At 65.2% G+C, this 55723-nt stretch carries 55 protein-coding genes and 2 pseudogenes (1 of these 57 cut by a window edge); 21 read left to right on the top strand and 36 right to left on the bottom strand.

What is annotated here, in order from left to right; genetic code table 11:
• The 9 genes from ABD134_RS15480 to ABD134_RS15440 all read right to left on the bottom strand — a co-directional run.
• Window positions 1-341: the beginning of a hypothetical protein gene (locus tag ABD134_RS15480; protein ID WP_344231156.1), read on the bottom strand. It extends 448 nt beyond the left edge of the window; the window shows 341 of its 789 coding nt (coding positions 1-341); it begins with the start codon at window positions 339-341; its stop codon lies off the left edge, out of view.
• A gap of 430 nt (window positions 342-771) precedes the next feature.
• Window positions 772-1899, bottom strand: coding sequence for a helix-turn-helix domain-containing protein (locus tag ABD134_RS15475; RefSeq protein ID WP_344231155.1), 1128 nt, complete (start codon window positions 1897-1899; stop codon window positions 772-774).
• On the bottom strand, window positions 1892-2512 hold the full coding sequence (locus tag ABD134_RS15470; protein ID WP_344231154.1) for a hypothetical protein: 621 nt from the start codon (window positions 2510-2512) through the stop codon (window positions 1892-1894). The genes ABD134_RS15475 and ABD134_RS15470 overlap by 8 nt, the downstream gene beginning before the upstream one ends.
• Before the next feature lie 378 nt (window positions 2513-2890).
• Window positions 2891-4549 carry a UvrD-helicase domain-containing protein gene (locus ABD134_RS15465; protein ID WP_344231152.1) on the bottom strand — a complete coding sequence of 553 codons (1659 nt, stop codon included), beginning with the start codon at window positions 4547-4549 and terminating at the stop codon, window positions 2891-2893.
• Window positions 4546-6471, bottom strand: a complete 1926-nt coding sequence (locus ABD134_RS15460) for an ATP-dependent nuclease (protein WP_344231151.1) — start codon at window positions 6469-6471, stop codon at window positions 4546-4548. Before ABD134_RS15460 ends, ABD134_RS15465 begins: the two co-directional genes overlap by 4 nt.
• Window positions 6472-6790: 319 nt before the next feature.
• On the bottom strand, window positions 6791-7381 hold the full coding sequence (locus tag ABD134_RS15455; RefSeq protein ID WP_344231149.1) for a recombinase family protein: 591 nt from the start codon (window positions 7379-7381) through the stop codon (window positions 6791-6793).
• Between the two features lie 322 nt (window positions 7382-7703).
• The gene (locus ABD134_RS15450) at window positions 7704-8048 is read right to left on the bottom strand and encodes a hypothetical protein (protein ID WP_344231147.1); all 345 of its coding nucleotides are present in this window, start codon (window positions 8046-8048) and stop codon (window positions 7704-7706) included.
• Between the two features lie 275 nt (window positions 8049-8323).
• Window positions 8324-8785 (bottom strand): hypothetical protein, encoded by a 462-nt coding sequence (locus tag ABD134_RS15445; protein WP_344231145.1) that lies wholly within the window; start codon window positions 8783-8785, stop codon window positions 8324-8326.
• Window positions 8782-11271: a molybdopterin oxidoreductase family protein gene (locus ABD134_RS15440; protein ID WP_344231143.1), complete on the bottom strand. Its 2490-nt coding sequence runs from the start codon at window positions 11269-11271 to the stop codon at window positions 8782-8784. The genes ABD134_RS15445 and ABD134_RS15440 overlap by 4 nt, the downstream gene beginning before the upstream one ends.
• An 807-nt stretch (window positions 11272-12078) precedes the next feature.
• Here ABD134_RS15440 and ABD134_RS15435 point away from each other — a divergent pair.
• Window positions 12079-12639 (top strand): HPP family protein, encoded by a 561-nt coding sequence (locus ABD134_RS15435; RefSeq protein WP_344231141.1) that lies wholly within the window; start codon window positions 12079-12081, stop codon window positions 12637-12639.
• A 430-nt stretch (window positions 12640-13069) separates the two neighbouring features.
• Here ABD134_RS15435 and ABD134_RS15430 read toward each other — a convergent pair whose 3' ends face one another.
• Window positions 13070-13420, bottom strand: coding sequence for a hypothetical protein (locus tag ABD134_RS15430; protein ID WP_344231139.1), 351 nt, complete (start codon window positions 13418-13420; stop codon window positions 13070-13072).
• A gap of 388 nt (window positions 13421-13808) precedes the next feature.
• Window positions 13809-15188, bottom strand: a complete 1380-nt coding sequence (locus tag ABD134_RS15425) for an AI-2E family transporter (protein ID WP_344231137.1) — start codon at window positions 15186-15188, stop codon at window positions 13809-13811.
• An 895-nt stretch (window positions 15189-16083) separates the two neighbouring features.
• Between ABD134_RS15425 and ABD134_RS15420 the strand changes: the two genes are divergently transcribed.
• Together ABD134_RS15420 and ABD134_RS15415 are read left to right on the top strand one after the other, a co-directional pair.
• Window positions 16084-16494: a four-helix bundle copper-binding protein gene (locus ABD134_RS15420; protein ID WP_344231135.1), complete on the top strand. Its 411-nt coding sequence runs from the start codon at window positions 16084-16086 to the stop codon at window positions 16492-16494.
• Between the two features lie 212 nt (window positions 16495-16706).
• Window positions 16707-17957 carry a cation:proton antiporter gene (locus ABD134_RS15415; protein WP_344231133.1) on the top strand — a complete coding sequence of 417 codons (1251 nt, stop codon included), beginning with the start codon at window positions 16707-16709 and terminating at the stop codon, window positions 17955-17957.
• A 129-nt stretch (window positions 17958-18086) separates the two neighbouring features.
• Here ABD134_RS15415 and ABD134_RS15410 read toward each other — a convergent pair whose 3' ends face one another.
• The 3 genes from ABD134_RS15410 to ABD134_RS15400 all read right to left on the bottom strand — a co-directional run bounded on the left by ABD134_RS15410 (window position 18087) and on the right by ABD134_RS15400 (window position 20593).
• Window positions 18087-18959 carry a potassium channel family protein gene (locus ABD134_RS15410; RefSeq protein ID WP_344231131.1) on the bottom strand — a complete coding sequence of 291 codons (873 nt, stop codon included), beginning with the start codon at window positions 18957-18959 and terminating at the stop codon, window positions 18087-18089.
• Between the two features lie 130 nt (window positions 18960-19089).
• Complete coding sequence (locus tag ABD134_RS15405; protein WP_344231129.1) at window positions 19090-19899, bottom strand: ZIP family transporter; 810 nt, start codon at window positions 19897-19899, stop codon at window positions 19090-19092.
• Window positions 19886-20593, bottom strand: coding sequence for a hypothetical protein (locus ABD134_RS15400; protein ID WP_344231127.1), 708 nt, complete (start codon window positions 20591-20593; stop codon window positions 19886-19888). The genes ABD134_RS15405 and ABD134_RS15400 overlap by 14 nt, the downstream gene beginning before the upstream one ends.
• A 186-nt stretch (window positions 20594-20779) precedes the next feature.
• On the opposite strand from ABD134_RS15400, the gene ABD134_RS15395 reads away from it, so the two are divergent.
• The 6 genes and pseudogenes from ABD134_RS15395 to ABD134_RS15370 all read left to right on the top strand — a co-directional run bounded on the left by ABD134_RS15395 (window position 20780) and on the right by ABD134_RS15370 (window position 25652).
• Window positions 20780-21298 carry a DUF421 domain-containing protein gene (locus ABD134_RS15395; RefSeq protein ID WP_344231125.1) on the top strand — a complete coding sequence of 173 codons (519 nt, stop codon included), beginning with the start codon at window positions 20780-20782 and terminating at the stop codon, window positions 21296-21298.
• Window positions 21299-21433: 135 nt separating this feature from the next.
• Window positions 21434-22078: a DUF2254 family protein gene (locus ABD134_RS15390; RefSeq protein WP_344231123.1), complete on the top strand. Its 645-nt coding sequence runs from the start codon at window positions 21434-21436 to the stop codon at window positions 22076-22078.
• A gap of 863 nt (window positions 22079-22941) precedes the next feature.
• Window positions 22942-23463 carry a DUF421 domain-containing protein gene (locus ABD134_RS15385; protein WP_344231121.1) on the top strand — a complete coding sequence of 174 codons (522 nt, stop codon included), beginning with the start codon at window positions 22942-22944 and terminating at the stop codon, window positions 23461-23463.
• Between the two features lie 205 nt (window positions 23464-23668).
• Window positions 23669-24394, top strand: coding sequence for a YqjF family protein (locus tag ABD134_RS15380; RefSeq protein WP_344231119.1), 726 nt, complete (start codon window positions 23669-23671; stop codon window positions 24392-24394).
• Window positions 24395-24507: 113 nt separating this feature from the next.
• Window positions 24508-24837 carry a hypothetical protein gene (locus ABD134_RS15375; protein WP_344231117.1) on the top strand — a complete coding sequence of 110 codons (330 nt, stop codon included), beginning with the start codon at window positions 24508-24510 and terminating at the stop codon, window positions 24835-24837.
• A 3-nt stretch (window positions 24838-24840) separates the two neighbouring features.
• Window positions 24841-25652: pseudogene (locus ABD134_RS15370) on the top strand (nitroreductase family protein).
• An 89-nt stretch (window positions 25653-25741) separates the two neighbouring features.
• Here ABD134_RS15370 and ABD134_RS15365 read toward each other — a convergent pair.
• Window positions 25742-26785 (bottom strand): SDR family NAD(P)-dependent oxidoreductase, encoded by a 1044-nt coding sequence (locus ABD134_RS15365; protein WP_344231115.1) that lies wholly within the window; start codon window positions 26783-26785, stop codon window positions 25742-25744.
• Complete coding sequence (locus ABD134_RS15360; RefSeq protein ID WP_344231113.1) at window positions 26775-27374, bottom strand: DUF1440 domain-containing protein; 600 nt, start codon at window positions 27372-27374, stop codon at window positions 26775-26777. The genes ABD134_RS15365 and ABD134_RS15360 overlap by 11 nt, the downstream gene beginning before the upstream one ends.
• Before the next feature lie 544 nt (window positions 27375-27918).
• Between ABD134_RS15360 and ABD134_RS15355 the strand changes: the two genes are divergently transcribed.
• On the top strand, window positions 27919-28353 hold the full coding sequence (locus ABD134_RS15355) for a DUF6640 family protein (protein WP_344231111.1): 435 nt from the start codon (window positions 27919-27921) through the stop codon (window positions 28351-28353).
• Window positions 28354-28686: 333 nt separating this feature from the next.
• Complete coding sequence (locus ABD134_RS15350) at window positions 28687-29043, top strand: hypothetical protein (RefSeq protein WP_344231109.1); 357 nt, start codon at window positions 28687-28689, stop codon at window positions 29041-29043.
• A gap of 220 nt (window positions 29044-29263) precedes the next feature.
• Here ABD134_RS15350 and ABD134_RS15345 read toward each other — a convergent pair whose 3' ends face one another.
• The 4 genes from ABD134_RS15345 to ABD134_RS15330 form a co-directional block, all read right to left on the bottom strand.
• The gene (locus ABD134_RS15345; protein WP_344231107.1) at window positions 29264-29953 is read right to left on the bottom strand and encodes a class F sortase; all 690 of its coding nucleotides are present in this window, start codon (window positions 29951-29953) and stop codon (window positions 29264-29266) included.
• A gap of 45 nt (window positions 29954-29998) precedes the next feature.
• Window positions 29999-30646 (bottom strand): DUF4142 domain-containing protein, encoded by a 648-nt coding sequence (locus ABD134_RS15340; RefSeq protein ID WP_344231105.1) that lies wholly within the window; start codon window positions 30644-30646, stop codon window positions 29999-30001.
• Between the two features lie 572 nt (window positions 30647-31218).
• Window positions 31219-31488, bottom strand: a complete 270-nt coding sequence (locus tag ABD134_RS15335; protein ID WP_344231103.1) for a hypothetical protein — start codon at window positions 31486-31488, stop codon at window positions 31219-31221.
• Between the two features lie 98 nt (window positions 31489-31586).
• Complete coding sequence (locus ABD134_RS15330; protein WP_344231101.1) at window positions 31587-32759, bottom strand: glutamate--cysteine ligase; 1173 nt, start codon at window positions 32757-32759, stop codon at window positions 31587-31589.
• A gap of 815 nt (window positions 32760-33574) precedes the next feature.
• On the opposite strand from ABD134_RS15330, the gene ABD134_RS15325 reads away from it, so the two are divergent.
• The 3 genes from ABD134_RS15325 (at window position 33575) to ABD134_RS15315 (ending at window position 36073) form a co-directional block, all read left to right on the top strand.
• Window positions 33575-34393 carry a toll/interleukin-1 receptor domain-containing protein gene (locus ABD134_RS15325; RefSeq protein ID WP_344231099.1) on the top strand — a complete coding sequence of 273 codons (819 nt, stop codon included), beginning with the start codon at window positions 33575-33577 and terminating at the stop codon, window positions 34391-34393.
• A 154-nt stretch (window positions 34394-34547) separates the two neighbouring features.
• A complete protein-coding gene (locus ABD134_RS15320) occupies window positions 34548-35711 on the top strand; it encodes an ATP-binding protein (RefSeq protein ID WP_344231097.1) in 1164 nt (387 codons plus the stop codon).
• Window positions 35712-35770: 59 nt separating this feature from the next.
• Window positions 35771-36073, top strand: coding sequence for a histone-like nucleoid-structuring protein Lsr2 (locus ABD134_RS15315; protein ID WP_344231095.1), 303 nt, complete (start codon window positions 35771-35773; stop codon window positions 36071-36073).
• Window positions 36074-36531: 458 nt separating this feature from the next.
• Here the strand turns inward: ABD134_RS15315 and ABD134_RS15310 are convergent.
• Window positions 36532-36666, bottom strand: a pseudogene (locus ABD134_RS15310) (SUMF1/EgtB/PvdO family nonheme iron enzyme); the annotation flags it as partial.
• Between the two features lie 39 nt (window positions 36667-36705).
• The gene (locus ABD134_RS15305) at window positions 36706-37062 is read right to left on the bottom strand and encodes a DUF1622 domain-containing protein (protein WP_344231093.1); all 357 of its coding nucleotides are present in this window, start codon (window positions 37060-37062) and stop codon (window positions 36706-36708) included.
• 687 nt (window positions 37063-37749) lie between these two features.
• Between ABD134_RS15305 and ABD134_RS15300 the strand changes: the two genes are divergently transcribed.
• The 3 genes from ABD134_RS15300 to ABD134_RS15290 all read left to right on the top strand — a co-directional run bounded on the left by ABD134_RS15300 (window position 37750) and on the right by ABD134_RS15290 (window position 40267).
• Window positions 37750-38832: a hypothetical protein gene (locus tag ABD134_RS15300; RefSeq protein ID WP_344231091.1), complete on the top strand. Its 1083-nt coding sequence runs from the start codon at window positions 37750-37752 to the stop codon at window positions 38830-38832.
• Between the two features lie 317 nt (window positions 38833-39149).
• Complete coding sequence (locus ABD134_RS15295) at window positions 39150-39545, top strand: hypothetical protein (protein ID WP_344231089.1); 396 nt, start codon at window positions 39150-39152, stop codon at window positions 39543-39545.
• The gene (locus ABD134_RS15290) at window positions 39542-40267 is read left to right on the top strand and encodes a hypothetical protein (protein WP_344231087.1); all 726 of its coding nucleotides are present in this window, start codon (window positions 39542-39544) and stop codon (window positions 40265-40267) included. Before ABD134_RS15295 ends, ABD134_RS15290 begins: the two co-directional genes overlap by 4 nt.
• Window positions 40268-40457: 190 nt before the next feature.
• Here ABD134_RS15290 and ABD134_RS15285 read toward each other — a convergent pair whose 3' ends face one another.
• The 11 genes from ABD134_RS15285 to ABD134_RS15235 form a co-directional block, all read right to left on the bottom strand.
• Entirely contained in the window at window positions 40458-41516 is a 1059-nt protein-coding gene (locus ABD134_RS15285) for a cation diffusion facilitator family transporter (protein ID WP_344231085.1), read from the bottom strand.
• Window positions 41513-42016 (bottom strand): transporter substrate-binding domain-containing protein, encoded by a 504-nt coding sequence (locus ABD134_RS15280; protein WP_344231083.1) that lies wholly within the window; start codon window positions 42014-42016, stop codon window positions 41513-41515. The genes ABD134_RS15285 and ABD134_RS15280 overlap by 4 nt, the downstream gene beginning before the upstream one ends.
• Before the next feature lie 268 nt (window positions 42017-42284).
• Window positions 42285-42605, bottom strand: a complete 321-nt coding sequence (locus ABD134_RS15275) for a type II toxin-antitoxin system RelE/ParE family toxin (protein ID WP_344231082.1) — start codon at window positions 42603-42605, stop codon at window positions 42285-42287.
• The gene (locus tag ABD134_RS15270; protein ID WP_344231081.1) at window positions 42602-42841 is read right to left on the bottom strand and encodes a ribbon-helix-helix domain-containing protein; all 240 of its coding nucleotides are present in this window, start codon (window positions 42839-42841) and stop codon (window positions 42602-42604) included. Before ABD134_RS15270 ends, ABD134_RS15275 begins: the two co-directional genes overlap by 4 nt.
• A gap of 215 nt (window positions 42842-43056) precedes the next feature.
• Window positions 43057-43386, bottom strand: a complete 330-nt coding sequence (locus tag ABD134_RS15265; RefSeq protein WP_344231080.1) for a carboxymuconolactone decarboxylase family protein — start codon at window positions 43384-43386, stop codon at window positions 43057-43059.
• 54 nt (window positions 43387-43440) lie between these two features.
• Window positions 43441-44877, bottom strand: coding sequence for an MFS transporter (locus ABD134_RS15260; protein ID WP_344231078.1), 1437 nt, complete (start codon window positions 44875-44877; stop codon window positions 43441-43443).
• 207 nt (window positions 44878-45084) lie between these two features.
• Window positions 45085-45438 (bottom strand): metal-sensitive transcriptional regulator, encoded by a 354-nt coding sequence (locus ABD134_RS15255; protein WP_378108498.1) that lies wholly within the window; start codon window positions 45436-45438, stop codon window positions 45085-45087.
• Between the two features lie 32 nt (window positions 45439-45470).
• Window positions 45471-47795: a heavy metal translocating P-type ATPase gene (locus ABD134_RS15250; RefSeq protein WP_344231076.1), complete on the bottom strand. Its 2325-nt coding sequence runs from the start codon at window positions 47793-47795 to the stop codon at window positions 45471-45473.
• 64 nt (window positions 47796-47859) lie between these two features.
• Window positions 47860-48498: a YdhK family protein gene (locus ABD134_RS15245; protein WP_344231074.1), complete on the bottom strand. Its 639-nt coding sequence runs from the start codon at window positions 48496-48498 to the stop codon at window positions 47860-47862.
• Window positions 48498-48707 carry a heavy-metal-associated domain-containing protein gene (locus tag ABD134_RS15240; RefSeq protein ID WP_344231071.1) on the bottom strand — a complete coding sequence of 70 codons (210 nt, stop codon included), beginning with the start codon at window positions 48705-48707 and terminating at the stop codon, window positions 48498-48500. The genes ABD134_RS15245 and ABD134_RS15240 overlap by 1 nt, the downstream gene beginning before the upstream one ends.
• Window positions 48708-49284: 577 nt before the next feature.
• A complete protein-coding gene (locus ABD134_RS15235; RefSeq protein ID WP_344231069.1) occupies window positions 49285-50217 on the bottom strand; it encodes a GlxA family transcriptional regulator in 933 nt (310 codons plus the stop codon).
• Between the two features lie 141 nt (window positions 50218-50358).
• Between ABD134_RS15235 and ABD134_RS15230 the strand changes: the two genes are divergently transcribed.
• Together ABD134_RS15230 and ABD134_RS15225 are read left to right on the top strand one after the other, a co-directional pair.
• Complete coding sequence (locus tag ABD134_RS15230; protein ID WP_344231067.1) at window positions 50359-51003, top strand: isochorismatase family protein; 645 nt, start codon at window positions 50359-50361, stop codon at window positions 51001-51003.
• Window positions 51004-51661: 658 nt separating this feature from the next.
• Window positions 51662-52426: a GAF and ANTAR domain-containing protein gene (locus ABD134_RS15225; protein WP_344231065.1), complete on the top strand. Its 765-nt coding sequence runs from the start codon at window positions 51662-51664 to the stop codon at window positions 52424-52426.
• Window positions 52427-52660: 234 nt separating this feature from the next.
• Here ABD134_RS15225 and ABD134_RS15220 read toward each other — a convergent pair whose 3' ends face one another.
• Window positions 52661-52876 carry a hypothetical protein gene (locus ABD134_RS15220; protein WP_344231063.1) on the bottom strand — a complete coding sequence of 72 codons (216 nt, stop codon included), beginning with the start codon at window positions 52874-52876 and terminating at the stop codon, window positions 52661-52663.
• 555 nt (window positions 52877-53431) lie between these two features.
• On the opposite strand from ABD134_RS15220, the gene ABD134_RS15215 reads away from it, so the two are divergent.
• Entirely contained in the window at window positions 53432-53794 is a 363-nt protein-coding gene (locus ABD134_RS15215; RefSeq protein WP_344231061.1) for a TIR domain-containing protein, read from the top strand.
• Between the two features lie 162 nt (window positions 53795-53956).
• Here ABD134_RS15215 and ABD134_RS15210 read toward each other — a convergent pair whose 3' ends face one another.
• Both ABD134_RS15210 and ABD134_RS15205 read right to left on the bottom strand, forming a co-directional pair.
• On the bottom strand, window positions 53957-54400 hold the full coding sequence (locus tag ABD134_RS15210) for a DUF6098 family protein (RefSeq protein WP_344231059.1): 444 nt from the start codon (window positions 54398-54400) through the stop codon (window positions 53957-53959).
• A 161-nt stretch (window positions 54401-54561) separates the two neighbouring features.
• Window positions 54562-54903 carry a DUF8129 domain-containing protein gene (locus tag ABD134_RS15205; protein WP_344231057.1) on the bottom strand — a complete coding sequence of 114 codons (342 nt, stop codon included), beginning with the start codon at window positions 54901-54903 and terminating at the stop codon, window positions 54562-54564.
• A 578-nt stretch (window positions 54904-55481) separates the two neighbouring features.
• On the opposite strand from ABD134_RS15205, the gene ABD134_RS15200 reads away from it, so the two are divergent.
• On the top strand, window positions 55482-55685 hold the full coding sequence (locus tag ABD134_RS15200) for a cold-shock protein (RefSeq protein WP_344231055.1): 204 nt from the start codon (window positions 55482-55484) through the stop codon (window positions 55683-55685).
• Window positions 55686-55723 lie beyond the last annotated feature (38 nt).

Raw genomic sequence — 55723 nt, 5'->3', positions numbered from 1 at the left:
CGCATAGCGCCAGGAATATCGCCCCAGGCGCGCCTGATGGAGTTCAAAGAACGGTCGTCGAGCCCGATGTCGACCGCATACCAATCCTGTCGACCAGCAAAGGCGACAAGTTGCTCATTCATGGAATTTCGGAGCGCGACCTCTAGGATGGCAATATCTGCGAGGGCGGCGGCGGCCAGGTCTTGGTCCCAGAGATAGAGGTCCAAGGCATTACAGCCGGCAGTTGAAGCTTCGTGAGAATAGGTGCTGAGTCTTTCCGGAGAGATCAGCCGACTTAACGCCGTGTTTTCATTGGGCGCGGTTCTGTACCGGTGGGACGGGCTGGACTGAAGGCTGGGCACAGAGATACACTACTTAACGTATTCCCCCATATGGTGCCTCTCCGGACTACCCGCAGGGTACGAGCCGTGAAGCACCGGGGGTCAGACTTATAAGTAACCCCACACCGTAACGGTGTGGGGTTACTTATTTTTAAATAGACACGGTCGCCCGCCGGTATCCATTAGGGCCAACCACGAGGCAGGTATGAGCTTCTAGCCTCCGTACCAGTCGTGGACAATCTTGCTCTGCAGCCAGTCACCGGAGCACCTGGCATGATCGACAACCGCTACATGCAATGCCCGCCATGTGCTGCGGCGTAGTCGGCGATGAGATGGTAAAGCTCGCGTACACGTTCGGCTTTGGGGTTCGTCCTGCGTATCCAGATCGCCCTAACCGGCCCTCCGCCGGATGCGGCAATTCCTGTTCAGCAGACCTAACTGCAGATTGTGTCTAAATTAATCGGAGCTTAGGCCTCGTATCCTCTTCCCCCAACACGGTTCTGACCATCGATGGCGTCCATGACAGCTGCTTGGCCAACCGTTCCATTGTCAACCCGCCCTCTTGGGCGAGTTCGAAGGCCTTTGACAGTAGAGCTGGGGTTTCTCCGGGGAAAAGCCTGATGGGCTGGTTCTGCAGGATTCCGGCGGCGCGCAACTGCTCGAGCTTTTGGTATGCCCTGCGCACGGAAGTATCCGATACAAGGCCTAGCTCCCGGCTCCGGTAAACAAGAGCTTTCTGGGAAACGCCCCAGCGTCGGCTAACTTCCTCCAAGGCGTTGAGCTGTATCCGAGTTGATAGCTCGTCGGCGATCTGGGCGGCTGGCGCGAGAAGTTCCGCTGCGAAGCGATCGGCTTCCTTCTCCTTCTCGACGTCGCCAGCCGCCACGTCATGATGAAGCACGAGGTGGCCCAATTCATGGGCGACGGTAAACCTCGAACGATAGACATCGTCAGCGCGATCGGGAGTTAGGATGACAAACGGCCGAGGGAGATGCGACGTGGAGAAGGCATCGACGCGGGCGACCTCATCACCGAGCGATGTCATCGAAACGATGATTCCATGCTGCTCCATCGTCCTGATGAGGTGACGGAATGGTCCCTTCACAATTCCCCAGTGGCGGCGCAGTTCCCGGGCCGCGGCTTCAGGCGTTGAGAGCTGTTCCTCGCCACCGAAATCCGGGAGGTCGGCGTAGGGGAGTTCGACATAGTGTTCCAGCGCATAGGTAAGTTCCCAGAGCAACTCAACATAAGTGACAGCTTTGGCTCGCTGTGAGACTCGGGTGCTCCTCAGACTGCGGAAATGGGCAGTGGATGCATCCAGGTGTGCGTGAGGCCGTCCGCCCGTAAAGAACCCGAGCGGGACACCGAGACTGTCGGCCAGCTTAGGCAACTGGTCAGGTCGAGGGGTGGTTATCCCGGCTTCGTACTGACCGAGTGCAGCGCCGGATATCCCAAGTGAAGTAGCCACGTCCTGCTTTGTCCGCCCCGCGAGCAATCGCGCTTGAGTGAGGCGACGGGGGTCGAAGGCTAAGGCCGCTACTTTCTCGGGGAAAAGGCTGGGCTGGTCGAACTTAGTCATTGTCTTCTTCAGCGGCTGACGGCAAGACGATTGGACGCTCGAGGGACGGAGTTCCCTCAACCGGTGTACGTGCGCGGAGGCTCAGGCCGTCGAGGTCGCCCGCATCGAAGGAATCCGAGGCGTCGAAATCTGACACCGGACGGAGCTGTCGCGCCGTTGCACCTTCGAGGTCTATTTTCTCGTAAAAGGAGTATTCGACCACGTCGTCGTCCCGCAGCTTCGCATACCCGTAGTACGCGGACAGCAGGGCATGCTGATTGCTGGAATAAGCCAACAGGGCCACGTGGGCATCCTCACCGACGAGTTCGCTGATCACCTGGCGCAAATCGTCGCCTTCGCCAGCTTCTGGCGCCTGAGCGTCAGATGAGCTGCCCTCCAGCTCCGAAAAGTCGAACATGGGCTGCACCGGTCGCCGCTCAAACAGAGCACGCTTCGATCCGGTCACGGACTCGCCCAGCGCCGTATCCTCAAAATGCGAGATGTGATCTTTCGAGACACGCCAGGTAAGGAGCGGCACTCCATTGAACGAAAGCACCGGATACTGACCGTTGCGGGGGCGGAACTTGTCCGCTCCCGGCAGCCCGCCGAGTTCTCTTGCTACGGCATTGGGCACCGTAATCCACATCAGGCCATATGGGTGTGCGGTGGGGAGACCAGTCGTGTTCTGCCAGGCCGCACATTTGTTGTGCGCGTCGACTAGCACGCCGGGCAGCCTCTCCCTGACTTCCGGACCCGAAGGCCCCATGACTTGCGCCGCCCAAACTTCAGCTTCAGAAGATGTCACCGTGGCCCCGTTTCAACTTTAGACTGACTTCCCTGCAAGTCAGCATACACTTTAGAAATTGTCTTCATATCGCCGGTTTTCGAAAGCGCGAGGGGGGACACAGGGTGACATGCTTGCGAGGGATGTTCCGAGTCGTTGAGGCCGCACTGGCGCATGATGCGATCTCTCAGGCAAGGCGTTGGCTGTGATCGAAGCGCCGAACACGTCCTAACTGTCGCGCGCGAAATCAAGGAAGCCACTGTGAGCTCGGCGGTGCGCATCCCACCGACCCTTGTGCCCGTCAGGGCGCTTCCGGTACTCGGCCCGGGTAAGTGTGAGATGAGTTTTGGCCCGGGAGATCGCGACGAAAAACTCCGAGATCGCAGCCTCTGGCTTGCCCCAGAAGGACTCGCGCTCGACACCAACTACTACGACGTGCTCGAATTCGAGGCCCTTGCACTTGTGGATGGTGAGGATTCGGATCGCGTCGGTGCCAGAAAGCCGTTTCACCGCGGACAGCGCATCGCCGTCGAGGCTGATCATTTTCTCGAACGAGCCCCGAGCTTTGTCAATCACGTCGGCCAGATGAGCACCGTGCTGGTATCCGGGTGAGAGTGCGACGAGTACGGGCCGCGACACCAGGTCGAGCAATTTCTCCACCCATCCGTGCCAGAATGCCGGGTCGGATTCCCTGTCCGGGAACGCGCGGAGATCGTCACGGGCGTCCTGGATGAGTCGTTTGAGACTCCTATCGAAGCGGTGGGCTTCATCCTCCGAGGCAGCGGGCCGCCTGGCAAGACGCATCAGCTCGGCGTAGGCGCCTGCCTGCCGTTCTGCGGCAATGACACGGATGAAGTTGAACATGAGCACCGCGGCGGGTTCAGCTGCGAGGTCCTGAAAGGCCTGCTCGTTACGGAACGGGATGCCGCGTGATGTGAGAGCCTGCCCCAACCTGGCCGCGTACAGGTGCGGTTGTTGACGGACCAAAATCCCGATTTCGGCAGGATCGCTCCCGGCGGCAAGCCAGTCCTGCACCTGTTCTGCGATGTGCTCGGCTTCGTCGTCATCGGTGTCGAAAGCGAGTACCTCGATGACGCCTTCGTCACCGGACAGGGTGGCTCCGTCAATGGCCGCATCGGGATCCATCTGCGCGATCATGCGGTTCTGCATTCGGCGCAGCCGAAGCGCCGACCTGAAGTTTTGGTACAGGGGCAGGGACTCGGCGGTGAAGTCGTCTGCATAGTCCTTGAGGATGCCGTCCAAGGCGCCGGCCCAGGCCATGATGCGTTGCTTGACGTCACCGACGGCGGTCAGGACCGCCCCCGATGGACCGAACGCCTTCTTGATCAATTCGTACTGGTCGCCGGTGGCATCTTGGAACTCGTCGAGGAACACGTGGCTGTAGGTTTGGCGGATCCCGCCACGTGCATACAGGTTCTTCTCCAGGATTTCCACCGCGAACGGGACGAGATCATCAAAGGTGATCTGCTCACCGGCAATCCGTTGGTCCCGGTCGATGCGGTAATCGGCGTTGAGGGCGTTCTGTCCGGTGAGGGCGGGGCGATAGTTGTCGATGATCCGTTTCGCGAAAGCATGGAACGTGAGGCTGTCGAACCGGCTCGCGAACTGAGCACCTGATCGGCGTCGCACGCGGTCACGAAGGTTGCGCGCCGCGTCAACCTTGAAGGAGACGGCAAGTATCCGTCGCGGGTACGGGCAGGCTCCGGTGCGGAACAGGAAATCCGCGCGCTGCGCCAGCAGCTCGGTCTTGCCGGCCCCGGGCCCTGCTGCGACCACAACGTTTTGATCCAACATCGTGGCTGCCTTCAGCGCGTTGGGCTCCAAGATGAACCCGCCTATCGGAGACCACTCGTCGGCGCGGATCATTCGGGCAACTCCGCGAGCTTGAGCCGCACGCAGCCGACGAGACGGGCGAGGACGGCGGGAAGGTCTTTCATAAGCGCGTCATCGCCCAACGTGGATAGGGCGGCGAGGTGTGTGGCGGGTTTGCTCTTCTCCCCGAATTTCTCGTGATAGTCGTTGAAAAGTCGCCGCAGCTCTTGATCGAGGCGCTCCTCACGGCAGTGTGACTTGCCGAGGACAGCAATGATGGTCTCGTCGTCCGGCTCGCTGGGGTCGACACTGTAAGCATCGGGGAACGCTTCGAGCATCAGCAGGTCAAGATCCACCGGCGCTGAGAAAAACACTCCACGGCGTTCTAAGGCGAGGATTGGGCCCGGATCGTCTTTGTAGACGGGGAATGCCTCGTCGTCGTTCCACTTGGGAAGCCCCGCGATCGCGTCCAGAGCAAATGTTCCGGGACTGATTTTATTGATCTGCTTCAGAGCGTTGCGGACGCGTCCCCACCCGCCGTGGTAGCGGCCGCTGTCCAAATCCAGCAAGGTTACGTGGGGAATCTGGAGCTCGTTGAGCAGCCGCCACAAGTGGTTCACGTGCCGGCCGCCGAGAGGCACGACTGAGATCGATGCATCATCTTCACCGATGCCTGCGGCAGCGAGCACGCGCGGCAGGACGACCTGCTCACTCGCACCCTCTCCTAACACGACCAACCGTGAGAAGTAGAGCTCGGGGTATGCCTCCACCGCTTCCTGGACATACTTCGCTGCTTCTTCGTCGTTCTCGGGGAGTTTGATGCGGTGCACCGTGGTCTGGCGGTTCTCGTTCAGGCGCAGGAAAGAGATCGATTCTGGGTCGACGCGGCGCAGGAGCGCGGGCGCATGGGTGGCAATGAGGGCCTGCACGTCGCCAGTCTCGCAGGCGCCGCGAAGTTGCCGGATGATCCGGCCTAGATACTGTGGCGCCAGGCTGTTTTCCGGTTCCTCCAACGCAATCACGGTGTGCACGGGGGGACGCAACTTGTCCGCGTCCAAAGACTTCTCCTCGCCTGCGAGCACTCGTCGGGCAAGGGACTGCCAAGACAGCACGAGGGAGATGTACAGCAACGATTTCTGTCCGTCGCTGAGTCGTTCGACTGGCAGTGGCGCGCCATCATGAGAGGGGGCGAAGGTGACGGTGAGTTGCCGCAACACCCCTTCCAGTTCACCGCGACCGAAGGCAATCGAGGGGTCGGCGAAGAACGAACCCTGATGTAGACCTTTCCACTCCTTGGTGAGGTGGACACCGACGCTCGACACAGCATTGTTCGCGGTGAGCGCCTCGGTGATCTTTTCGGTTAGGTCAGCGAGGGTGGCCCGTTCTTGTGCCCAATCCGCCGCGCGAAGTGTGCGCCCAATCAGCGATGTTGTCGTATAGGAAATATGGTCAGTTGGATCTCGACGGGCTGGTAGGTAGTGGACTTCGATATGGCCGCGGTCGTACCTGGTCATGGCCGCGGTCTCTTCAGGCTTGCCAGACTCGTCAGTACGCAGAACGTACTCGATCCGCTCGTCGATGACGCCGTCGGCAGCGAGCTCCGCAGTCAACCGGACACGAATCCGGGGCACTCCGTTCTCGCTGTCGATCGCCATATGCGAGAAGTTCGGCGGGATCGAGGCATGCTGGCCTTCTCGTGCCGCCTCGGGGAACTCGATGTCGACTTCGATCCACAGCGTCGGGACTTCCTCGTCCTGGGCCTCAGTCGGGATACCGGCTGCAGGAACGTGGAAATCGCTGAGTCGAATCGTACGTTGCGGAACGATGGGGCTGAACAGGCGCGACAAGGCTTCCAAAACCACGGTCTTGCCGGACCCGTTTGGGCCCAACACATAAGTCAGATCCGAAAGTTGGATCGTCGTTGGAGCAGGCCCGAATGACTGAAAGTTGCTCAGTCGCAATGCCGTGATCTTCATGAGGGCCTCTTTCCCATCTCCATCTTGTCTCCAACCACGCTCGTTCCTCGATGCTGGCAGGCAGCGGAGCCCTCATTCCGGAGAACATCCGGTGACCTCGCAGAAGAAGTGCGGATCGACCTCGAACTGCCTGTCCCCATCATCCTGCACGAGGACGAATGGCTCGGTCTTGCGCTAGCCCTTATGGGTCCACGTGGCTAGGAGGTGACGTCGGAAACCTCCGCCCAATTGAGGACGGGGCCTGAATCGCTTGTCGATGAGAAGGACGTCCGAACGTCAAGCCCCCGGATAAGCGCCCGTGCAGTCGGGGGGCCTACTCCTAGGCAGTGAGGGACGCAGGGGGCCGAGGTGGGAGGTGCCGGTACAGGGTGGTGCGGGTGATGCCAGTTTTCTCCACGATCTGGGCGATGGTGTGGCCCTCGTTGCGCAGGTGCTCCGCGTAGGCCAGCTTGCTGGGATCGACCACGCTGGGCCGGCCGATCCGCCGGCCCTTCGCGGTGGCCACGGCGCGGGCGTGGGCGGCGCGTTCGATGGCGTAGGTGCGTTCCATCTGCCCGAAGAGGGCAAGCATCACCACGGCCAGCTGGGACATCGGGTCTTCGGGGTTGGAGGAGTCCACCTTGATCGGGTCGGCCAGGTTCCGCACGCCGACGCCGCGGTCGGCGAGGTCGTGGATGAGGTTCAAGGTGTCCCGGACGGTGCGGCCCAAGCGATCCAGGGTGTGCACGACGATGACGTCCCCCTCCCGGGCCTGGTCCAGGGCGGCGTGGAGCCCGGGCCGGTTGGTGGTGGCCCCGGATTTCTTGTCGACGTAGATCCGCTTCCCCGCGATGCCCTCTTGGCGCAGGGCGTCGATCTGCCGATCCAGGTCCTGTTTCGTGGTCGAGACCCGCGCGTATCCGATATCCATGCCCACACTGTACCGAAAGTCGTATCTGTACGAGCCGCGCGGGATGTCCTTTTGAACCCTACTTTTTGGGACGGAATACATGGCGTGTCGTCGTCCTTGAGCGCTCCGGTGGGGGAGTGTCCCAGTTCTAAGGAACTGGGACGGCCTGATAAGTACTCCCGGCGGAGTTCCTGCTGAGTCAGATAGCTGGTCCAGACAGTCGCCGACAGTGTGGTGCGCCGAGACCTTGCCTTGTTGGGTGCGGACCGCAGACATGGAATCAACGCGCACAACCACTGCCTGGAGCAATGCGAAAGGGTCCCGTGCCGGTCGAGTGGGACGCTCAGCGCTGGGTGTCTGCGCCCGGTGACAGGGTGGAATGGACTCCAGGAGGCAGCCATGGACTTTTCCGAGGCCGACATCGGACCTCACCGAAAGTCAGCCCGGCACCCACCATGACGGTCCCGAGTTTGATGCACACGAGGAGGATGTCGCCCCAGTCGTAAGCCGGGATGACAGGGATGATGAATACCACCAAATAGACGAGCAAGACTCCGGCGGCTGTGGCGAGAATACCGACCGGCATCGCTTCGGCTGGTTGTGCCTTGTCCTTGCGGTGGCGTCGCCAGAGTTGGAATAGGACAGTTGGAGCACAGGCAGTAACGACCCTCACGAGGATCTCCGCCATGGGCTTTCCTTAGTTAATACAGGCGAAAACGAACGTAGGTCCGTACTGCACGCAGACTGCGCAGGCCGGCGACGACGTCCATCGTGACAGGACATGCTGTGGCACATGAAGTCCCTGCCCTGACTACAGACATGCTTCTCCTGACCCCCGTGGATCCCCATACCGTGTCCGCGGTACTACCTCCGCCTAGAGCGGGGTGGAGTTTGAGGCGGCCCAGGGTATACCGGACCCGCCCGACGCGGGACGGCGGCACCGGTCCGGCACTGCCCGGGACGTTACTGGGCCACGATCAAAGCTTGGGGTGCGGCTTGCTTCATCCGGGTGGCCAGCCAGCTCAACTGGACCTGGGTCTGGCTCTCGCATTGCTCAACCACCCGGATGAGCTCCTGGTCGCGCAACCCCTGAGCGGCCTGCTTGACCGCCGTCCAGGTGATGTCCACGAGACTGGCCAGCAAGTAGAGGTCCTGTAAGTCCCGTAACAAGCCCACGGGCCCGGTCCGGGTCTCGGACAGACCGCTGGCATGCAGGCGCTCGGGTTCGTCGACCTCCTGGACCTCCCCGTAGCGGTCCACGATCGGAGCCAGGGCCTTCTCGTGCGCGTCGCATTGATCGGCCAGAGAATGGCACAGGTAGTAGACATCCGGTTCGGCCCCGTGCCCCTCGGCGACCTGACGGAAGGACGCGGCCAGGGTCTTCTCGGACTGATGCAGCAAGCCGAGGTAGACGGGCAGCTTCATGACCTCTCCTCCTTCGTGGCCACGGCAGGTGGGTCGACGGGGGAGATCGTCTCCTGGACCTCACCGGCGGCCCCACCGACGGTCGCCGGAACGCGTCCGTCCCGGACGGGCCGGGAGGCGGTCGTGGTCGGGGCCGGCGATGGTCCGGTGGCGTCGGCGATCTTCGTGACCCGTACGGCGGCCACCTTGTACACCGGTTGCTTGGAGACCGGGTCCCACTCGGTGAGGGTCAGCTCGTTAGCCGCCCGGTGCCGTGACTGCGAATTAGTACCACTGGGGTCCTGGGTATCCCAGTAGCCGTAGTGGAACGGGGCGAAAACGGTGCCATTGCGGACATGACCGACCCGTACCGGCGCCTCGAGGTGCCCTCTCGGGGACTCCACCCGCACGACATCGCCTTCCACCACCCCCAGCTCCGCCGCATCGGCCGCCGACATCTCGACCCACGCGTCCGGGGCGGCCCGGTGCAGCTGGGCGGCCCGGTCGGTCTTGGTGCGGGTGTGGAAGTGGTAGACGGTCCGTCCGGTGCTGTAGCGGTACGGGTAGTCCTGGTCCGGGTTCTCGTGGGAGCCCTGGTAGGGGGCGGTCTTGAAGATCGCTCGGCCGTCGGGGGCCATCGCCCGGTAGTTGGTCGGGCCCACTGTGGCGCCGGTGGCCAGGTCGTGGCCGTAGGTTTCGCTGTAGTCCGGGTCAGTGGAGAAGACCCCGTCCTGGTACAGGCGCACGGTCCCATCGAGGTGGTCCTCGTTGCAGGGCCACGGGATGCCGCTGCCACCGCGTAACCGGTCGTAGGTGATGCCGGTGTAGTCGCAGGGCCGGCCGCGGGTGCATTCGCGCCAGGCATTGAACCCGTCCTCGGGGCCCTCCCAGTCCAACAGGGGGGTGTCGGAGCGGGTGCGGAAGTCCATCCGGCCGGCGTAGTCCAGGAAGATCTCCAGGTCGCTGCGGGCTTCCCCGGGCGGATCCACCGCCTGCTCGGAGAGGTGCACAGTGCGGTTGACGTTGGTGAAGGTCCCGGTCTTCTCGCCCCAGGCCGCCGCGGGCAGCACCACGTCGGCGTACTGGGCGGTCTCGGTCAAGTACATGTCCTGCACCACCAGGAACAAACCCTCCGTCTCCAAGATGTCTCGGATCCTGGGCAGCTGGGGCAGGGAGACCGCCGGATTGGTCGCCGAGATCCACAAGAACTCGATGGACCCCTGCTCGACATAACGGAAGATCTGCATCGCATGGGTCGGCGGTGCCCAGTGCGGGATCACCAGCGGGTCCACGTCCCACAACTCGGCCAGCTGCTGGATGTGCTCGGGGTTCTCCCAGTTACGGAACCCCGGCAGGTCTCCGTCCGCGCCCGTCTCCCGCGTGTTCTGCGCGGTGGGCTGACCGTTCATCTGCAAGATCCCGCACCCCGGCTTGCCGATCATCCCGCGCAGCAGGTGCAGGTTGTTGACCTGGCACGCGGACGCGGTGGCCTGGGAGGACTGGTAGAAACCCTGCAGCACGGTCGAGAGCACCCGCTCCGAGGTTCCGAAGATCCGGGCGGCCTCGATGACCTCATCGGCCGTCACCCCGCACTCGGCGGCCACAGCCTGAGGCGTCCACGATTCGATCTGCGCTTGCAGGTCCTCGAAGCCCAACGTGTGCGCGGCGATGTACTCCTCGTCGATCCACCCCTGGGTGATGACCTCGCGGATCAACCCGTGCATCAGGGCCAGGTTCGTGCCCGGGCGCACCGCCAGGTGCACATCGGCGTGCCGAGCGACGTCGGTCTGCCGCGGGTCCACACACACCACCTTCGGCCGGTCCGGGCCGGCCAACCGGTCCAGCACCCGCGACCACAACACGGTCTGGGTCTCGGCCATGTTGTGCCCGTACAGGAAGATCGCATCGCACTCATCGATGTCCACATAACTGCCCGGCTGGCCATCGGAACCGAAGGACTCCTTCATCGCCGCCCCGGCAGTCGCCGTGCACAACCGGGTATTGCCGTCCATGTGCGGGGTGCCCAACCCGGCCTTACCCAGAACCGCCAGCGCGTAATACTCCTCCAGGAACAACTGCCCGGAGGTGTAGAACCCGTGGGACAACGGGCCCTTGTCCTGAAGCAGTGTCCTGCTCCGAGAGACGAGGCGCCCCATGGCCGTGTCCCAATCCGACTCGACCAACCGCCCGTTCTCTCGCACCAACGGCCGGGTCAGCCGATCCCGGTTGCTCACCCCCTGCCAGGACGCAAACAATCCCTTGGGTCCGAGCCGGCCGTGGTTGACGATGTCCACCGCCCGGCCACGGACCCCCACCATGGTGTTGTCCTTGACCGCGATGTCCACCCCGCACCCATTGCTGCACAGCACACACGCCGACTGCACCCACCGCTCCACATCGGATTCCTGCAGTCCCTCGGCCAGGACCTGATCCACCCGCACCGGCCACCGCTGCCCGCGGGCAAACGGAGTCCGGGTTCCCCAGATATCTGCTATTCGATCCACCATGGCCGTACCTCTCAAAGTGCCCGAATCCTGCATTCAACGACCAAGGCAGCCCCGGCCGTCTCTGCACCTCACACCCGTGACGCTAACGCTCCGCATGCCGGGAAGAAACCCACCAGGAGCACCCGCCCGTGGACTCTCCGGCCTCATCAGTCCCGCCGGGAGGAGCCACCACCGCTGGAAAACCGAGGAAAGCCCTCAGCAGCACCACCCCGCCCCCGAACCCGAACGTGCCAGGTTGGCAATCGAGAGATAAGAAGCCGCGATGAAATCCGGGTACCCCCGGACTACTGCAGGGGAGGCGGGGATCCGGCGGGCACGTGTGGGACGTAGACCAGCGCCTACCCCACCCCTGGCAACACGACCCATAGCACGAGAACGCCCGGCGTCCCGGTCCGAGTCGCCGCGGAGCCAAAGGGCGGGCGTCCCAGCATCCGCGCCACCCTTGAGACCACGGAGAGCACCGCGGGACTGAGCCCACGTCTGCCGCGGGGGCGCAAAAGACTGGAGACACGTCCCGCCGCCCCTTCGCGATGACCACTATCCCACCCATCGTGACGGCGACGTCCATGGAGTTCTTCCTTCATGGCGACCACGGTGAAGTCCGCACCCTCCCGGACGGGCTCGACGGTAGCGCCAGGCCCGAAGGCCCCACTCGGAGACACGGCCACGCGCTCGGGGCCTGACGGGTCCTCTCCCGTGGCGCAGGCCAGCATGCCCGGTATGTTCTCCCCCCGCCCGCAGAAACTGACACGGGGCCGGAGATAGGCGACCATGGCCACGTGGAGAACGCCGGCAACAGGAGGTCTCATGTTGGAATGGCTTAAGGGCCGGGCGGGATCCGTGGGAGCTGGCGTCTATGCTGCGATGCTCAGTCTGGTGGTGCTCGCCGGTGCCGGCTCAGTGGGCTTGGCCCTGCACCAACCGTGGTTGTTTCCAAGCCTGGGTCCGACCGTGATGCTGTTCTTCGAATCCCCCCAGCTGGATTCCTCCCGGCCGCGCAACTCATTGGTGGGACACGCGGTGGGATTAGTCGCGGGGATCGGCGCCCTGTACGCGTTCGGGCTTCAGGACGCCCCCTCGGCTCCCGTGGGCGGCCTCACCGGAGCGTACCTGCTGGCAGGTGCCGTCTCGGTGGCCGTGACCACCTTGGTGCTCACCACGATCCGCACCCCGCACCCCCCGGCCGGGGCCACCACGTTGATCGTCAGCTTGGGCATCCTCACCGGGCCGTCCGCCTGGGTCCATGGCCGGGGCCATCGTGCTGACCACGGTAGCCGGCTGGGAACTGAACGTCCTGCTCGGCGTGCGCCCCATAGCAGCCACGCCGAAGGACTGAGCCCGGGAGCGCGGACCACCCTAGGCAGATGAGTCCCCAAGGCGGAATAGAGGGACTCACCCTCGAAGATGGTGAACACGGCCAGCAACACGACGTACAGCGCCAGCCCAGTGATAACCCATCACGAAGTTGGAAGACTGGTTGGAGAGCGCCTGTCCCTTGTCCTGAAAGCACGCCGGGTCCTCGGTATCCCAGTCCCAAGGAACCGGGACGCTTCAAGAGGGGCGAAAGCGGATGACGAAGACGTCGACGCCAGCGGAGAAGCGGGGGTGGGCACTGAGTCGATCTCAACTGGCAAGCCGTGCCAAGGACCACGAGCCCGGGGAATGCGCGCTGGCCCGTAAGGGCGTGGACGTAAATCTGACCGGCAGGCAGCTTCGCTGCCCATCGTGTTTTCCTCCGGACCGACCATGTCGTTGCCGTACGGCAGCATAACCTGCCTAGACGTTACGTGCGGCGACCTTACGGGGTACCTCGGACGGTAACTTCGGCGTTCTCGAAGGTGACATTAAGCATGGTCTCAATGTGCTTGTGGATCATGGTGGTCAGCTCCGCAGCTCGAGGCAAGTCGCCTTCCTCGGCAACCACGCAGTCAATGGCCAACTGCGGGGCGTCCCTCGGGCCGTCGATGCTGACCGCGGCATCATCGACATCCGTGGACGTCCTCAGACCTGAGGCTGCTGCCTGAGCGATCTTGTCTGCGTCGGGAACAACTTCGGCAGCCGGGCGGCCGTCGGCTTCGTCAGCGCGGGGCGGCAGGACTCCGAGTTCCGCGGGGTTGGCGGGTTCCGCCACCTCGTTCTGGGCACTCATATGACGTCCTCTCCCGGCCGGGGTGGCCCTTTCTCATCCCACCAATCGGTGGGTCCGTCTTGATAATGCACCCCTTGCTGACTCGCTGGGGTTACCTCCGCAGGCTAACAGCCAGGTCTCAGTCATGCGGCTCTCACAAGGGCCGATCGGCGTCCCGGCCTGGGGAAAGGCGTTCGCCGTACTCCGGCGGGCCTCGCCAAGCGATCCCAAGGTTGTGCCGGTAGATGGTGCCTTAGAACACGCTGCATTGATCCTGGAGCGGCCGTCCCGTGTCTGCCGCGGCGGGCATCAATGGTCGCGCCAGTTCCTGTTGGTCATCGCTCAGCGTTTCGGTTCGTGTCGCCATACCCGCGTTTCAGTCAGGGTCCGGCTCATTCGGAGGTATGTCTTAGTCATCACGTGCCGGCGTGCCGGTGTCGTGGTGCTCTTGTTTGATGACGGTGCCCAGTTCCGCGCCGTCGTCGGTCTTCTGACGGCGCATGCGCCAGTAGCGCCAGCGCTGGGCCGGGGTGGCCTTGGCCGCGGCCCGGTCCTTGGCATCCAGCGGGTCCTGGCCGAGCACGGGGTCGGGGCCGGCCTGGTAGCGGTCGGTCCAGACCTGGATCAGCGTCCAGGCCACCGCGGTGTAAGGCACGGCCAGGATGGCGCCGAAGATGCCGCCGGCGAGCGTTCCCACGGTCAGTGCCAGCAGCACGACCAGTGCGTGCAGGCTCAGGGTGCGTCCCATCACCACGGGCTGGAGCAGGTTGCCCTCGAGCTGGTTGACGGCGACGACGATGACCACCACGACCAGGGCCGCGACCGGCCCGTTGGCCACCAGCGCGACCAGGGCGGCCAGGATGCCTGCCACGGTGGCACCCACGATGGGGATGAACGCGCCGATGAAGACGATCACGGCCAGTGGCAGGGCCAGGGGGACGCCGAGGATGAACAGGCCGGCGCCGATCACCACGGCATCCACGGCGGCCACGGTGGCGGTGCCGCGCACGTAGCCGCCGAGCACCTGGGAGGACCGGTCGATGGACTCGGCCACCCGGGCGCGGGTGCCGTGGCGGAACCAGCGCAAGGTGAAGTTGGTGAACTTCCAGCCGTCCTTGAGCAGGAAGAACAGCACCACGATCATCAGCACCAGTCCGGTGAGGAACGTGGTGGCCGCCGAGAGCCCAGTGAGGGTGTTGTTCGCCAGTCCGCGGGCGAAGTCTCCGCTGGTGAGGAAGTCCGTGACCTGCTCGGTGGCGTCGTTGAGGGATTGGTCGTCTACGGGCAACGGGCCCGAGGTCAGCCACGTTTGCAGCTCTTCCCAGCCCTCCACCGCCGATGTCACGAGCAGGTTCCACTGGCTGCGCACGGCCACGATGACCCCGGCGAGCAGGCCGCCGACCAGCACGAGGATGCCGAGGAAGGCTGCGAGCGTGGCCAGCAGGTGTGACCAGCCGTGGTCTACCAGCCAGCGGACCAGCGGCCCGACTGCGGCGGCCAGGATCAGGGCGACGAGAACCGCGACTAGCACGGTACTGACTCGCAGGAGCAACCAGGCCAGTCCGACGACGACGGCGGCGATCAACAGCACGTGACCGGCCCGGGCCCCGGCCCGGGCGAGGGCGTCCGGGCGCGGGCCCGGTGGGTGTACGGCTGTCTCACCGGTGGTGCGGCCACCGGAGGGCTGGATCCCCTCAAAGTCCGGGGCCGTGGTGGAGGTATCAGCGGGGCGGAGGGAACCGTCGCGGGACTCGTGGTCGGACGGGAGTGGATCTTCGGGCATGGTCATCAGGCTCCTGAACAGTGCCGGGCGGTGGCGGACAACCACCCTATGATCCGCCGGCCAGCCGCCGCAGGCGTACCATCGGCACCGGTGCTGCCGGTACAGGTCCATGGGATTGGTGCCCATTTGGAGTGTGCTCGTCCCATGAAGCCCGTTAACTCACCCCAAGAAGTAAGGGGATGTATCGCCGAAGATGGTCCGTGCTCGCCTACTTTTCGGCTCAGACTAGAAACGACAACCGGCCATAACCGGTTCGCTGACGTCCGATGCACGCTCCCAGCGTCAGGCACCCGAAACCGCATCACGGCACAAGCGCATGCTTCACCGTCCAAGGAAAACACGCACGTGAGGCGCCGACCGACCCGAGTGTGGCATGACGCGATAGGGAACCGCACTGTGGTGGCTCTGTCCTGGGAGAAGAGGGGCGCACCGAGGGAAGAGATGACCGATGTCGCCAACAGCGAAGGACTCAGAAGGTGTGCTCACAGACTGGCCCGTTCAGCGCACACGAAAATGCCCTAACCGCCCGACTGCGTGTGGGTCGCGTCGCCGTCGCCTTCCGCGAACCCCTCACCACCAGGAACCTGGGCCGGGCCTGGCCCCTGACCGATGCAACTTTGCGGCTGACATGGGCCCGGGACTTCGCGCACGGATACTGTTCCCGGCAGTCCTGGAGCTGTTTATCACAGCTGGCCGGCCGGTTGGCCATGGATTCGGATTGTAAGACCTTGCGGTCCCTGTCAAGGCATGACACCAAGGCATGACACCAAGGCCTGACGGGACGGCCCGTGGATGATGAGGACTTCAACCGGCCGGGGCCGGATGCTTACGGTGGGTTCCGTGGCGGACCGACCCCGGCCGGTGCGTCGCTCCTGATCACACACCGAGTACGGAGGAAGCCATGACTCATCACGTGAGCTCGATGCTGGAGACCTATCCGAAGGAGCTGGGCAATATCGACCAGCAGAAGCTGGCCGAGTGCATCGAGGCCTGCTTCGAGTGCGCCCAGACCTGTACCGCCTGTGCCGATGCCTGCCTGGCCGAGGACATGGTCGCCGACCTGAGGCAGTGCATCCGTCTCAACCTGGACTGCGCGGACGTGTGCGCGGCCACGGGGGCGGTGCTCTCCCGGCAGACCGGGGTCAACGTGGAGACCACCCGGGCGCTGCTCGAGGCCTGCCGTGCCGCCTGCAAGATGTGCGGCGATGAGTGTGCCTCTCATGCGGATATGCACGAGCACTGCAGGGTGTGCGCCGAGGCGTGTCGGCGGTGTGAGCAGGCCTGCGCCGAGCTGCTGGCCACCTTGGGTTGAAAAAGGGGCCAGCGTATTCTGGATGATGCAGGGCGTGGTCCGGGGGCGGCGGGTTAGCGGGTCGGACTCTCGGCACTGTGGGGAGCCTGCCTGCCCTTGGGGTCTGGGTTGAGACGGGGCAGTTGTGGCCGGTCCCACCGGCGGCCTTCGTTAGGGCTGGGGTGGTGCCTAGGACCGTGCTGGCGGGAGGGGTGGCTGAGGAAGGTGAGCCCATGGTGATCAATCAGGCTCTGGCCTTGTTCGCCGGCGTGTTGCTGGTGCTATCGGCCTTTTCCCGGTTGATCCAGCGCCTCAGTCTGCCGGGCCCGGTTCTGGCCTTGGCGGCCGGGGTAGTGATTGGCCCGTTCGGCCTGGGATGGTTGCGGGTCGAGGACTTCAGAGTCCCGGTGGGGACCTTGTTGGAGCAGGCGTCCCGGATCACGTTGGCCATCGGATTGACTGGGGTCGCGCTGCGGTTGCCGCACGGGTATTGGCGCAGCAATCTCCGGTGGGTCGTGGTGATCATCGGGTTGGGCATGGCCCTGATGTTTGCGGTGGCCACCGGGATCCTCTGGGCGCTGTTAGGTGTACCGGTTCTGGTGGCCGTGCTGCTGGGAGCGATTATCACCCCGACTGACCCGGTGGTGACGACCCCGATCGTGACCGGCTCGCTGGCCGAGGAGAGGATCACCGAGCGGGTCCGGCACAACCTTTCGGCCGAGAGTGGGATCAATGACGGGGCGGCCTACCTGTTCGTGTTGGCCCCGATCCTGCTGATCACCGCACCGGGCACGGCCTGGCACGAGTTGCTGACCACAGTGCTGTGGTGGGAGGTGGCCGCCGGTGCCGTCTTCGGGGCGCTGGCCGGGTGGCTGCTGGGACGGCTGTTCGTGGCAGTGCGCCACAAACAGTGGATGGAGGAGAGCTCCTATCTGGGCTTCCTGGTCCCCTTGGGACTGGTGGTGTTGGGGGCCGGAAAGTTGCTGGGCTTTGACGCGGTGTTGTCGGTGTTCGTCGCTGCCGCCGTGTTCGGGCAGACCATCCCGCAACGCGACGAAGAACAAGAGGACCGGGTGCAGGACGCGATCAGTCACCTGGTGATGCTGCCGATCTTCACGCTGCTCGGTTTGGCCCTGCCCTTCGACGCCTGGGCCGGGTTGGGTTGGATCACGCTGGTCGCTGTGACGGTCGCGGTGTTGGGACGCCGGCTGGCGGCGCTGTGGGCGCTACGGCCGCTGCTGCGCCGGGTGCATGATGTGCCCGAGACCGTCTTTTTGAGCTGGTTCGGCCCGATCGGTGTCTCCGCGTTGTTCTATGCCACGCTGGCCGAACGCCACACCGGCAACCACGAGATCTTCGTCTACGTCACGTTGGCGATCACCGTTTCGGTGGTCCTCCACGGGATCAGCACCGTCCCACTCAGTGCCTGGCTGCACCGTCGAGAACCACAACACAAACAGCAGCACGACAGTCGTTCATCCTAACCCGGTACTGACCGTCAGCGGTGGTTCATTTCGAGGGGCCGCCGGGCCGGCACCCACCGTGAGTACCGGTGGCGTCACGGTTCTGGGCACACACAGCGATGCTTACTGTTGGTCTGCCGGCCTGGTGGGTCAGGTTCGTGGGGTGCGGATGTGGTCTGCTGCGTAGGCGCTGAAGATTGCGTCTAGGTCGTCACCGGTGTTGCCGAAATCCTTCAGTTTCGTGGCCAGCTGCCCCAGGGATTGGTCGAGCACCCGGGCGCCGGCGTGTAGTTGGAGGGAGGAGCAGACCAGAGCTGCATCCCGCAGGGCCACCGTGTAGGGGAGTTGGCGGGCTAAGGACAGTTCGGGGGCCTGTTCCTGGAAGTAGTAGCTCTCGGTGTTCTGGGCCAGGTCCACGGTGGTCTTGTTGACCTGCTCGGCCACAACTTCCAGGACTCGGGCGACGGCGGAGGGCTCCAGGGTTGGGATGGTGCGTGCGTAGTCGGTCTTGGCCAGGGCGTTGAGGTCCAGGGCCAGGGCCCGTCGCCGGGACAGCGGCGGGTAGACCTGGGTGAACCAGGTCAGGGCCGCGGTGAGCAGACCGAAACCGGTCAACGCCTGCAGCGGGGTGGCCCACCGGATCCAGGGGTCGATGGGCACCACGTCCCCGAATCCCAGGGTGGCCAGGTTGATCAAGGAAACGTAGAGGGCCTCAATGAAGTCCGGGTACCGGGCCGGGTCGATGCCGGGAGAATAGGTGAATCCGGCCGGCACGTGCGGGGCATAGACCAGCGCCCACCCCACCCCTTGCAGCACCACCCAGAGCACCACGACGGCCAACATGCCAGCTGGGCCCACCGCGGAGCCGAGGCGGTGGCCTGTCACCCTGGAGAACTTCCAGATGCCGGAGAGCACCGCATGGCTGATCGCACCCTTGCCGCGCGGGTGCAACAGGCTGTGGAACATGTCCCGCAACCCGATCAGGATGATCGCAATACCGGTGATCGTGGCTGTGATAGCCATTCGAATTCTCCTTCCACGGCGGCCCAGGACATGGGCCGGCGATCGATGCCCGTTCGGTTCGTGACGACTTGCTGGAGCTACTCCCGGGCACCGTACTGCCATCGTCGGGCGTGGTTGGCCAGTGATGTCCTCATCCCTCCAGGATGGTGACCCCGGCCAGCAGCACCGCGTACAGCACCAGACCGGTGAGGAACCAGCCGAAGCTGGAGGACCGGTTGGACGGGACTTCCTCTTTGAACACGTTCAGCAGCGTGGATCCGCCGATGAACGCGGTTAGCAGGGCCACGATCACGGTGCTGGTGGGAGCGGCCACGGTGGCCAGCCCCGAGCCCAGGACCAGGGCGGCGGCCAGCAGCAACCGTCCGTGGGTGCGGAAGCGGCGCGGGTAGTGCTCGGCCAGGGACCGGTCGGTGAGCAGAAAGTGCAGGCCGATGGCCACGGTGAACAGCACCGCGAACCACACCCCGGTGCGCACGCGCAGCACCATGGTGTAGGTGATCAGCACGTTATAGACCATGAAAGCGCCCAGGTGCAGCCAGTACACCCCCGCCGATTCCACCGCGCCCCCACCGGTAGATGTCGAGACCGCGGTGGGCCGGCTCTCGCGGCTGCCGTGGGCGGTGGCCAGTCGTTCCAGGCCGTAGAAGAGGGTGAAGCCGGCCAGGGCGACTAGGAAGACCGCCAGTTCCAACAATGGGGTGGGTTCCACGACGTCCTGTAGGGCCTCGCCGATGGCTTCGTTTCCCGCGGCGATCTCGGGCAGCAGGTGTAGGAAGACATAGGCCACGGCCAGTCCGCCGGCGAAGGAACCGGTATAACGTTCCGGGACCATGGGCAGTCGGCGGATCCACGGGGCGGCCAGGTGCAACCCAACCAGCACCAGGGTGAGGGCCGCGGTGATCCACACGGCGGCGGTGATATCGAGCTCACTGGTGTTCATTAGGGTGATCCTCCAGGGGGTCGGGGACCGGCACCGGGTCCTGGCCGCGCAGGAAGTAGGCGCCCAGGGAACCGGCCAGGGTGGCGAATACGGCCACTGAATACACGGCGAGCACCAGTTGCAGCACCTTGGCGAACGGGTCCTCAGCGGTGATCCCGGTGCCGGTGATCGTGGCCAGGGCCGCCTCGTAGAGTGCGGTGGTGTAGCCAGTGTGGGAGCCCACGGCGTACAACAACTGGCTGGCGGCGAGGATGACGACGACGGTGACCGCCGCCAGCCAGCTGATCCTGCTGGAGAGCAGGCGGCCGGCCGACCGGGAACCGCGCACACCGGCCGAGACGATGCCGCCGACGCGCGCCACCCGGGTCACCCGCAACAAGCGCGCGGCCTGCAGGGCACGGACGAAGCGTAGGAAGGGGATGAGCAGGAAGATCACCTGCCACCAGTTCCGGCGCCAGAACGTGGCCTGGAATCCGGCCACGTAGGCTCGCAGGACGAACTCGGCAGCGAAAACTCCCCAGAACGCCCACCCGGTAATCGCCAAGAACCTCGTCCAACCCGGCTCGGTGATCAGCAACTGTCCCAGGATCACGAAGAGGAACAACACCCCCAGGAATCCCATGGGGCGGTCCAGCCGGGCCGCCAGCGCCTCGGCGGCCCGCTCCTGCGCAGCACGGGGTCGAGCACCGCGCATGGCACATCCCTCCCCGGGTTTGCTTGCTTGACAATGGGTTAAGGCCCCACTCTAGGCAGACCTGCCTATGCGAGGCACCCGACCTCGCACAGCCCTTGGTACGACCTTGCAGGTGGGGATTTTGCCTGGGCCGCCCGGCTCGGAACTGGTGTGGCCCGCCACGGGCCAGAGGAGGAGACATCCGGCATGTGGTTCGACTCTTGGGCTGACCTTGCCCGGATCGTCGTGGTCGGCGCAGCCGCCTACACAGTGCTGGTGGTGGTGCTGCGCGTCTCGGGCAAGCGGACTCTGAGCCAGCTCAATGCCTTCGACTTCGTGGTCACCGTCGCCCTGGGCTCCACCCTGGCCACCATCCTGCTCTCCGCGGACGTCTCCTTTACCGAGGGCGTCACCGCGCTGGGACTACTGGCCGGCCTGCAGTTTCTGGTGGCCACCGTCTCGGCGCACTGGCAGCGGACCCGCGCCGGGCTGACCTCCCGGCCAGTACTGCTTCTGGCCGACGGGCAGGTCCGCCACGAGGCGCTGAAGCGCAACCGCTTGGCCGAGTCCGAGCTACGTCAGGCGGTGCGGATGCAGGGCACCGGAGATCTTTCGCAGGTCAAAGCGGTGGTGTTGGAGACCAACGGCAAACTCAGCATCATCACCACGAGCCAGTACGGCAACGGCTCTGCCCTCGAGGATGTCCGCGGTGCACAGGACCTCTGAACCGGCACGGACGCCTTCATCCCAGACACGACGGCCGGGGTCTGGGCTGGGAAATAGCGAGTCACCTATGACGGATGTACCCGGAACGCGCCGCGGACCTGGCACCGGCCTTCGGCCCCACCTGGTCACCGGACCGTGGGACCCCGCAGCTGCCTCTGCCGCCCCCGCCACGGTGCCATCACCCACGTGGACTACTCCGGGCTGGTGCGCTGGGCCGCCCGGCACGACGTCGTCGTGAGCGTCGACCGATCCGTGGGCGAGTTCCTCGTCGAGGGCCAGGACCTGCTCACCCTCTGGGGAACCTCCGAGCTGGGTGCCGACGAGTCTCAGAAGGTCTACCGGTTCGTGGGCGTCGGGCCCCAACGGGTGACGCGCCAGGACGTGGCGTTCGGCATCCGGCAGTTGGTGGACATCATCGACCGGGCCCTCTCCCCGGTGGTCAACGACCCGACCACCGCCCTGCCGTGCCTGCAGGAACTGCACCGGGTCCTCCGGCATCTGGTGCAGCAGGCCTCTCCGAGTCCGTACATCGCCGACGACCAGGGGCAGGTCCGGGTGGTCCACCATCCGCAATCGGTCAGCGATCTCGTCCAACTGGCCGTGCGAGAACCCGCACACTACGGGCAGGACTCCCTCCGGATGGTCCCCGGGCTGCGCGCCATGCTCGAGGACCTGCAGCAGGTCACCGCCAACCGTTACCGAAACACGATCGAGCGCCTGCTTCTAACCCTGCCCGGGGCGGATGAGGGTCCCCGGCCGGAACACCCTGGACGTGCCTGAGGACCTGTGGCGAAAGACCGCTGCACGACCTGCACCTAGCAGGTGAACACGGCCAGCAACACGGCATACAGCGCCAGCCCAGTGATAACCCCCTCTCGAAGTTGGAAACCGGGTTGGAGAGTACCTGTCCCTTGCCCTTAAAGCACTCCGAGTACTCAGTGCCCCAGTTCCAAGAAACCGGGACGCCGTTTCCATACGTCCAACCCGATCTAAGACCTGACCTCACGAAGGTGTCCAAGGGTCGATTCAGGACCCACTCTGACAGCTTGCCTCCGTCGGCATTTGCAGTGTCCAAAAAGGTATACCTGCCCTGACGCTCGCGGTGGGACTCTAGTTGCCGCTCATGGGGTTTGAACTAAGACCGGGCAACGGTCGGGAGCCTGAAAGGACAAGAGGTAGGCCATGGCGCCACGCCGATTCTGGGACTGAGGCCGTGGTTCCCAGGGCGGGCGTGCCTCTCAAGGGACGGTCCCGACCGCCCTTGGGTTTGCACTGAGTGACCAGCGGAGCAGCAACAGAATCGGAACGTCCATGCGTTCGGGCAAGGGCACGTCGGCTGCGGATCGCGCCGGAGCTACCCGCACCCGAGTGGGTCCGGCCGACACCCGCTCAGAGGTCTTCTATATCGTCCATGGGATGATCGTCAGTGTCGGCACCTACGCGAGAGGTCACGATCAGCTGCACCCTGGATGTCCCGGTGGGAAACCACCTGTCTGCCCGCCAAGGCCGCTACGCTCCCCGTCATGCTCGTGGCGTGATCCCTTGCGCCGCGGGTGCGGCGCCGATTGTTCCGCCTCCGCGGACGGTCCACCGACTATGGCGGTGCCAGGGTCCCTGGATCGCCTCGTACCAGAGGAGGACAGATGCTGGATTGGAGCGCATTCCTGGAGTTGAGCCTCCCCGTGGGCGAGCTCCTCGTCCGGGGAACGATCACGTTCCTGGGACTGATGTTGCTGCTGCGCCTCGTGGGCCAGCGAGAGTCCGGTGGCCTGGGGATGACGGACCTGCTGGTCATCATCCTCATCGCCGACGCCGCCAGCGCCGGACTTACCGGAGACGCCCAGACCATCGCCGACGGTGCCGTGCTCGTCGGCACGATCCTGCTGTGGAGCATCCTGCTCGACGCCGTGGCCTACCGGTGGCCCCAGGTCGGGCGGCTGCTCAAGGCCCGCCCCAAGCCTCTCATCGAGAACGGCCGCCTCAACCGACGCGCCATGAGACGGGAGTTCATGGCCGAGACAGAGGTCACCTCCCAGCTCAGGCTTCACGGGATCGAGGACATCCACGAGGTCGAACGCGCCTACATCGAACCCAACGGGATGATCAGCGTCATCCCGCGCCAGGACACCGAGACCACCGATACACCAGAGCCGCCCGCGACCTGATCGGGTCAACCACTTTTCGCGGAGTCGACCGCATCACCGACCTGGGGAGCGTGCTTGCGACCGGTCATGCACCTGTGCTGGTGTTTCTGGTCAGACCCGGTGATAGCGTGCTCGAAAGCATTCCGGTGATCATGGCGGTCGGAGGGTCAATGAACCGTGTTCCGTTCGACAGCGGCCTGGGTTTGCGAGAGGCCGGCAGCCGGCGATGAGCGGACGCATTCTCGACCACCCGGTTCGCTTGCCCGTGAATTTCCAGAACTGGGAGTACCTCACCTTCCTGCACTGGTCCTACGATGTCGCGGCCGTCCAGCGCCTGGTGCCCGATGAACTCACGGTGCAGCACTGGGACGGTCGCACTTGGGTCGGCATTACCCCGTTCCGCATGGTGGGGGTCCGTCCGCCGGGCCTGCCGCCGCCGCCTGGATGGGGGGCCTTCCCGGAACTCAATGTGCGGGCCTACGTGCGCGCGCCCGACGGTCGAGACGGCATCTGGTTCCTGGGGATGGTCGTGCCCCGGCTCAGCCTTATCGCTGCCCTGCGTAGCCTCGGGCTGCCCTATGAGCACTCCCATTCTTCGATGTCCGTGGACGGCTCCCGCTGGGCCTACCGGTTCGGCACGCCGCACTGGCTCCGCCCACGCCCGGACGACTGGTTCCAGGCGGTCGTGGACGTCGGGCGCCCGCTGGAGGCGACGGAGCGCACCTCGTTGGTGGAGAGCATCACCGGACGCTGGTCGGCATACCACCGGCGGGGGCGGGTGCTGTGGCGCACACCGGTCGCGCACGAGCCCTGGCCCCTGCACGCGGCGACAGCCACGGGCAGTCTCACCGCACCGCTGCGCTGGGCCGGGCTGCCCGCACCGACCCATGGCCCGCTCGTGCACGCAGCACCCGCCGCGCACGCCCGGATTGGTGTTCCCCGACCGGCCTGAGCACTAAGCCAGACGTTCCTCGCCGGACTGGCACACTCAGACTGGAGACAAACGGCCTGGGGCCCTGTATGTGACACGATGAGAGCGAGGCGACCCCACCGACGAGGAGGGCCATGATTCTGCTCCGGACACTGGTCACCGCCGCAGCCGGGGCTTATGCCGCGAACTGCGCGCTCGGTATCTCGGTGCTCGTTCGGTGGATCGATACCTCGAACATCCGCTGGGTCCACCACGGGGCGTACCTGGTGACCGTCACGGCGACGGCCGCGGCCGCCCTCGCTTGCGCCGCCCGACGTTCGTCTGCCGTCTTTGCGCTGACCCCCGTCACCGTTCCCCTGTTCCTGCTGCAACGGCACGGGGCCCGGCCGGTGCACCGGCACACCCGAGACGCCCTGACGGCCGGTCCCTGCTACGCGGCCGGACTCATGGTGGCCTGGAGGTAAGCCATGGAGCTCCTCGACGCCGTGCTCAACCGGCGCACCACGAACGGGCCATTCCGGCCGGACCCCGTCAGTGCCGAGCCCCAGCAACTCCTGATCCGTGCCGCAGCGGCCGCACCGTCCAGTTCAACAGCCAACCGTGGCGGTTCGTGCTCATCGAGGACCGGACCACGATCGAGACGGTGGCCGCCATCAGTGGCCAGAGCATGACCGAGGTGACGAGCGCGGGCGCCTTCTTCGACCAGTACAAGAAGCACTTCCGGTTCAGACAGAAGGAGATGAACACCCTGCGCAGCGGGATGCTCTTCGACAAGCTGCCCGCCCTGCTGCGCCCCTCCACCTCTCGGGTGTTCACACCGTCGGGCCAGAACCTGATGAACAAGCTGCGGGTGCTGCAGACCCTCGGCGAGGAAAATCGCAATCTGGTCGCCGGCTCACCGCTGCTGCTCGGCGTCATGCTCGAACGCGGTGAGTACCGGCCCGGGAAGTTGCCGGGCTTCTACTCGGTCTTCAGCATGGGGGCCGCGATGGAGAACCTCTGGCTGACCACCGTGGAGCTCGACATGGGCATCTAGTTCATCTCCTTCCCCATGGAGGCACCGCACCACTGGGACCGTATCGCGCAGCTGCTGCACGTACCGGACGAGCTGGAGCTGATGGCGGTATACCAGCTGGGCTACCTGCCCGAACGAACCCACCGCCTCGCCGTTGACTGGTCCAGCCGGGAACGCAAGCGCCCCTCCCAGTTCGTCTTCCGGGAGAGGTGCGCGACCCCGCAACAGGGCTGGGACGATGCCATCCGGCCCGGTGCGGCCTGAACCTTCGGGTGGACAAGCCGAGTCCTACGGATCTGGGGCCGCTGCACGCCGCAGAGGGGTGCCCGTGGACTCAGCACCTCACCGGTTGGTCAGTGGCGGCCACGACGGGCACATGACCACCCGACCAGGATGGCGCCGATCGCGCCCAGGGCCCTGATCGGGGTGGAGCGCCAGTTCCCGGTGATCTGGTTGGTGGCCGGCCGTGGGGCGAAGACCGTGCCGTTCGAGGCAGGCACCGTGCCATGGCGCAGTGCCAGCACGTTCATGACCGGGGTGATGCACCGGTCGTAGAGCCGGGGCGAGAAGTCGTGCACGGGAATGAGCATCCGCTGGGTCCGACCGATCACGGTGACCGGCCTTGGCCGGTGAGCCACCCGCACGATCGCGCGGGCGACACGGTGGGCCGAGACCACGGGTGGCAGCGGATGGACCCGCTTGCCGGTGTAGTTCGCGGCGTGCTGGTAGATCGGGGTGTCGATGGTCGCCGGCAGCACGGCGCAGACGTGAATGTCGTCGGCCTCGCGTAGTTCCTGGCGCAGGACCTCGGTGAACCCCAGCAGCCCATACTTGCTGGTCACGTACGGGCTCACATACGGCGAGGTGAGCCTGGAGTACACGGAGCCGATGACGATCAAAGTTCCGCGGCCTTGGTCCCGGAAGTGGGCCAGCACCGCTCGGGCGGTGTGGATCACCCCGAGGAGGTTGACCTCGATGATGCGCTGGAACACCTCCGGTGGCGTGTCCTGGAAGGTGCCGTAGCTGTAGACGGAGGCTGCGGCGACGCATACGTCGACGCGCCCGAATGCCTCGCGCGCCGAGCGCATCAACGCCGTCACCTGCACGGCGTCGCTGACATCGGTGGGAACCGTGATCGTTGCGGCCCCCCGCGCGGCACATTCAGCGCCCACCTCCTGCAGGCTGTCCTCGCTGCGGGCGGCCAGCACCAACCGCGCCCCATCTCGAGCGAAGGCATGGGCCGCGGCCCGACCGATGCCGCTGGAGGCCCCGGTAATCACTACGACGGCACCGGTGGCCCCGCCCGGACTCGTGATTCCAACGGATATCGTCGGCGCGGCGTCATGCTTGCGGCCATCATGGGCTGCCGTGTCCGGGTGGCGGGGGTTAGCGGGCACGGTCGAATAACCGCAGGGCGGTTTCGGTGACGACACCCAGCACCACATGGCCGACCAGGCCCCTCGCGTGAGCCTGCCACGGGTACTTCCCAGGTCCGGAGGCCAGGCCGAGCAGAGGGGCGAGGGCCTCGTCGTTGATCACGAACAAGCCGAAACCGTACAGTGCGCCACTACCGGCACGCATCACAGGCACTTTGCGGCGAATGACCGCATGAAGCGCGCCCGGCAGTACCCCCAGAGAGTAATGAACGACGATGCCGAGCGGGTTCGGTTGCTCGGTTCGCACGTTGAGTCCGAACAGCGATGCCAGCTTCTCCGCCGCGACGTGCGCTGTGTCCTTGCCCACCGAGCCGGTCTGAGGCTGGTGCTCCAGTGCGGCCTTCTCTGCATCGGTATACCCGACTTCAGATCCACCTTGACGGGCTTGCAATTCCCTGGCCCGGGCCTCCGGGTCCTCCCGGTCGTACATGTACCACACGACGTGGTCCATGACCCAGACCCCGGCTGTACCAGCGACTGCACCCAGAGCCATTTCCAGGAAAAGGGAGCCGCTATGGTCAAGGTCTTCGACTGTCGTGCTCCGTGCCATTGAAATCTCCATTCGGGTGGTACTGCAGACGGTGTCCGAGGGCGGTGGTGAGGCTAGGGCTTCTGCTTCGACCTAAGGGCGATCGATCGGTTTCCCTGATCATCGGCGCGCGGAGACGGGATGTAAAGCGTTCTGGGCATCCGCCCACGCTCCAGGTATGGGCCGCCCACGCTTTTTCACGGCTCAAAGGAATCCGCCGACCACAGGCCGCTTCCTTCCGGACTCTGCCGGCAGGGGACAACATCCCGGCCAGAAGCATAGCTCGCAGACTGACCGGCACCGCGGTCACCGTCCCCATCTTGCCGATATGGGCTCGGCGAGGACAACCGCCTCAATGGCGTCATCACAGACCGGGGCATCGTGGTCAAGTGCCTGGCCGCCGGCGGGCTGGCCACGACAGCCGGCCGGTCCCTACTATTCTCGGCCCCGGTCCTGGCTCAACTATTCCCGGCGGGCGGGTCTTCCCCGAAGGCACGCCGCCACCTGCCTGGTCGCCGGCCTCGAAGCCCCACTGATTCCGCCAACAGGACGATAGGGTGGGACCATGCCAGCAGGGCGCACCATCCTGAACGTCGTCGCCGGGATCACCACGGTGGGAGGACTCGCCGCGGACTGGAACCGCACCCACCTGTTCAACCCGAACTGGCCCCCACACGCCCGGTTCCACGACGCGATGACCGTCACCCTCGGGACCCTCTTGGGAGCCGGAGCGCTCTACGCGCTCAACCGCCAGAGCACGGACCCGGACCGGGACACCACCCTGGGCGCCATGCTGCCGGCCGCCTTCTGGACTTCCATGGGCGCAGCCTTCGCCTTTCCCGGAGCCCGAGGCCTCCAAGCCGAGTTTCCCCATTTGGTCCCGCGAATCAAGGACGTGTGGATCAACGAACGGTTCGCCAGCGCCGGGATGCTCGCATTGACCGCCATCGGGTACGGTCTGGAACGACGCGCACGCCGAGGCCATGCCCACCAGGTATAAGAGCTTCCTCGTAATGACACGGCCCTGGGCCCCAGGATGCACCATGCACCACCACCCCTCCCCTCCGTGCACACCACGCGGCATGGCCACAACCAACGGCGCCGCCCGCCCCGACCATCCGACAACCTAACTGAACTGGTATTGGGGTATACCCCCCTTGATACTGCCCGGATGGCAATCAATACCGCCGATTAGCTCAGCAGGCAGGGGACACCGGCCCGGCAGCCACACCACTATGCGGACATCTCTGATGAGTCAACGCGCGGGGTAGCGAAACGCGGAAGGCGGGCCTACCGTGAAGCTACGGACGGTATGCAAGAGAAGAGGACCGCCATGCTCAGGCCCATCACCCCGCGCCTGCACGGGATCATTGACTACGCACTGCTGGGCGTCTGGGCCGGGGTACCGCGCCTACTGGGGTTGCCCCCGAAGGTGCGGACCGTCTTCACCGCCATGGGGGTTGCCCAAGCCGGGCTCAATGCGGTGACCGACCAACCGTATGCTCTGCGCCGTATCATTCCGTTCCGGGTGCACGGGACGATCGAGAAGTACGGGGCCGCGCTCTACGTGGTGTTGCCGTTGGCCACCGGCGTGTGGCGTGATCGGCGGTCGCGGGCCTTCTACGGGGCCTTGGGGGCAGCGCTGGTGACCAATTTCAATCTCACCGACTGGACCTCTCGGCCACGCTGAATCGGCGGACCGGCCGCGAGCCGACGCTCGAAGCGCCCCGTCCTCCAGGGGCGGGCGCAGCAGCGGGAGTCAGAACGGGGCCCAGAAGTGACCACGCACTCCTGGGCTCCGTTGCCGTTGCCGGGCACCGAGCGTTTCGGCGCCTGTGTGCCGCGGTCCACCGGGAAGCTGCTGGCTGCGTCGGCGTTACAGGTGGCCTTGGTGGTGGACCCATTCTCACTCAACTGTCATCTTCGGTGACGGGTTCGGCGACCACCACGATGTTGTCCGTGTATTGGCCGGTCTGCTCGTCGTAGGTACCACCGCAGGTGAGCAGTACCAGGCGGTGCGGGCCGTCGGTGGCGAACAGGGCGGGATCGAGGCTGTCCCGAGGTGCCGTACTGCGCGAGGAAACCCGGTACTGGTGAAAACCACCGCGGTGATCCTCGATGACCACGGTATCGCCAGCCTCCACCTCGAGTAGAACACTCATCGCACTGTTCTGGTGCAGCCCGTCCATGTGACCGGCCAAGACCATCGTGCCCTCAGACTGCCCGGGCAGGGCTCCGGCGGCCCACCATCCTATGCGCGCGGGATCTTCGGGGATCTGCAACGCCCCGGACGGCAGCACGCCCACGGGCACCACGTCGGCGACCACCCCAGTATCGGCGAACGACGCCTGCCCCGGCGGGACCGGGACCCTTGCCGTCACCGCGTCGGACTCTCCTGTGGTGTGTTCTCCGTCGGCCGCGGATTCAATGGGTCCATTGTGCGCCCTCGGCAAAGGCGCCACCGTTTCCGCCGTCACTGGCAGCCTGGCCGTCGTCGTTGCGCCGAACGGCTGGGCAACGACGGCCGGCTGTTGCGTGAGCACGTGCAGCCCAGCGGCCAGGCAGAGCATTCCGCCCGCCGCTGCCAGGCCGGCGACCACGATGGGCGCCGGCCTGCCTCGCTTGGCTGCGTGCCGTGCCGGCACCTACACGCGGACCTGTCCGCGGCGCACGAAGAACACCAGCGAAGCTGCCACCACCACCATGCCCAGGCCGATCAGCACGCCACCGAGCCAGGTGGGTGCCCTGTCGGGGCCCAGGCCGCTGGGCACCGCATCAGGGGCGTCCCCGGACAGCTGCAGCAGGTGGTCCAGATGTCCCTGGATGACCGGGGCCGCGTCCTGCGCCAGGCCGATGGCTGCCGGATCCGACCCGGAAGCGATCTGCTCCTCTCCGGCCGCAAGCGACATCCGGTGTCCTTCAATCTGCGAGGCGATCCAGGCGGCGTCGAAGGCCTCACCGTTCTGCGCCATGACCTCCTCCAGGGCGGCCTGTTGTTCGGCCGACGGCTCGTCCGGCAACGCCACACCGAACTCTTCCGCTGCCGCAGTGAGGTCTGCGTCCAGCGCCTGGTGGTCTTCGATCAGCGTGGCACCCATCTCCCGGACCGCTTCGGTGGTGGCCTGTTCCTGTGCAGCAGTGCCCGCGGCGATCTCCGCCAGGTTGCTCTGGTGAGCGGACACCATCCAGCTGGTGTCCTGTTCAGACGGCGCAGCCGCGGCCGGAGAAGCCACGAGCATCACGGCGGCGAGCATGGTTACAGCGCCGAGGCCGGCGCGTCGCAGAAGAGACATGAGAACCCAACCCCATCATTGATCGTTGAACGTGACGGATGCCACACGCGGAACGGTACCAACGAAGAAGGCCTCCTGCCAGAGTCGCGTCCCCGAGTCAAGGAGCCACGCCTATTGCAGTGGGGGCGGGCAATCCCTTGGACACCAATACCAACGGACGCCGCGGCGTGTTGCCTTGCAATGCGTAAAGAGTCAGCACTCATCCGGAACGCGGTGGTACGTGATCGGCCTGCCGTCCGGCAAACGGTCGCGGATGGCGGGCGATTAGGTGATGAGCTTCTGGACTTCGGCATTGGAGAAGCCAAGGCTGCGTCGTGACTGGGTTCGACCCGTCTGAGGGAGTATCCGGCGAGTCGATCCCGGCCTGCGCACGTGATAGTGATGCCGCTGATCCGGCCCCGCCGGGATCTGATCTAGGTCGACGACGGCTTGGAGACCGACCATGGTGCTGCCCTTGCATCCGGTTGCGCTTGGCCATGGCGCTTTCCGCGGAGGGGACGGCCACGCCCGGCACGGGGAGAAGCCCTCGGCCTTTCCTCTGCGGGGCGGGCGGTCAGGACACTGGCCCCGGGTTAGTTTGTTTCGGTCTCGGCCATCTGGCGGGCGGCGTCATCGACGGGGCCGAACAGGATGGCGACATCGGCCAGGGCCTGTATCTGCGGCCCAGTGGATTCGGAGTCGACGTCGGAGTGGACCGTCCAGGATTCGGGGATGTCCTTGCCTATCCGCTGCTCTAGGACTAGATCCGGCAGGGCGTCCTGCAGGCGGGTGTAGCAGTCGCGTGCTTCGCTTTCATTGTCGAAGGTGAAGGCAACCCGGTGGGATGAACCGATCAGAGGCATGGCCATAGTGTCCCATGGCCTGCTCGACCAGGCCATAGGGTGCACTGCCGTGGGCGCAGGTCAGATTCCGGAGAAGGAAGTGGCGGTCTGAAGGGGGTTCACACGGTGGTCGGTGCGTCCTTCGAGGTTTCGTTGCTTGCTGATTCTGAGCCTAGAGAAGACATCGAGGGTAGGGCGAGCGGAACATGATGGGTTGCTCGCAGGGCGGCGGCCATGACATCGCCTAGGTCGTGGCGTGTGGCGTAGGCCTCGCGCTGCTGCTGGGCGCCGGTGCCGGCGCGCAGGATGTCCGCGACCGCCGAATCCACCAGGGCTTCCTCCCCGTATTCGGCCAGCACTGGGCCGAGAGTGTCCAGTAGGGATGTGATGACGTCCCCGGCCGGGGCCGGGGTGCCGGTGGCCGGGTCGATCAGCATGTCCTCGGTCCCACTCCGGCTGGCCTGCCAGGACCAGGCCCGCAGCACAGAGACCGGCACGGGCGGGGCTGGGGCTCCCTCGGCCCAGGCTCGGGCGGCGGTCTCCACCAGGGCGCGGATCATCGTGGCGATCACTGCAGCGTGGAGGGGTTCCAGGCACACGTCGGTGATCCGCACCTCCACGGTGGGATGGTGTTCACAGAGCCGGGCGTCGGAGTAGAGCATTTTCGCGTCCAGGGGCACGTGTGTGTCCAGCAGGGCCGCCCGGTGGCGGTCGTAGGCCTCGGTTGAGCTGAAGAGCTCGGTGGGTCCTGCGATGGGCCACCGTGCCCAGACCTGGTAACGGTAGGAGGCGTACCCGGTGTCGATCCCTTGCCAGAACGGGGAGTTGGCGCTCAACGCCAGCAGGGTCGGTAACCAGATCCGGATCCGGTCCAGCACCGCCACGCCTTCGTCCCGCGAGCCGATGCCGACGTGGACGTGGAACCCGTTGCTGAGCTGCTCGGCGGCAGTGAGCCCGAACTGCTCGGCGATCCGCCGGTAGCGTGCATCCGGGGCCAGGTGCGGGATAATCGGGCCCGGAGCGGTGGGCAGAGCGATGACCTGGCCGCCGGCCCGGGCGGCGGCGGCCTGGGCCAGGGACCGACCGGCGCGGATGGCCTCCAGCTGACCGGCCAGGGTGGTCTGCGGTGGGGAGGCGACCTCGATCTGCTCCTGCTGTAGTTCCATGGTCACCTGGTGCCCCGTGGGCGGGGATTCCTCCTGGAGGTCCACGGCCCAGTCCCCAACGGGCAGTGGCTCCAGCGTGGTGGCATCGACTACCAGCAGTTCCTCCTCCACACCGAATGTCCGCATGTGCCTGTCCCTCCTGTTGTCGCCGATGTCCTGGTGGTCCATCGGGCTCATCCCACCCCGTGGCGTTGCAGCCACATCTCCAGTAGGCCTAGCTGCCACAGTACGTTGGGCCCGGTGGGGCCGCGGTGGGCGTTGGGTGCGCCCAGCAGCTCCTGGAGGCATCTTGCGCGGAACAGTCCGCGTTGTTTAGCCTCCGGGGCGTGCAGGGTGTCGCGGACCATGGATAGGCGTGGCCGGATGAACTTGTGTCGGGGTGCCAGTCACGGCCTTGTCCTTTCAGATCACGCCGGACCCCCACACGCCGTTTCTCTTACAGTCGCGGCGGTGGCGCTTATCGTGTCCAAGGTGCCCTGTATCGTCTTCTCTGAGGTCGTTGTTTGAGCTCGGCCGGAGGGGCGCAGGTTCAATTCCTGCCATATGCCGGCGCAGTATTCCTGGTACTAACCACGGTCCGGATGCTGCTCGATTATCACGAGGAAGGAGGTACTAAAAATGGCTGGAGCAATCAAAGTGGAGTGAGGCTTGGACCCCGTATTGCGCGCGCTATCGGTGAAGTGGTTTTTGCCGGTGGAGTAAACGTCCTGTTCGCAGGAATCACGCTTTCTGTACTTGTCGGCGGAGTGGTCGCTCCACCGAGCTGAAACAACGAACTCAGGACCCGGTCAGTCGACCGGGTCCTTTGCTATCCCCGTGTCTGCTGGTTGTTGAGTTAGGACCGGAGGATTCTGTGGCGGTGCCCACTCCCTCTAACTCGTCCGGGGCTCTGCATAATCTGTACGGAAGTGAATCGACTCCTCTGAGCGAAAGGTGCCGACATGGCCGGGAAGTTCAACAAAGCGCAGTTCGAAAGCCGGATGAAGGCAGCACAACGCAAGGTGCAGTCGCAGGTCGATCAGGTAAACCGGGAAAACAAGCGTCGTGTCGACGAATACAACCGGCAAGTCAAGAAGCACAACACTCAGGTTCAGCAGCAGGCTCAGCGACAAGTTGACGCACACAACCGGGAGGTCGCTAGGGTCAATGCGCACAACGAGCAGGTGAATCGCCAGAACGAAAAGATGAACGCCCAGAATAGGGCCACGGTGGCTGAGTTAAACCGGCAGTTGCGCTCGAGTTCCGCGTCGGGATCCCGGTACACCGCCGGTGAGCAAGCCCTCGCTGACCGCATTCAGGAACAAGTGGTCCGCTTTCCCCAGAGGGAATGGGATGTTTTCCTGAGTTACGCACGGATCGATGGCGCAGAAGTGGCTATTGAACTGCGCGACACACTTGATGACCTGGGCGTGAAGGTCTGGTTCGACGAGATCTCCATAGTTCCTGGCCAAAGTCAGTCATTGCAGATGGACCGAGGGCTACGGTCCGCGCGGTGCGGGGTAGCGCTTCTCACCCCGGCCTACCTCACCGGGCGCTTTTGGACAGAGCGTGAACTCGGAGCCCTCCTACACAAGGCGACGCTCATCCCGGTCCTGCACAACGTGTCCTTCGACGAAGTGGCCGAGTACAGCGGCATCCTGCCTGATCTTGCCGGGTTCGAAACAGAGCGCGACTCGGTTGAAGTCATTGCCGAGAAAATCGCAGCCGCTGTTCTGCCGGATGGACAAGACGCGGAGCAATCCGCGGCAACTGCTGACTGACGGCAAAACCCAATGGCGTGCGAGTCCCACTACAGACCCAGGGACTGCCGGACCAACAGACTTACAGAGTGGGAAGTGCGAGTGATTCCCAACCGGGCTCCGAAGGCTCTAAAGGATATAATCGCTTCTAAAGCAATAAAAGCTCTGGAGGGTCATGTCGAATCCGTTCAAGCCCACTGCGGGGGCGACGCCGCCGTTGCTGGTGGGGCGCCAGCCGGTTCTGGACGCGTTCCAGGAGTCTATCGAAGACGGACCGGGCTCTCCGTACCTGTTGCAGCTGATGACCGGTGCGCGAGGGGTGGGCAAGACGGTGATGCTCAACGAGTTGGGGGAGGTGGCCCAGGCCAATGGCTGGGTGGTCATCCATGTGACCGCCGGCCCGGGCATGTTGGAGCGGATCGCCCAGCGAGCCAGGGTCCGACGCCAGGAGCTGGGTGCGGTGGACCGCGGCCATGGGGCCACGACGTGGTCGGTGACCACCCCGCTGGGCGGAGTGTCCCGTCAGAGCCCCAGCCCGGAGGCCGAATCCTGGCCCTGGGTGGACGAGGTCGCGGCCCTATTGGATGTGTTGGCGGCCCACCAGACCGGGGTGTGCATTACCGTCGATGAGATCCACAGCCTCGACGTGGAGCAGATGCAGACCCTGGCCGGGGACATCCAGATGCTCATCCGCGAAAGCCGTCCGATCGCGCTGATCATGGCCGGGCTGCCCCGGGCCGTCGAGGAGCTGCTGGCCGGGGAGTCCCGGCCGACGACGTTCCTGCGCCGGGCCGAGCGCCCGGTGCTGCGCGATGTCCCGGTGTCCGAAGTCGCCGATTCCTTCTTGCAGATCGTCACCGACGCCGGGCGGAGTCTGAGCGATGAGTTGGCCATGGTCTGCGCGAGGGCCACCAACGGGTATCCGTTCATGATCCAGTTGGTGGGTTATCACACCTGGCGGCAGGGCCGGACCGGTCCGATCACCGCCGAGCACGTCACCGCGGGGGTGGCTGCGGCTCGTGCCCGGCTCGGGGCCCTGGTGCACGAGCCGGCCCTGGCCGACCTGTCCGAGGTGGACCGGACCTTTCTGGTGAAGATGGCCCAGGACGACGGAGCCTCCCGGCTGGCCGACATCGCCGCCCGGATGGGAAAGACCAGCCAGTACGCCGGGGTCTACCGCGACCGGCTGCTCAAGGCCGGCATGATCCAGGCCGCCGGCTACGGACTGGTGGACTTCGACGCCCCCTACCTGCGCGAATACCTGCGCGAGCACGCCGCCCACCTCATGGCCGACCGCCACACCCGGCACACCCGGTCTGACGAGGGCGGACCCGGATAGACTTTCGGCTGCTGTATTCATCGGTGCGGACCGCAGAAAGAACACAACCAGAGGAAGTCATGGCCCAGAAGGCAGAAATAGTCCTGATCGATGACCTGGACGGGTCTCGGGCCACGGAAACCGTCTTGTTCGGCCTGGACGGCCGACACTACGAGCTGGACCTGTCCACGGCCAATGCCAAGCAACTGCGCAAGGATCTGAAGGCCTACGTCGGCGCTGCCCGGGTCACCGCGCCTCCGGCACCACGCCGCCAGGCCGCGGTCATTCGCCAGTGGGCCCAGGAGAACGGGTACGAGGTCTCCGTCCGAGGGCGCATCCACCGGGACGTTATCGAGGCTTACAACAACGCCGCCCAGAAGTAGTGGAGAGGTCAACTCAGTCGGCGGAGTCCATTTACTGGTATCCCTGCGTATCAAGACTCGACGCATTGACCCCCAATCAAGGGTGTCAATGTGCAGGCCGAGCGGCCGGCCGTGTGGTCGCAAGGGACACCCGTCCCGGGCATGGACGCTGACGGCCCTTGCGGGACGCCAAGACGTTGGCCCGGCGAGCCGATCTCCGGCGTCCTCTTAGGGTTCCCGCAGCCGCTTGCCTTTACGGAACGTGGTGGGAGAGTGGCTTCTCCAAGAAACATACGGGAATCCACTGCAATCTCCAGTTCCGCGCTGGGCGACCGTGTCGAACTCATGCGGCAGGGGACGGTTCGGCAGGTCTCCTGTCGAGACGTTCACAACCGTCGCCCCGACCTCACATATATCGGCAACGACTCTGCCCCGAGTTTCGTTCGCGGCAAACGGGGCCCGCAGGATCTGCGTCGGCCCTAGGCGGACCGGACGCAGCGGAACCCGATGTGCGTCGTTGCGCTGTCGTCAGTCTTCGGGGACCGTGCTGCCGGGCGGTAGCGGAGGCAGTACTCCGGGGCGCACAAGTGGGACCCGCCCTTGAGGACCCGCCGTTGGGGTTCGCCGTGACCGAGGTGGGGTCCGGGATCCGGTTAGCTCTGTTGGGGCTTCTTCTGCCAGGGCCAGCGCCCGGTGATCTCCAGTTCGAGGGAGAAGCTGAGGAAGGTGCGGATCAGCACGATCAATGCCAGCACGCCGACCGAGTCGAAGGTAGGTTCGATGGCCACGGTTCGGATGATGTCGGCGGCCACGAGCAGCTCCAGTCCCAACAGGATGGACCGACCCAGCGATCGTCGGTACCGGTGATAGATGCCGCCCTGCTCGGGTCTTCTGCGCAGCAGTGCCCCGGCGGCGACGAGGGTGGACACGGTGATTCCCAGCACGATCGCTACCACTCCGGCGATGTCCACCGCCTTGCCCACGGCCTCCATGGCACTCTGGAACTCCACTGGCCTCTCCCTTCGTTTCCGGGTGCGCGCACCCATTGGCCGTAACAGCCGGAGGCGCCCGGTCGTTGCGAGCCAAAGGCTATCGACTGTCCCGGGGATGGTGGGCCTAGATCATCATGGGCGTCCCGACTTTCTTCGCCCCCGGATAGTTTTCCTTTCCGGCTGGGCGACTGACGTGGCCAGCACGGCCGTCGCTGGCTGTACCTCATCGATCGTCGGTCTCCTGGTGATCGTCTTCGCGGTGATCGACATAAGAGAGGACAAGAGCCTCAGCGCGCGCCTAACCCTGCGCCTGCCCCGCTGCAGCGCTTTCGGGGACTGGGACAAGTCCCTGGTCCCGTGTGCTGTTTCACTGCCCTTCAGCTCCGGCCTTGCCCTCATGGGTCCCATAACGGCTTCCTGGAGGGAGCATCGACGAAGTGACTGCGCGAAGTCCCACTCGGACCCGGCATCGGCCTGGACGATCTGCTGGACCGTTCCGGTGACCTGGACTATGTCACCGTCCTGGAGGTCACCGGCGGCATCCACGCCCGGCGTCTTGTCCTCCCCGACGATGAAGATGTGGTCTTGCCCTCGCCGGTTCTGGACAATGCGAAGGTCCGGGCACATCAGCGTGGCGTCCGAAACGACAGCAGACCTTCCTCTGCGAGGTAGACGGAGAGGAACACCGGACACAAGGATGGGTGCATGGAGATGCAGACAATGGTCGTGGGGCTGATGGTAGACCCGGGTCTGTCACGACAAGTGGCACGATCGGCAGCCGGCGACCTGAAGCAGGATTTATCGGATCACGGCGATGATGGTCACCGCTGGGAGGTCGAGGTCGGCGAGGAAAACTTGCCGCTGACCGCGGAGGGAGACATCCCGCTGATGGACCAGGCCGGAGAGCTAAGGAGCCGGTATGGGTGGGATTTCGTTCTGTACTTGACCGACCTGCCCCGGTACCACGACGAGGATCCATTATTGTGCGAGGTCAGTGCGACGCATCGAGCGGCGTTGGTGTCGTTGACGGCGATGGGTGCCTTTCGTCTGAAGGCGAAGATCCGGAAGCTGCTGATAGCAGTCATCCATTCAGCTCGTGAAGGAGCCGACGATTACCCGCTGGTGAAGACTGTCCAAACCATCCTGGGGTTCAAAGGCGCACGCCGAGTATCCCGGCAAGGGCGGGGCGATGCCGCCTATATCGTGCTCCCCGGGTGGTTGAGTCGACTGAACCTGTTGTCCGGGATGGTCCGCAGCAACAAGCCCGGACGTATGTTGCCGGCCCTGTCCGGCGCCATTACCGCTGCCACGGCTTCCGGTGCTTTCGGGGTTTACTATAGCTCCATCTGGGCCTTGGCCGATGCGGCGCATCCAGCGCGACTCGTCATGATCGCCGTCATAGTCATCCTGGCGCTGACCGGGTGGCTCATTTTCCGCAATGGCTTATGGAACAAACGCAAAGAAATCGTATCCCCGTGGCAGGGCGGGATGGACAACGTCACAACGGTGATCATGGTGGCCACGAGCGTAGCCCTGATGTACCTCGTCCTTACCGCCGTCCTGTTCGGGCTGAGCCTGGCCGTGATCAGCCCCGGCTACCTCCATTCCGAACTCATGCACCCGGTCAGCCTCCTCGATTACGCGGAACTGTCATGGCTGGCCGCATCACTCGGAACGCTGTTCGGCGCGCTGGGTTCCAACTTCGACAGCAACGAAAAAATCCGTGCCGCGACCTACAGCAAGAGGCAACACGAACGCATGCAAAAGGCAGACGCCTATAACGACTGACGATCCGGTTAGCAGCGTCTCGTGGCGTTGATGTCCAGGCCTCCTGTGCAACGGCAGTACGTCAGTCGGCCCTCAAGAGCAGTCCGGCAATTTGCGGGTGGTGGTGGTACCTGAGTTCTTGTGAGCCCGAGTTGGCCGCAGTGTGTGGCCACGCCTCGGTGGCGGTCGATTCGAACAGGCGATTCGGCCTGCATCAATGCTGAGATACCGGGATCTCGCCTATCCTCCGGGCCATGATTGGACTCTATTCAGTGATTCAGGTTGTGATATCCCTGGGTTTTATAGAGTGTTTCGACAGGACATGAGAGGATGGAGCCATGACGACTCCTACGACCGCCTCTCCGGGGCTGAGCACGTACCGCGAATCGGTGACCCTGGATCTAGCCGCGTTGGTGGACCGGCTCCGCGCGGTGTTGGGCGCGCGGTTGGTGGCGTATCTCGGGGGAGTGAAAGAGACTCGTGCGGTACGGCAGTGGGCGGCGGGGGAGCGGGTGCCCAGCCATGTGGTGGCGCAGCGTCTGCGGCTGGCCTATCAGGTCGCGGGGTTGATCGTGGAGTCGCAGAACTCCCCGGCCGTGGTGCAGGCGTGGTTCCAAGGAGCAAATCCGCAGTTGGAGGATCGCTCCCCGGCACGGGTGCTGCGGGAGGACGACACCGACGGGGTGGGCCCCCAGGTGCTGTCGGCGGCTCGGGCCTTCGCACGCATCGGATGAGGATCCGCCAGCTCGAGGAGCGGGCCTGGCGGGTGGGGTATCAGCCCGAACCCTGGGAATGGGCCGATTGGCGCTGGGCCGGGCCCGGGGGACGGTTCACCGGCCGCTGGGACGCCCTCGACGGAGGGCTGTACCGCACCATCTATGCGGGGCAGAGCCTGTTCGCCTGCCTAGTGGAACTACTGGCCCCGCTACGCCCGGACCCGAACCTGGTCGTCGCGATGGACCAGATCGTGGTGGATCCACAGGACGAGGCCGAGCATCCCACCGTGCCGGCGGGGACCGTTGACGTCGATGACTGGTCCCGCCATCGGCTGGCCAGCTCTGCACGCCTGAGGGGCCGGTTCTGTGTTGTCACGGCCTCGGCGACCATCGCGGACCTATGGCCGCATTTCCACACCACGGCCATCTCCGTCTACGGGCTGGAAGATTTCGACGCCGCCGCGTTGAAGAATGCCCGACCACGAGAGCTGACCCAAGCCGTGTCCCAGCACCTGTGGAGCGCACGGTCGGCGGACGGGTCGGATCTGTGCGATGGGATCGAGTTCCTCTCCCGGCACGGGGACGACCTGGTGCTCTGGGCACTCTTCGAGCGCACCGACGATAGACAGACCAGCCCCCACCTCACCGACATCGAACACCACCAGCTCAACCGAGACACCCCAGATCTCATGCAGGCCTTCAGCTTCCTCGGGCTGCGCATGCTCCCACCTGCTCCCTGATAGGCCCGGGCGGACACCGGAAGGTACACGCGACAGACTCCGGTACTTCCACGATCCGGCGATACCACAGGGACGCAGCGGCAAAGAGTCCAAACGATTCGAGGCCGAACGACGATCCGACACTGCCTGGCACCCGAGCTAGCTTGTATAGGCTTCTGCGCCTGACTCCTTGCAGGAGAAAGTGCTGGGCTCAGGTCTCCTGGAACTCTTGTCCGCCTTCGGACTGCAGGTGCGCTGTCCCGCCGTGCACTTCCGCCGGTAGCTCCAGCACGGGCACCACTACGATGTCCTCCAGCCTCCAGTCCAGGTCGGCCAGCGAATCACGCAGGTCCTGCAGCCGCTCCATCTCTGGCGCTGAATCGGGCTCGGGCACCACGAACATCTCCATGTGGAACACGTGGCCTTGGTCGCGCACCCGGGCGCCGGCCCTGCGCACCCAGTCCTTTGAGTTGGCGTGGTCCTCAGACTGGTAGATGACGGGGTGCTCCTCGTTGCCCTCGATGGTCCGGGCACGGGTGTCGGTCAGGTCGGTGATGGCGGTGGTGACGTTGCGGATGCCGTCATAGAGGATGGACGCGCCTACGAAGAGGGCGGCGGCAGCATCGAACCACCACAGGCCCAGCCCGACCCCAGCCACGCCCACCGCGGTGGCGACGCCCGTCTGCCAGTCGGCCTTGTTCATGTCAGCATCCGCGTAGAGCACCTTGTTGTGCAGTTCCTTGGCGAGCTTGATCTTCATCCGACCCAGGATCACCGGCCCCGGCACGGAGAGCAGCATGATCACGATCATGAACCAGCCCTGCCAGATGGTCTGCCCGAACAGGTGGAAGGACCCAATCGGCGGGTGCTCCGCGGTGATCAATCCGATCGCGGAGTCCACCACCAGGTATCCACCCATGACGAGCAGCGCCACGGAAGCCACGAGGTGCCCGACACCGACGGCACGGTGGGTTCCGTAGGGCCGCTTGCGCGAGGGCGGGTGGTTGATGATCCGGACGGCGATGAGGAAGGCTATCGGCGGGATGAAAGACAACAGGTCCTCGATCCAGGCGGCCTTCATGGCCTGGGAGTTGCCCATCACCACGGCGACGGCGGCCACGGTCACGACCAGCACGCCGATGGTGATCCACTCCAAGCGGATGGCCTTCTTCACGGCCTCCTGTTGCTCTGGCGGCAATTCGGTCCGCCCGAATCGGCGCTGGCCGTCGGCATTCTGCTCCTTGCCGTGCCGGGTGTCCTTCTGGCTCATGGTTGTGCCCCCTGGTGTGTGGAGTCGAGGTAACCCTCGAGCTCGGTGAGCATCTGATTCTCGCCCAGCGGGACGGCCATCACGAGTTTCACGGGCTTGCCGTCCGGACCCGTGTCCTCGGCGTAGTCACGGGTCAGGGCGCCGTGGGTGCTCCACGGGGATTGGCTGGTTAGCCCGCCGGCCACCAGGTCCAAGTCCCCGGCCTGCAGGGCCGTCATGACGGCTTCCTCCCCGGAGACGGTCCACTCGATCTCCGCGCCGATCTTCCGGGCGAAGCCTTCCACCAGTTCCACCTCCGGCCCGCTTGGCTCCGCGCCGGAGGCGTCCACGTAGGGCGGGTGATGCACCACGCCCACGTTCAGCGTGCCGTTGGTGGCCTTGTCGATGGTGCCCTCCGGGTCCGCCGGATATCCCGACGACGTGCAGCCGGTCAGTGCCAAGGCCGCGGCCAGTGCCAGCCCGGCCGCCAGGGACGACCACCATTTACATTTGCCTCGCATGGATGCACTCCTCCGATCTACAGTCACTAGAAGTCCGACCTGCGCTCACTCTAAGCAGATCGGGGCCCCGTTAGACACTTGGCGACACCTAGCTGAAGGCGTACGCCGGAGGACTGGTCGATGCATCAGATGGGACATTGAGTCCGCTTAGTTGACATAAGGGACTACGGGCCTGCTGTCGGGAATGTCGCTCCGACCACGGAAAGGAACTCAGGCAGCTCCACATGCACCCGCCCGCCAAACACTGGTGGCGACTTCCAGAGGGCGTTCAGACGTCGAGGAGCTCGGAGGGGATGTCCCGGGCGGTGTGCAGCACCCGGTGCACACGAACGGCATCGACGTCGTCGGTGTAGAAGGCCAGGTAGGGGAACCGGCGCAGGGCCAGGGTGCGAATTTCAGGGATGTCCACCTCGGCTCCCAGTCGCGTGAAGCCCAGTTGCGGATGCTCACCGATGAGGACCCTGGCGTCTTCCAGGGCATCGACGAAGGCCAAGGCTGCGGTGGCAGCGCCTTGGCCGAGGTAGTACTCAACGGCTGCGGTGATGTCCTCATCGGCCCGCCGCGTGGTCACGACCCGGCGCGCGCTCACGCCGCGCCAGAGAGCCGGATCCGTTCACGCATCCGTTGGAAGTACGCCTCATCCATCTCCGACCCCGGCCCTGACCCCATGCCCTCCACTAGCAAGGCGCGCAATTGCGTCCGTGCCTGCTCGCGTCGAATCAAATCTCGGACGAACTCACTGCTGGTGCCGTAGCCACGTTCGCCCACCTGGGTTTCGACGAACTCCTTGAGCCCGTCGGGAAGGGATACGTTCATCGTTGCCATGGGGCCAGCATAAACCGTATGACAAACTTTGCCATTGATACGTAGCCAAAGGTGCTCCACTTCCAAGGAAGTGGGACACTTCTCGCGGGTCGTGCTCGCCGGTGGAATCTCTCCATCGGGATTGATCGTCGGCGGTGCCTGAAAGAATCCGGGCATGACTGAACTTGCGTACATGACCCGTGGAGACTGGGTGCAAGAGGATACCTCGATGGTGCTCAGTCCATCTCTGCGATGGCCTTCATCGCCTTCCAGCCGTGGGTGACGCCGCCGCCGGCGCGTAGGGCGGCGGCGACCATGACGGCTTCGGCGACGTCGGCCTTGGACGCGCCGGCCTTGACGGCGCGCTCGGCGTGGTCCTCGATGCAGAACGGGCATTGCGTGGTCACTGCCACCCCGACCGCGATCAGCTCGCGGGTGGCCAAGTCTAGGTTGCCGGCGTCCTTCTTGAACACCGCCTTGTCGAAGCCGAAGAAGGCCGAGACCATCTCCGGTGCGGCCTCCTTGATGTCGGCCATGAACTTCGCTTCGTCGTTGTGGGAGTGCATTGGTGCTCCTTGTTGCTTGTTGTTTATTGGTTTTCGTTGCCGGTTGGTGGTGCCTCAGGCCGGGACGCTTCTTGGTTCCTTGATCGTGTACTCCTCGGTGTTCACGCGGCCGCTGAGAGTGAGCACGGCGAGCACTGCCGCGGCGAGGAGGATGCCCGCGCCGACGACCAGCGCGGTGCTGTAGCCGCCTACCAGCGCCTGGGCGCCCGTGCCGCCGGATGCGGCGGTCACGGTCGCTGCGACTCCGGCGAGCACGGCCAGTCCCAGGGCGACGCCGATCTGCTGGGCTGAGTTGAGCAGCGCCGAGGCAATGCCGGCCTTGTCTGGCTCGACCCGGTAGACCGCAGCCTGGGTGAGGGACATGACACCGAACCCGAACCCGAGGGCGACGACGAGGAAGCCGGGCGCGATGGGCAGCCAGCCGCCCTCGCCGGAGATGGCCCAGGCGATCCACAGCGCGCCGGCGGTGCTCAGGAGCCCGCCGACCCCAGTGACCCACCGCGGGGCGATCTTCAGCAGGAGCTTCGGGGCGGAGCCCGCGCCGAGGATGATGCCTGCGGCGAAGGGCAGCATCGATAGGCCGGTGACCAGGGGCGAGTACTGCTGGACCTGCTGCAGGTAGAGCGTGACGATGTACAGGATGCCCATCGGCCCGATCGCCAGGCCGAGCATCGTCAGGTACGCCCCTGCGCGGTTGCGATCCCTGAACAGGCTCAGTGGGACCAGAGGGGCCCGGCTGCGGCGCTGGATGAGGACGAAGGCGATGAGCAGCACGGTCGCCCCGAGGACCAGTGTGTAGGCGATCGGATCGGCGAGTCCGTCCTCGCCGAAGCGGGTGATCGCGTACACCAGCGAGACCATGCCGGCGGTGCCCAGGATCCCGTCGAGGAGGCCCAGGCGCCCGGTGTGGCGTTCCGGGGACACGAGGGTGCGGCTACCGAGGAGCACGAGCAGGCCGATGGGGATGTTGATGAAGAACACCCATCGCCAGCTCAGCGCGTCGGTGAGGAAACCGCCGAGGACCAGGCCGATGACGATGCCGAGGCCCGACATCGCCCCGTAGAGCGACAGCGCCGCGTCCCGCATCTTCCTGTCCTCGAAGGTCGTCGCGATCAGCGCCAGCACGTTGGGGGCGGTCATGGCCGCGCCGATGCCCTGGAGGGCGCGGGCGGCGATGAGCATCTCGGCGTTCTGGCCGAGCCCGCCGGCCAGCGAGCCCAGGACGAAGACCAGGAGCCCGACCTGCAGGGTCCGCTTGCGTCCCCAGAGGTCGCCGACGCGGCCGCCGAGCAGCAGCAGTGCGCCGAAGGTGAGGATGTAGCCGTTGACGATCCAGGGCAGGTGGACGGGATCGACGCTCAACTGGTCCTGGATGCTGGGCAGGGCGATGTTCACGATCGAGTCGTCGAGCACGATCATCAGCTGCGCCGTCGCGATCACCAGCAGGGGTATGATCCCCCCGCGGGGCGGGGCCTTCGTTGTCGGGGCCATGTCTTCTCTCTTTCTCTTTCTGCATGCGGTGTCGAGCCGCGCCGAAGATGCTTGGTGGTGCCGCTCGCCCGCGTCGCCGAGGACGAAGGCGGGCACGGCTTGTCGCCGGACACCCAGGACGGGGCCCTGTTCATGCGTCAGGGGTTCAGGGCCTGGGCCGCTCTCGGTCGGGCAACGGGTCTGCGCGCGTCGCCCGGGGCCGGCTGCTCAGGACTTCACGAGGCGGGCGATGGCCGCGGAGGCCTCGGCGATCTTCTCGTCGCTCTCGGCTCCGCCGTTGCGGGCGGCATTGACGACGCAGTGCTTGAGGTGGTCATCCAGCAGGCTCAGGGCGACGTTCTCCAGGGCGCTGGTCAGGGCGCTGACCTGGGTGAGGATGTCGATGCAGTACTTTTCCTCGTCGACCATGCGGTGGACGCCGCGGACTTGGCCCTCGATGCGTTTGAGGCGGGCCAGGTAGCGGTCCTTGTCGGACATGTAGCCGTGGTGCCCGGCCTCGTGGCCGGCTTCACCGGACTCGGTAACTTCGACGGATTTGGTGGATTCGGCGGGGGTGGTCATGGTGGTCTCCACTCGAGTTTGGATCAGGCGGTTCAGGTGTGGGCCGGCTGGGGCGCCGGGGCGGTGTTGGTGGCCGGTGCCGTGGTGGTGCCGGTCGTGCTGGTGAACCCGCGCAGGCGCAGGCTGTTGCCGACCACGAAGACACTGGAGAAGGCCATTGCCGCGCCGGCGAGCATTGGGTTGAGCATGCCCAGGGCGGCCAGTGGAATCGCGGCGACGTTGTAGGCGAAGGCCCAGAACAGGTTCGTCTTGATCGTGCCCAGGGTCTTGCGGGACAGGCGGATCGCATCGACCGCGCTGCGGAGGTCTCCGCGCACCAGGGTGATGTCGGCGGCCTCGATGGCCACGTCGGTGCCGGTGCCCATCGCCAGGCCGAGATCGGCCTGGGCCAGCGCGGGGGCGTCGTTGACACCATCCCCGACCATGGCGACCATCTTGCCGTCTTGCTGGAGGCGGGCAATGACGTCGATCTTCTCCTGGGGCAGGACTTCGGCGATGATCTGGTCGATGCCGACTTCGGCGGCGATCTGGCGCGCGACGGCCTCGTTGTCCCCAGTCAGCAGCACCGGGGCCAGCCCGAGGTCCTTGAGACCGGCGATGGCCTCGGCGCTGGTGGGCTTGACGGTGTCGGCGACGACGAGGATGCCGCGGGCCGACCCGTCCCAGCCGATGGCGACGACGGTCTTGCCCTGACCCTCGGCTCGGGCCTTGGCGGAGGACACCTCGGCGGAGAGGTACTGTGACCAGTCCGCCAGCAGGGATTCGCGGCCGATGACCACACCGGTGCCCTCCACGACGCCCTGCACGCCCTTGCCTTCGATGTTGGCGAAGTCCTCCGGGGTGGGCAGCACGCCGACTTCCTGGGTGGCGCCGGCGGCGATGGCCTGGGCGATGGGGTGCTCGGAGGCGTCCTCCAGGGCCCCGGCGTAGCGCAGCAGCTCGGCCCGGTCCACGCCGGGTTCGGTGATGACCTCAATCAAGGTCATCTTGCCGGTGGTGACGGTGCCGGTCTTGTCCAGCACCACGGTGTCAACCCTGCGGGTGGACTCCAGCACCTCGGGGCCCTTGATGAGGATGCCCAACTGCGCGCCGCGACCGGTGCCAACCAGCAACGCGGTCGGGGTGGCCAGGCCCAGGGCGCAGGGGCAGGCGATGACCAGGACCGCGACGGCGGCGGTGAAGGCGGCGGCGACGGGGAATCCGGCACCCAGCCAGGCGCCGAGGGTGACCACCGCGATGACGATCACGATGGGCACGAAGATCCCCGAGACCCGGTCGGCCAGACGCTGGACCTCGGCCTTGCCGGTCTGGGCGTCCTCCACCAGCCGGGCCATCTGTGCCAGCTGGGTGTCCGCACCCACCCGGGTGGCCCGGACCACCAGGCGCCCACCGGCGTTCACGGTGGCCCCGGTGACCGCGTCGGACTCGGTGACCTCAACCGGTACGGACTCGCCGGTGAGCATCGAGGCGTCCACGGCGGACGTGCCGGAGACCACCACACCGTCGGTGGCGATCTTCTCCCCGGGCCGGACGATGAACTCATCCCCGACGGCCAGCTCGACGGTCGGGATCTTCACCTCGGCGCCGTCGCGCAGCACGGAGACCTCCTTGGCGCCCAGCTCCAGCAGGGCCCGCAGCGCCGCACCGGCCTGGCGCTTGGAGCGCTTCTCGAAGTACCGGCCGGCGAGGATGAACATCGTCACCCCGGCCCCGACCTCGAGGTAGATGTTCGCCGCACCGTCCGAGGGGGCGATCGTGAACTCGAAGGGGTGCACCAGGCCTGGGGTGCCCGCGGTGCCGAAGAACAGGGCGTACACCGACCACAGCATCGCCGCGGAGGTGCCCATCGAGATCAGGGTGTCCATGGTCGCGGTGCCGTGCTTCAGATTGGTCCACGCCGCCTGGTGGAACGGCCACGCCGCCCAGACGATCACCGGGGCCGCCAGGGCCAAGGACAGCCATTGCCAGTAAGTGAACTGCAGCGCAGGGATCATCGACATCGCGATCACCGGCACCGTGAGCACGACCGAGCCGATGAGCCGGTGCCGCAACGATGCCACCTCGGGATCCTCCCCGCCCCCGTCGTCGGCCGTCGCCGGCCCGGCGTCCTTCGTGTCCTGGGGCTTGGACAGGGCGGCGGTGTACCCGGTCTTCTCCACCTCGGCGACCAGCAGGGCCGGGTCATAGCCGGCCGGGACGGTGACCTTGGCCTTCTCGGTGGCGTAGTTCACCGTCGCCTGGATACCGTCGAGCTTGTTAAGCTTCCGCTCGATCCGGTCCGCGCAGGAGGCGCAGGTCATCCCGCCGATCTCCAGTTCGATAGCCGGCCTGGCCGTGGCGGGGGCTGATGTGCTCATCTTTGTCCTTCTCCGTACGTCTCAGTTTGTCGTGGCACTTGTCTTGGGCAGCGGCCCGGCCGCGTCAGTCGGCGGGCCGGAGCTCGCTTTCGACGACCCACTTGTGGTGCGTCATCTCCATGCCATCCACTTCCAGGTCGACCATGTACACGGTCTCGCCGGTCGAGTAGTCGATGCTCGCCGCGGCCCCGGCCATGCCCTCCATGTGCTCGGCCTCCAGCACCACCGCGGTCCCGTCGGCCGACGGTGCCGCATTGGGGTCCTGCAGCTCCTCGTGCACGACCCACCGGTGGTTCACGACGGGCTCCCCGCCGGTGGTGGGGGTGTAGCTGACCGCGTAGGTGGTCGTGTCGAAGGCACCGGAGATCGTGGCCGTGGCACCCTGCATGCCGGGCATGTGCCCTGCCTCCAGGACCACGGTCGAACCGACGGGGTACGTGGGATCGGCCGCCGCCCGGATGCCTGCCGGGGCCGGTCCGCCGTGCGGGGCGTGGTCGTGTCCGGCCATGCCACCGGCCCTGTGCTGTCCGTGGCTGCTGCTGTTCATCTCGTCCACTCCTTCGCTGTGCTCGTTCATCTGGCCCTGCTGTTCCCACGCCGCCACGAAGCTGTCCGGGACGAGGGCGCCGGCGAGCCCGAAGGCCCCGCCAAACGCCACCGCCAGGCCCGCCCCGTAGAGCGCGAGACGTCCACCGGCGTTCATCAGATCCGCACCGCGGAGTAACCGGCCTCTTGCACAGCGACCAGAACCTTCGCGTCCTCGACCTCCCCGGCGCCGGTCACGACCAGCCGGCCCGTCTGAGCGCTGACCCGGACGCCCTCAACACCGGGAACCTCGCCGACCTCCTCGCGCACGGACATCTCGCAGTGCCCGCAGGTCATGCCCGTCACCTGGTACTCGTTCGCAGCCATCGGCCATCCTCTCCATAGTCTGATACCCCAAGGGGGTATGTGTACCGGGCCTAACCATATACCCCCGCCGGGTATTCCGCCAAGCGCGTCGGAGCCGGCATGAGCCGGGCCACACGCGCCTGGGCTGCTCGCGCCGGCACCCCATAAACGGTCGGCTTGATGCACCGGAAGCCACAGGCCTACACAGTGGCCTGCTCGAACGCCCGCCCTAAAGGAGAGGCGTCTGGGTTCGGACCGGGACGCCGGGTCTTCTGCGGCAAATGGCCAGCGTCGCGGGGAGTGGCAGGTGCCGCACCATGCGCTGGACTGTGCTTAGCCGGAGGCAGGCCAGGCGCCACTGGTTGGATCCCTCCCCACCCTGCGCGGCAAGCGCACATGGTTCCTTCTCCTGGGCGTGAGGGCGCTTCGGTCAGCGGGGTCCTTTCTTGCCTCAACGGCCATGACTCAGGACCAGGATTCGAGCCCTCTGGGGCCACAATCGGTTGTCAATACAGTCCGGAAAGTGAACACGGCTGCCGCCCGAACACCACATCGTCGGCCAATTCTGGGGACGACCATGCCCGACTCTTCTGGACGGCTACGACTTGAACCGGCGCCGGTAGGAGGTCGGTGTGGTGGCGTAGGCGGCCGCGAAGTTCTGCCGGAATGTCACGGGATTGGTGAATCCGCAAGCGGAGGCGATGCGGGCTATTCCCCACTCGGTGGTCTCCAGCAGGCGCCGGGCGTCGTCCAGACGGCGGGCCAGTAGCCACTTGGCGGGGCTGGTGCCGGTGGTCTGGCGGAACCGGCGGGTGAAATTTCGCGGGCTCATGTGGGCCCGGGCGGCCATCGCGGTGACGTCCAGGGGCTCGTCCAGGTGCTCCAGGGCCCAGGTCATGGCCTTGGCCACCGGTCCGGTGCCGTCATGCTCGGGCAGGGGCCGGTCGACGTACTGGGCCTGGTCGCCCTCGCGGTGCGGGGCGATGACCAGGTGCCGGGCTACCTGTGCTGCCGCGGACGAGCCGAGCCGGGTGCGCACGATGTGCAGACAGGCATCCAGCGCCGAGGCCGTCCCGGCCGAGGTGAGCACGTCCCCGTGGTCCAGGTACAGCGCCGCCGGCTGAACCGGCATGTCGGGATAGGCCCGGGCCAGCTCCGCGGCACCGGCCCAGTGGGTCACGGCCGCCCGCCCGCCCAGCACGCCGCTGGCGGCCACAGGAAAGGCACCCAGGCACAACCCGGCAACCGTCGCGCCCCGCTCGTGCGCCCCGCGCACCAAGGCGACGAACGGGTCTGGCACGGGAGGCGAGTCCGTCGGCCAGGACGGCAGCACCAGCAGGTCCGCCTCCGCGGCCACCTCCGGGCCGGCCAGATCCTCCAGCAACACGCCCTCGGCGGTGCGAACCGGGCCGCCGTCGTCACTGAAGACGACCGAGGTCCAGTCCTCGGCTAGGTGCTGGCGGGTGACCTCCCCGAAGACCAGCAGGGGAGCGGCGAGGTGAAACAGGGTGATCCCTTCGAACGCATGCACGGCAATCCGCATGGTGTTGGCCCGATCTCATCGAAAGTATGCTGCTACGCCACTCACGGTACGTCCCGCACGTGCGCGACGCTAGATGGCGTACCCAACCAGCCGGCCGATTTGGCCGCACCCGACCCAGGAGGATTCTCCATGACCACCCCACGCCGTGCCCTAATAATCGTCGACGTCCAGAACGACTACTTCGACGCCGACGGGCCCCTGGCCATCCAGTACCCGCCCCGCGAGGACTCCCTGGCCCACATCGTGAGCACCATCAACACTGCTCAGCAGGCCGGGATGCCGGTGGCCGTCGTCCAGCACGAGTACCCCGAGGGCGCCCCGGTGTTCGCCGCCGGCTCCGAAGGCTGGAAGATCCACCCCGACGTGGAAGCCGCCGTGGACTCATCAGCCAAGCGCGTCACCAAGTCCTACGCCAGCGTGTTCGCCGGCACCGGCATGACCGACTGGGTCCGGGACCAGGGCGTGGACACCCTCACCCTGGTGGGATACATGACCAACAACTGCGTGCTGGGCACAGCCGCCGACGCCGAACCGCTGGATGTGGCCGTGGAGGTCCTCTCCGACGCCACCGGCGCCGTCCACCTGGCCAACGCAGCCGGCAGCGTCAGCGCCCAGCAGCTGCACGAGACCCTGATGGTGTTGTTGCACTCCAACTTCGCCGCCGTGGCCACCACCGAGGACTGGACCGCCGCCGTCGCCGGTGGTACCGCGCTGCCCACCAGCGATCTCGGCTCCTCCGCCATCCAGGGCCGGCAGGCCATCGCCACCGTCTGAGCCCAAGGACGCGCCGAGGACCTGCCCCGGGGTCTCAAGTAGCCCGGTAGTGGACCGGCATCATCCACCGGCGCATCGAACGACTGCAGCCCCGAGCTCCCTCACGGATTCGGGGCCGCAGTCCGCCCCGACGCCTGTTCGCACGAGAGTCCTCATTTCATGGCCCTAACCCTGCCAGAGAACGGCAAAAAGCCTTTCAGTCCCGACCGTCCATCGCGACCGATCAAGTGACCGCTTGTACAACTTCCCGGACGGATCGATCAGATTCGCGGCTCTGCGCCCGATCGGGGAGCACTCACCATGTACCCATCCGAACTATGAACTACTTACTTTACATAAGGTAGCTTATCGGCGTTCAACCAAAAGAGTTGCAGTAGGTGCAGCACCTCTTGTTTTCGCAGGTGCGGACTCGTTAGTGCACCAATCGCCTCAGACTATCCATGCGGTTCCCAAGCGGGCCGAAATCCGTTCTAGGCCTTGGCTCGACCAAGTATGTTTCGCACATGACTTGAGACCACCTCAGGGCTTCCCGGCCGCGGCTCAAAATGAAGCGCCCGAAAACGGTCGTTGATGGTCTGTGGCAGGGCGTCCGAATCCCCAGTGACGTCGAATCGCGGCGGCGGCTATGAGATCTGGAAATTCATTGTAGAAATGTGGCATGAGTGATGACGAGGCACAGGGGAAGGATGACGAAAAAGGGGCTACCCTTGGGGGGCCTAGGGACGATGAACTCGCCCGGCACATGAGTGAACTCGCCCGCTCCCTTCACGCAGAAGAAGGCGAAGCGGCAGTACTGGAGCGCATGGTCGGTGCCGCTGTCGGTATGATTCCGGGAGCCCAGGAAGCTTCCATCACCCTGGTGCACGGGCGCAAGAGAGTCGAGACACGGGTACCCACCGGGGATCTGGCCCGGGAAATCGCCGCGTTGCAGGAGGAGGTGGGCCAAGGGCCTTGCCTGGATGCAGCGTTCGAGCACAAGACAGTGAGTGTCCCCGATCTGGCAGCCGAGCGCCGATGGCCCGATTTCACTGCCGGGGCCCTTGGCCTGGGTGCCAAGAGCATGCTCGTCTTCCAATTGTTCATCGAGGGAGACAATCTGGGCGCGCTCAACCTCTACAGCCGGGAATCCGACGCCTTCGATTGCGAGGCCGAACAAATTGGCCTGCTGGTGGCAGCACATGTAGCTGTCGCGTTCGCTGGAACGCAAAAAGTCGAGCAGCTGCGGGATGCGGCACAATCGCGGGATGTGATCGGGCAGGCCAAGGGCATCCTTATGGAGCGCTACAACGTCACGGCCGAGCAAGCCTTTCTTCTTTTGTCGGGCGTCAGCTCCCACAGCAACACCAAACTTGTCCACGTAGCCGACCATTTAGCCAGCACCGGTAATCTCCCCTCGGCTGACGGGGAACCGATACCCCACTGAAGGGACGTCACCGAAAGCTGGGCCACAACCAGCAGTGTCACCGACGGTCGTTTACGGATGAGGTGTCACTTCAAGGGTCGGCGGCACGAATGCCAGGAGTCGGGTGAACGGACGCCAAGCCTTCGTCACCAACACCGCTCGTAGAGGAATCCCCTCGTGTGACGGCTCGATTGTGTGGCCGTGGACTTGCGTCGCTGCGCACGTCCCCTTGCCTCTGCTAGTTCAGCGACGGAGTTACCGGCTGGTCTCTTCGAGCTTCAATGCCGTGCCGAGTGCGAAGAACGTCGGAGTCCATTCCCCGACAAACAGACCCCACCGGTCGGACTGCGCCTTCGAATCCATTTTCCCCCGAGAGGCAGCCCAGGACATGAACGTCAACCCGATGGAGGCGAAGCCGGCTGTGTAAAGGTAACCGGACTTGACGCCCATCTCGGAGAGCTTCTTCAGCATGATTTTCCCTTTCCTGGTGGAATGCACCGGAATCGGGACGACCCCGGCTTATGCCTCAAAGCCTCCATGGCGCGGGGCCAAGTGCGCCCATTCGATCATGACTTCCCGCATGGTGTCAGTGATTGATGTTCGGGCTCCCTCCCAACGGGGCGAGTCGGCCACCGGCCAAGGCAGTCAACGCCGGCGGACAGCTTCTCCGTCGCAGAGTCATCCGGGGGCGGAGAGCACAGTCAAATAACTCGCCTGTCTAGCTAGACAAGGCAGATACCTAGCGGGCTAGCTAGTTAGCACATCTAGCATTCTTCGAATGCTCCTCGAGCAAATGCAACAGCGGCAGAGCGGGCACGATCGCCCTCGACCAAAAGCGATATCCGAGCAGTCGAGGGACACCCGCCCTAGTGTGTCTTGGGACACAATGAGGGTGTGATGCCCGGCCGGGCAGCCTCGCTGGGGAGGGCTCTTATGGCAAAGACGGTGTACTACAGCTTCGACTACGAGCGGGACCTCGAGCGCGTCCGTCTCGTTCGAAGCATTAACGCACTGTAGGGCCAGCCATTGCTCAATAGTCAGGCATGGTATCAGGTGCACCGAAATGGGACCGAGGCGATCCGCGGAAGGATCGATGATCAACTGTCCCAGAGTGAGGCTGTGATCGTTCTGATCGGCAATCAAACGGCTACACGGAAATGGGTGCGGTACGAGATCGAGAAGGCTTGGCAGGACCGAAAGCCGTTACTGGGCGTCTATATCCACGGATTGCCGTCCAACAACATTATTGGGTCCGCTGGCCCGGACCCCTTCGATACGACGCGGGATATGTTCGGCATTCCGGTCTTCAGTCCCACGGCCAGGGACTGGCGGGGCAATGTTGATCCCGAGGCCACCTTCGAAAACCTCTCCCAGAACCTGGAGACATGATCCAGCCAGGGGCGAATCCGCACAGCGTAGGCCGGGAGAGGGACGTGCCGAGCTGGCGCGATACGGCCCGCGGAACGACTCCGACTGGGCGAACGAATGCGTCGGCACGAAAGTAACGGTGTCAGAACTGAATTCGTTGTCTCCGGCGTGAGCCGCGGTGGGTCAGTCCTCCGGGCCCTGGCCGACGTCGAAGCGCTGGTGATAGACGCGTTCTGCTTCGGCCAGCAGGGGCTGTGCCAGCCGGGCGACCGGTACCACGTGGACCATCAGGGGCTCACAGTCTGGGCCGCGTCCGACACACTGGCCGCGCAGCACCCAGGCGAACCGGTCAGGGTTTTTGTCCTGCAGTTGCTTGTACTGACACAGTTGCCGGGCCAGCCAGTCGGCCGCCGGACGCGTCCACCATGGTTCCGGGTGGAGCGGGTTGACCGATAGACCAGGCAACTCCAGGCCGCTTTCGGTGTCGAGGCTGCCACCGTTGCGGTCCGCGTCGTAACCCTCGGAGTACCGTACGTAGAGATTGGCATCCTGCTCAAGCAAGGCCTCCAGCTCGGCGAGGCTACTGATCAAGGGCACCCCGTCGATCATGTCTACCTCTCCATCCATGGCCTTGCGTCCGCAGGCCGAGGGGTCTCATGGTTGCTTTCCGCAGACCGTTTCGGTCGTGGAATCCCCTGTGAGCTCTGGTGTCCTCGGCCGCATTGATGGACCCTGCTGCCCGATCGAACCGGCCGCGGCTTGCTCTGGGAATCCGTTCGTTTTGGGGTCTACTTATCCGGTTGCGAAGGGTAGGCGGGGTTGCCGTGAAAGGGTGGAACGACGTTCGGGCCGGATGTCTGCGGGGAGACCGGTGAACCAGCACGGCCCTCACCGACTTCGGGTGTATCAGGCACGGCCGGACCAGACGGCTCAGCACCGTTGCGCAAGGCATCGAGGCGTCGTTCCAGCACCTGGACCACCGGAAGTCGATTGCCATGCGCGGTCTCGTAGATCAGTAGCTGGTTCACCTGCTCCTGGCTGAGTCCGGTGATCCTGGTGGGCAATGTCCCCAGTGGGATGTGGTCATAGTCCGGCAGGGGTAGCTGGTCATGGTTTGGTACGTCGTTCATTGTTCTCCCTGGCAGAGGGGGCTGCTCGAATTCCCCAAGGTAACAGCGACCCAGGCGCTTGGTAACCTTCGCCCGCTGGTCACGGGCCGTCAGATATTTGGTTGCTTCTAAGGAAACCAAGTGACAGTTTCCTGAGCGGAAAAGCTATCGGAGTGGGAGGGCCCTGATGGATCGCGAACACGCAGAATTTCAGACGGAAGCTCAGCGCTTGAGCCGGCTATCGGCCAAGAACGGCGTATGGATCGCTCCGCGTCATCCTGCGCGCTCACCATCGGTCCTCTCGGTCGTCTGAGCCGGCAGGCCACACCGTTACCTAGCCATGCAAGACTCGTGAAGCTCTCGGACGATTAGCTGCCCCGTTGCACCCGAAAGGGAACGAACTGTCATGCGCCTGGGCGCTGGTCCGTTGATTGGTTGTCTCGTACGGTAGACACAGAAGTCGTAGTAGCAGTAAGTCCGTCTTCATTGCGGGCCGGATGGACCCTCACGGCCGACCGGCGCACTGGGATGAGGCTTGCACACGCCGCTTCGCCCTCGACGAAGGCTCGGCAGGTAGACCGTCAATGAAAGAGGCATCCATGGCCACCGGTACCGTCAAGTGGTTCAACGCTGAGAAGGGCTTCGGCTTCATCGCCCCGGACGATAACTCCGCTGACATCTTCGTGCACTTCTCCGCCATCGTTGGCGGCGGCTTCCGCGAACTCCAAGAGGACCAAAAGGTCGAGTACGAAGCCGAGCAGGGCGCCAAGGGCATGCAGGCCTCATCGGTCCGCCCACTCTGATCTGATCAAGAACCAGGCCGGCCGCCTTCCTTTGGGGA

This window comes from Citricoccus alkalitolerans (assembly GCF_039528175.1).
In the GTDB taxonomy this organism is placed as follows: Bacteria; Actinomycetota; Actinomycetes; order Actinomycetales; family Micrococcaceae; genus Citricoccus; species Citricoccus alkalitolerans.
Note: the sequence above shows the minus strand (reverse complement) of the source record. Positions and strands in the feature narration are given on the sequence as shown.

Bases quoted from the DNA above. Each gene is read 5' to 3' on its own strand.
- ABD134_RS15475 (WP_344231155.1), bottom strand. From the start codon at position 1,899: ATGACTAAGTTCGACCAGCCCAGCCTTTTCCCCGAGAAAGTAGCGGCC.
- ABD134_RS15465 (WP_344231152.1), bottom strand. From the start codon at position 4,549: ATGATCCGCGCCGACGAGTGGTCTCCGATAGGCGGGTTCATCTTGGAG.
- ABD134_RS15460 (WP_344231151.1), bottom strand. From the start codon at position 6,471: ATGAAGATCACGGCATTGCGACTGAGCAACTTTCAGTCATTCGGGCCT.
- ABD134_RS15455 (WP_344231149.1), bottom strand. From the start codon at position 7,381: ATGGATATCGGATACGCGCGGGTCTCGACCACGAAACAGGACCTGGAT.
- ABD134_RS15450 (WP_344231147.1), bottom strand. From the start codon at position 8,048: ATGGCGGAGATCCTCGTGAGGGTCGTTACTGCCTGTGCTCCAACTGTC.
- ABD134_RS15445 (WP_344231145.1), bottom strand. From the start codon at position 8,785: ATGAAGCTGCCCGTCTACCTCGGCTTGCTGCATCAGTCCGAGAAGACC.
- ABD134_RS15440 (WP_344231143.1), bottom strand. From the start codon at position 11,271: ATGGTGGATCGAATAGCAGATATCTGGGGAACCCGGACTCCGTTTGCC.
- ABD134_RS15435 (WP_344231141.1), top strand. From the start codon at position 12,079: ATGTTGGAATGGCTTAAGGGCCGGGCGGGATCCGTGGGAGCTGGCGTC.
- ABD134_RS15430 (WP_344231139.1), bottom strand. From the start codon at position 13,420: ATGAGTGCCCAGAACGAGGTGGCGGAACCCGCCAACCCCGCGGAACTC.
- ABD134_RS15425 (WP_344231137.1), bottom strand. From the start codon at position 15,188: ATGACCATGCCCGAAGATCCACTCCCGTCCGACCACGAGTCCCGCGAC.
- ABD134_RS15420 (WP_344231135.1), top strand. From the start codon at position 16,084: ATGACTCATCACGTGAGCTCGATGCTGGAGACCTATCCGAAGGAGCTG.
- ABD134_RS15415 (WP_344231133.1), top strand. From the start codon at position 16,707: ATGGTGATCAATCAGGCTCTGGCCTTGTTCGCCGGCGTGTTGCTGGTG.
- ABD134_RS15410 (WP_344231131.1), bottom strand. From the start codon at position 18,959: ATGGCTATCACAGCCACGATCACCGGTATTGCGATCATCCTGATCGGG.
- ABD134_RS15405 (WP_344231129.1), bottom strand. From the start codon at position 19,899: ATGAACACCAGTGAGCTCGATATCACCGCCGCCGTGTGGATCACCGCG.
- ABD134_RS15400 (WP_344231127.1), bottom strand. From the start codon at position 20,593: ATGCGCGGTGCTCGACCCCGTGCTGCGCAGGAGCGGGCCGCCGAGGCG.
- ABD134_RS15395 (WP_344231125.1), top strand. From the start codon at position 20,780: ATGTGGTTCGACTCTTGGGCTGACCTTGCCCGGATCGTCGTGGTCGGC.
- ABD134_RS15385 (WP_344231121.1), top strand. From the start codon at position 22,942: ATGCTGGATTGGAGCGCATTCCTGGAGTTGAGCCTCCCCGTGGGCGAG.
- ABD134_RS15380 (WP_344231119.1), top strand. From the start codon at position 23,669: ATGAGCGGACGCATTCTCGACCACCCGGTTCGCTTGCCCGTGAATTTC.
- ABD134_RS15375 (WP_344231117.1), top strand. From the start codon at position 24,508: ATGATTCTGCTCCGGACACTGGTCACCGCCGCAGCCGGGGCTTATGCC.
- ABD134_RS15360 (WP_344231113.1), bottom strand. From the start codon at position 27,374: ATGGCACGGAGCACGACAGTCGAAGACCTTGACCATAGCGGCTCCCTT.
- ABD134_RS15355 (WP_344231111.1), top strand. From the start codon at position 27,919: ATGCCAGCAGGGCGCACCATCCTGAACGTCGTCGCCGGGATCACCACG.
- ABD134_RS15350 (WP_344231109.1), top strand. From the start codon at position 28,687: ATGCTCAGGCCCATCACCCCGCGCCTGCACGGGATCATTGACTACGCA.
- ABD134_RS15340 (WP_344231105.1), bottom strand. From the start codon at position 30,646: ATGTCTCTTCTGCGACGCGCCGGCCTCGGCGCTGTAACCATGCTCGCC.
- ABD134_RS15335 (WP_344231103.1), bottom strand. From the start codon at position 31,488: ATGCCTCTGATCGGTTCATCCCACCGGGTTGCCTTCACCTTCGACAAT.
- ABD134_RS15330 (WP_344231101.1), bottom strand. From the start codon at position 32,759: ATGCGGACATTCGGTGTGGAGGAGGAACTGCTGGTAGTCGATGCCACC.
- ABD134_RS15325 (WP_344231099.1), top strand. From the start codon at position 33,575: ATGGCCGGGAAGTTCAACAAAGCGCAGTTCGAAAGCCGGATGAAGGCA.
- ABD134_RS15320 (WP_344231097.1), top strand. From the start codon at position 34,548: ATGTCGAATCCGTTCAAGCCCACTGCGGGGGCGACGCCGCCGTTGCTG.
- ABD134_RS15315 (WP_344231095.1), top strand. From the start codon at position 35,771: ATGGCCCAGAAGGCAGAAATAGTCCTGATCGATGACCTGGACGGGTCT.
- ABD134_RS15300 (WP_344231091.1), top strand. From the start codon at position 37,750: ATGGAGATGCAGACAATGGTCGTGGGGCTGATGGTAGACCCGGGTCTG.
- ABD134_RS15295 (WP_344231089.1), top strand. From the start codon at position 39,150: ATGACGACTCCTACGACCGCCTCTCCGGGGCTGAGCACGTACCGCGAA.
- ABD134_RS15290 (WP_344231087.1), top strand. From the start codon at position 39,542: ATGAGGATCCGCCAGCTCGAGGAGCGGGCCTGGCGGGTGGGGTATCAG.
- ABD134_RS15285 (WP_344231085.1), bottom strand. From the start codon at position 41,516: ATGAGCCAGAAGGACACCCGGCACGGCAAGGAGCAGAATGCCGACGGC.
- ABD134_RS15280 (WP_344231083.1), bottom strand. From the start codon at position 42,016: ATGCGAGGCAAATGTAAATGGTGGTCGTCCCTGGCGGCCGGGCTGGCA.
- ABD134_RS15270 (WP_344231081.1), bottom strand. From the start codon at position 42,841: ATGGCAACGATGAACGTATCCCTTCCCGACGGGCTCAAGGAGTTCGTC.
- ABD134_RS15265 (WP_344231080.1), bottom strand. From the start codon at position 43,386: ATGCACTCCCACAACGACGAAGCGAAGTTCATGGCCGACATCAAGGAG.
- ABD134_RS15260 (WP_344231078.1), bottom strand. From the start codon at position 44,877: ATGGCCCCGACAACGAAGGCCCCGCCCCGCGGGGGGATCATACCCCTG.
- ABD134_RS15255 (WP_378108498.1), bottom strand. From the start codon at position 45,438: ATGACCACCCCCGCCGAATCCACCAAATCCGTCGAAGTTACCGAGTCC.
- ABD134_RS15250 (WP_344231076.1), bottom strand. From the start codon at position 47,795: ATGAGCACATCAGCCCCCGCCACGGCCAGGCCGGCTATCGAACTGGAG.
- ABD134_RS15245 (WP_344231074.1), bottom strand. From the start codon at position 48,498: ATGAACGCCGGTGGACGTCTCGCGCTCTACGGGGCGGGCCTGGCGGTG.
- ABD134_RS15240 (WP_344231071.1), bottom strand. From the start codon at position 48,707: ATGGCTGCGAACGAGTACCAGGTGACGGGCATGACCTGCGGGCACTGC.
- ABD134_RS15230 (WP_344231067.1), top strand. From the start codon at position 50,359: ATGACCACCCCACGCCGTGCCCTAATAATCGTCGACGTCCAGAACGAC.
- ABD134_RS15225 (WP_344231065.1), top strand. From the start codon at position 51,662: ATGAGTGATGACGAGGCACAGGGGAAGGATGACGAAAAAGGGGCTACC.
- ABD134_RS15220 (WP_344231063.1), bottom strand. From the start codon at position 52,876: ATGCTGAAGAAGCTCTCCGAGATGGGCGTCAAGTCCGGTTACCTTTAC.
- ABD134_RS15210 (WP_344231059.1), bottom strand. From the start codon at position 54,400: ATGGATGGAGAGGTAGACATGATCGACGGGGTGCCCTTGATCAGTAGC.
- ABD134_RS15205 (WP_344231057.1), bottom strand. From the start codon at position 54,903: ATGAACGACGTACCAAACCATGACCAGCTACCCCTGCCGGACTATGAC.
- ABD134_RS15200 (WP_344231055.1), top strand. From the start codon at position 55,482: ATGGCCACCGGTACCGTCAAGTGGTTCAACGCTGAGAAGGGCTTCGGC.